Here is a 57,671-nt window from a genome sequence, read left to right as displayed (position 1 = left end):
TAAAAATCCAATACTTCGCCCTCAACAAAAAGAGGAGATGAGAGCCATTGTGGAGTTTGAGCGTCAAGAAAAATTGGTAGGAGAGTTTGTCCGCTTTCTTAGTAAATTAGTTGAATTTCCCGTTCTTTGGAATTTTTGGCATGACCTTCCCTTCCGGCTTGATGAGATAGGGATTGAGATTAACGCCCTCCTCGGCAGAGAAAAGCATTAACCAATAAAGTTTGAACATTAGGGGGTGACCGCCCCCTCATTACAAGGATTTAACATGACAGATTTTATATCAATTTTGAAAAATACTGTAGTGGCTTCGACAGAAACCGGAGTTACAGTAACTAATCAATTTAAGAATATCAGTGGAGATGAATTTCTCCATAAACTGAGGCAAGTTCCGGATGGCAATAAGGATGGAAGCCATTTTATAAGAACCTCTTTGAACGAAGTAGAAATGGGGCAGTGTATGTCACGGAATGATGCCAACACTGATAGCATGGCTAATCTGCTTGTGATTGATTGTGACAAACACATCGATGATAACGGCTGCGAAATTGATGGCGCACCCGATCCATTATTAATTCATCAAACCTTAAAAAGGATGAATATAGGTCATGTGATTTATGGTTCGTATTCACATTACGCTGGAAATAAGGGCAATCGATACCGGATTATTCTAGCAGTCGAGCAACCTTATTCTAAATCACAATTACCCGCTACAGCAGAAGCTGTGATTTTACTGGTTAATGAAAATATTGAAGGACATTTACTGGCATACGCTAAGGAAAATAATGTATTTGCTCAAGCATGGTACTACTCTCGTAAACCAGTAGGCTGTCAATCTACATTGCTGTATTTTGAATATCTGGAAGGTTTGCCCGTAGCAGTAATTGAACCTCAGGATTTGCCACCAAGCACTCAAACTCCTCTTTGTAATAAGCAGCAAGCATCAGGAGATGAGCGATCGCCCATACAAAAATTTAATGAAGAACATCAACTGGTCGATCTTTTGATTCAATATGGATATAAACGCAAGTTAATAACGAGCGATCATGAAAAATGGTTATCACCAGAATCTTCATCCGGTGTTGCTGGTATCACAGTTAGAGGTAATAAATTTTTTAGTCATCACAATGATCTCTTCAATGATGGTTACTGGCATGATTCCTTTGACCTCATGAAGGGTAGAGAAGGACTATCAGAAAAAGACGCCATCATTAAAGTATCACCGAAAGTTACAACACAAAATGATAGAGCTGGTATTAACAATCACATGATTAGTCAATGGCCACAACATACAACCCCTCAACCCTTACCGGAGCCGAGGCCTGCTGTTATGCCATTTCAATCATGTATGCTACCAGAAGCGATCAGGGACTATGTTTTTGATGTGGCCGATCGTCAACAGAGCTTACCTGATTTTGTAGCTGTGGCTGCAATAGTAGGGTTATCTGGTCTCTTAGGACGCAAAGCATTAATTTGTCCCAAGCAACTTGATGATTGGTCAGTAACTCCTAATCAGTGGGGAGCTATCATTGGGCGACCCTCAGCAATGAAAAGTCCCAGCATGAAAGAGGCTCTCAAACCCTTACGTCAGTTTGATACAAATGCTGCGCAGCAGTTTGAGGAAGACAAAAAAAATTACGAAGAAGAATGCCAGTTAAATGAATTGGAAAAACTTGCCGCAAAAGATAAGGCAAAAAAAGCTATAAAAGCTAACAATCGTCAACAGGCAAAAGAAGCTCTTAAAATAATGGATTGCGCTGCTTCACCTGTACGCCAACGATTGGTAGTGAATGATGCCACCATAGAAAAATTGGGTGAATTATTAAACGAAAATTCTAACGGTTTGATACTGGTGCGTGATGAGCTATCAGGCTGGCTGGCAAAACTGAATAAGGAGGAACATCAATCTGATCGCGCCTTTTACCTCGAATGTTTTGATGGTAATGGGCATTACACCTATGACCGCATCGGTCGCGGCACAATTGAAATTCAAAATTGCACTCTTTCAATTATCGGAGGAATTCAGCCAAGCAAAATTGCCACGCTGGTTCGAGATGCTATTAGAGGCACGTCTGATGAGCGTTTTCAATTGGCTATATGGCCGGATGATATTGGCAGCTGGGTGTGGATTGATCGTGCGCCTAATCAACAGGCAAGGACAAAATATTACGCTGTATTTGAAATACTTCACAAACTCCATTTTAATACCCAAAATGAAGAACCATATTGCTTCCGTTTTACAGATGAAGCACAACAGTTATTTATTACATGGATGAAGGAAATTCAAGATACTGCGCGTAACCCTGATATTCATCCAACCCTTGAAAGCCATATGTTAAAAATGCCACAAACCATTGCTGGTTTAGCATTGCTCTTTGAAATAATTGATGGTGGTCGTAAAACTGTTGGAATAGAAGCTACTGCGCGCGCGTTAGATTGGGCAGACTATTTACTGAGCCATGCTAAACGCCTATATAGCCTTGCTATAAATCATAGTCTCGATGGCGCAAGACTCATTTTGGAACGTAAATCCAAGCTGCCTAGCCCCCTAACAGCGCGCGATATACAACGCAAAGGATGGTCAGGGCTTGATAGTATTGACGCGGTTAATGATGCTCTAAATTGGCTTCTTGATTATGGCCATATTCAAGCAAAAACGTTAAGCGCAGCAGATACAAATGGGCGTCCCAAAATTGTTTATCAATGGATTAACTCTAAACAAGCCAAGGGGAATTAATATGGGACGCTGGCTAAAAAAATTAGATGATATGGACATGAGCGAACCGACAAAACTGACACAATCTTCTGTCGGTTTTGTCAGTACCACTTCGGAGCATTTCAATAAAAATAATGCAGTAACATTCGATCTTATTAACTTTGTCGAGAAATGTTGCGTAAACCTAAAAATTGAACCTAAGCAAGTTATTGATGGGCTGTTATCTTCCGATGACGAACAAGACATAATCAATGGTGATATACCTGCGGAATCATTACGCTTACACATAGAACTATGGATATCCTCAGGTAAGCCGCATTACTCAGGCAAAGCGCAAAGTAAATAATTTATAATCATAAAGGAGGAGTTATGCCGAACCTTGATACAGCGCAAGATAAACAGCTTTATACCCCACAGGATATGACTGAGGCAAAAGAGAAATTTAACAGGCATATCATTGATGAAAATGCTATTGCAACCAGCAATATCAGAGCTGAGAAATTTGACATGGATAAGGCCAAACAGAAAAGCAGTGATGCTTTGATCGCTCTGGATGTAAATGGTGGCCTGCAATCAATGCTTGCCGCACAAATGTTATCTATTCATGAATTACAACAGCGAACAATGACCTATGCTAATGCCATTGATAGCATGGAACTAAAGAAGTACTACACAAATACAGCAGTAAAATTAGCCAATTGTTTTGTACAACAAGCCAACATACTAGCAAAACTACAAGGTGTTGGCGGTCAAAAAATCATTGTTGAACGTGTCGATGTCCATCAAGGAGGTCAAGCGGTTGTTGGTAATATTCAAGGGGGTATGGGTAATAAGGAAAAATCATGAAAACAACCTCAAGAACCGAGCAAAAACACTATGCTTTCGAATCTGCGGCTAGATGTGGAGCAAGAACAAAAGGTAATCATGGTCAGCCTTGTCGCTGCCCTGCGATCAAAGGTAAAGCACGTTGTCGCGTTCATGGAGGAGCAAAAGGTTCTGGCGCTCCACGATATAATCTTAATGCTTTCATGGGGAAACAACAAGTGAAGCCAAGGCTTTCAAGAGAGAAATTAAACTCACTATTCAGTACAGTAAGAATATTGTCAAAGAACTTGTCTAACTATTTAGCTACAAAGCGAATTTCAATTTTAAAAAAGTCATAGATGGTGGGAGGGGGTACCGGGGTTTTCGCGGATGGTAGAGTCATCCGGTAACGCACAACTTTCTCAGTATCTCTGCCAGCTCATTTAGCCTGAATTATTGTTTTTCTAATCCCGGATTATTCGGATCTAATTGAATTAATTTATAATACTCTATATCTGATAATTCCTTTTCTAAAGTTTCCACCTCATCAATTAAAGTTATTGCTCTTTCATCATTGGTATTTATTATTCCTCGCCCGTACACTTCATCTATCTTAATGCTCATTGAGTTTAATCTAACAGATAAGGGTGGATGGCTATCGGTTGGATGAGGAGTATGAGTCTTTCCAACTTCATCTTTCATAAAATCTTGAGGAAGGGCTTCGCAGATGCTGGAAAAGAAGGCTGAGAGATTTATAATTTGTTTTCCATTGGCTAGATTTTCTTTCATTTTCTGTTGTGTGTAATCCCAAACATGCTGGTATAGATGCGCTTTAACCAGAGCACCCCCCATCTCTTCTTTAGAGGTTATTTTCATACCAACACTATCAGCATTAAGCTCTCTTTGCCGACTTATAGCTTTTTCTGACGTCATAAAAGCCGATATGAAAATATTCATAAAAACGAGCGACGGAAAAAATGCCAACTGTGCGATTCCATCTTTATTAGAACCATCTAATGAAAGAACAGTATCAGTGGCTCCTCGGTATATTGGATAAAATTTCTTGCTCCACTTTGTGTCCTGACCAATGAAATGCCCCATCTCATGCCCAATAATCGCAGAAAATTCCTGCTTAGAAAGAGACCTGCAAAATGGCAGCGATACAAATAGACTCCTACCGTGAATTTTACCATCTAAACATAATACATTAGCCTCTGTTACAAAGAAGGTTGGCTCCATACCAGCAATAATAGTATCAGGTGGTTCAGTACCTATCATTTTTGCTAGTGATTCTACAAAATTCCATATAGTAGGATAGGCATCTTTACTTAATATTTTCCCAACAACTCTGGTTTCTACGTCCTTTATTGGTAAGACAGATTGGATAAAAACCCTTATTGCCATTATTCCAGCTCCAATACCTAACCCGACTATCAACCCAATATGAACTTTCCCCCAGTAAAATGACTCTGTGAAATAGATACTAAAAACAAGTATCCCGGCATTAGCAGCAACCAGTATTGCCGCAGAAATTTGTGAGATAAATAACCCTGGTTTGAAAAAATAAAAAAGGAAATTCCTATTCTGCCGTGAAAGTAAGCCGAGACTAAAGATGAAAACGAAAACTAATATTGTAAAAATTATCGTTATTGATGAAAAATATGTTAAATTGTTTATTTGATCGAACTCACTACAAACAGCAGAAAAAGCTGGATCTAAATTATTTTTAGAGCAAATTACTTTAAGTTTTATTTGCTCAAGAACCTGCTGGTTTTGTTTTAGATCTACCCCTTGTTTCTCTTTAAAAATTCGAATCATTGCCTCTTCGTATTGTTTCTCATATCCATTTGAAACCACGCTGCCAACTAGTATACCAATCGAAGGTATTAAGCTTACTAACACCACAATATAAATAATAAAAATCCCTTTTTTAAAATTTTCCATAAACCCCTCAAACAAACTCTGTGGCTAGATATAAGATCTTATTTATTATCATATTGTAGACCATACTTAATTCATTAACTGTTATACAACGTGCTTAAGTTCAAGCAGTTTCTTTCAAATTGGCTACATCAACTATAATAATAAAAAAATTAATAGAGCTTATATGTGAGCAAAAAAATAAAACGATCCAATGAAGCCACAGAAATTAAAAATGGGATACGGGATCAACTTACCTATATAAAAAACAGTTGTAAGTTATTTGATTCAGGATATAAAGAAGAGGCAATTAGGATCGGGGGAGCCATCAATGTATTATTAGAAAATAGACCTCGTTCAAATTCGCAGGGCTTATTAAGAAGAATTACTTCTCCAATACAGCTGTTATCCTCTATATCAAGCAAACAAAACATAAATACAGAAAGGCTTCTTGTATTAAAAAATAAAAATATTTCTGAAGTAAAACATAAAATAGAATTGCTCAAAGAGGATATTAAATTAAAAAAACAATTCTTGCTTTCCTTTATATTGGATTCTAATGAATGGTATTTTTTCGCATTTGACAATGAACACAATGAAATTTCATGTCTCCTTTCAAATTTAATTAATCACCTAAATTTAAAACGGGGAGGTAAATTATTAATCGGCAATTGGGTAAATTTATATACCAATGATGACAAAACAATACAGCCTATTGGGAAGAGAATAGTTATTCAACATTTAAATGCTTTATTAAATCATGATGCTGAATATATTACAGGCCTTTATTTTCCAATGATTGATAGTATTTTCGATCCAAAAGCACCAATCCTGTCAAATTCAGAAACAAGGTTTGTTGATATCAGCTGTTGGTTAGATGAAATAATTTTTTCTATAATGGATGACACACGTGAATATCATCTATTAACTCGAAAAGAGTTAATAGATTCTGCTAGAGATCAAGATGGAGGCGGCCACTATGACTTACAACTGGATATAATGGGTTACTACAAAAGCAAGTATGGCGAAAAAATCATGGAGGAGAATGGCAAGGATATCACAACAGCAAATTTCCATTTGATAATGCTGAGACAGTTAGGTTATGAAATATTAAACTCACCTTCTATTAATGAAGCTCTCTAAAACTTAAGGCGCTCACTTACTAAAAAGTGTACCCCAGAAAATTAAATGGAAAAAACGAGCTTGAGATTCTAACTATAACTTGCTGATTTCAAAGGGAATTTATTGGTCGGGACGGAAGGATTTGAACCTTCGACCACTAGCACCCCATGCTAGTACGCTACCAGGCTGCGCTACGCCCCGAAGTTGGATGGGGATAATAACTTGTCTGTTTTGAAAAGACAAGGAGTGTATTGTCAAAGTTGGTTTATTGCCTGGTATCCCTGCTCCTGATCACTACAGGTAGCCTATTTAATTATAGCGAACACGTCAAACAACATTGATTGTTTTTATTCCTTTAGGTACAATATTTACACAAAATAAACTAGCTATCACAATTCAATCGCTTCACTAAGATAATTTTTACTTAATATTTTTAAAGTATCATAGGGTTTTTGAAGCTTTGGCATTTAGAGGTAAGTAAATGTTTCACTATTATAGTTTGCAAGTAAAAGACGGGCCGACTTTTTTTTTCAAATTCGGAATAGAAGGTGAGAAGAGATCTTTTTTTCGACTTGATCCACAGGATCGAAAGAATCCGAGATGGGTTCCGATTAAAATAAAATCTCAAAAACAATCTGATCTGTTTTATGAATATGAGCTTGAGCCAGAGGAAGGTTCTTCTGTTACAACTACTCTAAAAGAACAACATTATAAGAATATATATTGCTCTTCAGACTTGATAATAGAAATTACAGACAGAACACAAGGTTCCTGTACACCTTGCACATTATCTCATATAAGAGATGAAAAAATAAAATCCTACCTTGCGTCAATATCTCAGCAAAAAGAGAAGCCGCAAACGCGGAGCGGTGCAGATAAGTCTGAAAAAGAAGAGCCGGTTAAATCTAGTGCACCCACTAAGACTGGGCGATCTAATCCGACCTCTTCTCCATTTTTTAACAAAAAATATGATAGAGACTATGTTATAACTACTGAACAACGTAAATTGTTAGAGGCTCATAAGACAGATTTAAACAATCGCCGGACTGACTATAGCCTCCTAAGCTACGTCTGTTTGTTATTTTGTTGTTTTAGCCAAGGCTTTTCTAAGCAGGAAAAAATTGCACAAATTACCCGATTGCTCAAAACCGGTACAGCAGATTCTAGAGTGGTAGAGAATGGATATACGGGTAGCATAGTATTAGGTATGCAATAACCGATTAACCCTTGTATGGTGCTTTGCAATTGTTTTTTACATGGTGCCATCTGCTGGAGATCCCTCGCTACGCTTGGGATGACGTGGGAGAGTTAAGTCTTCTTTTAGCTTGCTAAAAATATAGGCTTTTTTGGGAAGGGCCATTAGCCTTGGCCCTTCCTCAGCGTTTCTTTTCTGCAATTAACCAAAGGCATTTATTCCAGTAATATGCCGTCCTAATACCAGCGTATGCACATTGTCAGTCCCTTCATAGGTAAACACAGATTCTAAATTCAGCATGTGGCGAATGACGTGATATTCTAGGCTGATTCCATTTCCACCCAGTAGATTACGGCAATTACGGGCGATTTTTAAGGCTTCTCTGCAGGCATTTCCCTTTGCTAAAGAAATCATCGTTGGGGTTTCACGCTTTTGATCTTTTAAGCGGCCGATTTGCAAATTCATCCATTGCGCTTTAACAATTTCGGTATACATAGCGGCTAAATCTTTTTGAATGAGCTGAAAAGAGGCAAGCGGTTTATTGAATTGTTTGCGCTCAAGTAAGTAATCACGGGTGATATCAAAACAAGCCATTGCAGCGCCCATTGCTCCCCAAGCGATGCCATAACGTGCCTGGCTTAAGCAACTAAGTGCAGCACCTAAACCTTTGTCGCTTTTAGGTAATAAATTTTTCTCAGGAACGAAAACATCTTCAAACACTAGCTCCCCAGTAATTGATGCGCGCAAGGACATTTTTTGCTTGATTTCAGGACTGCTAAAACCTTTGGAATCTCTTTCAACAATAAAACCGCGAATCCCTTCATCCGTTTTCGCCCAGACGATGGCAATATCCGCGATCGGCGCGTTGGTGATCCACATTTTTGCGCCATTTAAGCGCCATCCACCGTCTACCTTTTTGGCATAGGTACGCATACTTGCTGGATCTGAGCCTGAATCAGGTTCGGTAAGACCAAAGCAGCCAATGATTTCACCTGCCGCCATCGCAGGGAGAAAACGCATTTTTTGTTCTTCGCTGCCATAGCGAAAAATGGGGTACATGCATAAAGAACTTTGCACAGACACGAAGCTGCGCAATCCACTATCACCTCGCTCTAATTCTTGGCAAACCAAACCATAGGCGACATAAGAAGCCTCAGCGCCGCCATATTGCGCAGGTAAAGTAAGACCTAATAAACCTAATTCCGCTGATTTTTTTATAAGCTGTTTTGGAAATTGGGCATGCTCATAAGATTCTACCATGAGTGGAATCACATCATGGCTTACAAAACGCGCAACGCTATCGCGGATCATACGTTCATCATCATGCAGTTGTTCATCAAGAAATAATAAGTCGTCCACGATCTTTCTCCCTTTTAACTGAATTTAAAGCTATGACAGCTTCAATAATAGAATCACGACTAGGCAATAAGTATTGCCAGGCGGTACCTAATGGAATGAAACAATCTTCACCCGTAATCCGTTTTATTTTCAGGCGATTTGTTGCCTGCTCAACCAACATTGTCATTAATCCTTCGCTCAACGAACCAGATTGTCGACCTTCGTCTACGATTAATACGCGTTTTGCTTTGGCAACTTCATGGAGAATGGCTTCGTTCGGTAAAGGACTAAGCCAGCGTAAATCGACGACTTTGACTGCGATATCGTGTTTTTCTTCAAGAATTTTCGCAGCCTGTCGCGACAAATAGCAGCCATTGGCATAGCTCAGAATGACAGTCTCACCATCACCATAAACCCCAACCTCTCCTGGTTCAATCGTTTGCTCAACGGGCGGATAATCAAAAAGCCAGCCATTGTCACCTGTTTCATGCAAATCTTTCGTCATATATAAAGCGATGGGCTCGAGAAACACCACAATGCGTCCTTCTTCCTGCGCAATTCGCATACAAGAACGCAGCATTTTCGCTGCATCAGGACCATTCGAAGGACAAGCTACAATCACACCCGGTAAATCTCGTAGCACGGCAATCGAATTATCATTATGAAAATGGCCGCCAAATCCTTTTTGGTAAGCTAAAGAAGCAATGCGAATAACCATTGGGTTTTGATATTGGCCATTGGAAAAAAAGGATAGCGTCGATGCTTCACCACGCAGCTGATCTTCGGCATTGTGTAGATAAGCTAAAAATTGAATTTCAGGGACAGGCAAAAATCCATTATGAGCTAAGCCAATTGCTGTCCCCAAAATAGTGGTTTCATCAAGCAGGGAATCAAACACCCGTCGTTGGCCGAAACGAGCTTGCAAATCGGCAGTCACCCGATAAACCCCGCCTTTTTTACCCACATCTTCACCAAAAACCAGCATATTGGGGTATTGCATCATCAGATCAGTCAAGGCGAAATTGATGTGCTGGCAAAGATTGCGTTTTAAAGTCAATTGGTTAAAAGCACTGCCAAATACCTGTGCACGCTGTGTATTATCGGGCGGTAAATAAATGCGTTTCTTACGAATTTTGGGCAATAAAGAAGACATAATTTCTTTTGCACTTGTCATTTTAGGTAAGCGAATTGCTTCCATGGCCTTCGCTTCAATCAACGTTTTATTATCTTGATATAAATCCAAGATTGCCTGGGGCGTCATCCAGCCTTCGCGACATAACAAGCTCGCCGTGTGTAGTAAAGGATCATTCGCTTCACGCCGTTCAATCTCAGCATTCGAGTTATATTGTGATTCAATATCAGAACCCGCATGACCTAAGAGCCTTACACATTTCATGTGTAAAAAAACCGGTTGTTTCTTAGTTCTTGCAAGATACTCCGCCTGCTGCGCTTTCAAATAGATATCGGCAAGGTTTAAACCATCGCAAGCTAGGTAATGCCAGCCTGGGCGTTGTTTGATTGAGGTTTCAATCCAACTGTTAGGGGTGGGAACAGAGATGCCAATGCCATTATCTTCACAAATAAAAACTAAGGGTAATGGGTATTGCTGGGTAGCAATCCAAGAGCAGGCATTTAAGGTTGTTTGCGCGGAGGCATGATTAGTCGAGGCATCACCAAAGGAGCAGAGAATGACCGAATCGGCTGGTAATTTTGAGTGAATTTCTAATTCCTTCGCCCGGGTGATGGAAATAGCGGCTCCAAGCGCTTTAGGCAAATGAGAAGCAATGGTCGACGTTTGCGGAGGAATGCTCAAAGGGACACTACCAAACACTTTATGACGTCCACCAGAGATAGGATCCGCGGCTGCAGCTACTAGCGATAGCAAAATATCTCGAGCGCCATCACAACCTTGCACTTGTTTCCCCCGCTGTAGATAAAACGCAGCACTTCGATAATGTAGAAAAGCCATATCAGAGGCACGAAATACCTGGCCAAATACAGCATTGCCCTCATGTCCACTACTGCCAATCGTGTAGTAAGACAAGCCTTTTTCTTTTAATTGGCGCGCAATAAGGTCTAAGAGTCGGGATTTAATTTGAGAGTCAAACAGTTCAACGGTAACTTGTTTATCCATTCCAGCCTGTGCTGGACTAGTTGAACTTAGTGCTGGAGGGAAATTTGTCTGGCTCACGCGGTTAATGAATTGTTCATCGACAACACTAGCTCTGTCTAACATCATTTATACACCCTGTTCATGAAGTCTTCTTAGCAGACTTCTTAGTCCTTTTTACAGCGATAGGTTAAGTTACCACCACATCGGCCGATACAATGGGAATCAGTATAGTGAAATGGCTTTATAAATGACAAGCAAATTAAAGGAATAATGCGATGCCTGTTGATCTTTCAAACACCCCGAGTATTCGACTCAACCCAACACAAGAACTGAAATTAACCAAGCCCGATACCGAACTCTACGTTGGCCAGGTTTTAAAAGCTGTTGTCGTCAAACAACTCGCTGAAAATCAAGTACTTATCAATATTAATGGTGAGAATATTAATGCTCAAACTTCACAACATTTAGAACCAGGTGACTTACTACAAGTGAAGGTTATGAAAACCGATGAGGGAACGATTGTTTTACAGGTATTACGTGAATCGCCCCCATTAACACCCATGGAAGCCGCTCTGGCAAAAACTTTGCCTAGACAAGCGCCCGCTACTCATTTTTTTGCAACGTTGGCTGCCCTTGAAAATATCAATTTACCACCAGTTGTTAGGCAACAAATAAATGCATTAGTCATGAGCATTAGCTCTATCACTGAATTTCCGCAACAATTGAATCAAGCGATAGCTAATAGCGGGCTTTTTTGGGAAGCCAATTTATTGAGCTGGCGACGCAATAACAGCTCAGCTAATCTACAAAACGATTTTAAAGGTCAATGTTTACGCTTGCTACATACACTCATTAATGAGGGGGCTAAAGCGGTACCTAGCCCACCGTTGCCGGCCAATTCACGAGAATCCTTGCCTCTTCCTGGGGCAATTCCTCAACCTATGCATCAATTACTTGCCCACTCCTTTGCAGAAAAATCAATGGCAACTATTTTAAACGTTCTCCGTGAACAGACCGAGCAAGTTTTGGCTAGAATTAAAACCACTCAATTGACTAATTTGCTGCAGCATGCAGATCAACCTTTTAGCCTGATGCTCGATCTCCCCTTACGTACTAATTCTGGCGTAGATATTATTCCTATACAAATTAGAGAACATCGCCAAGAAGCGGCTGAAACTTCAAATTGGTCGATAAGTTTTGCTCTAAGCTTGGCTGATTTAGGCGATATTCAAGCGCAATTAAAAATGCAAGATATGGCGATTGATATCCAAATTCATGCTGAAAAGCAAAATACCATTGAACTTTTGAACAATCAGCAAAAAACGTTTGATGAACTATTAACGAATCTCGGTTTAACCTTACGTTTATGGAATGTGCATTTAGGCTTAGAAGAACCTAATATTGATACCTGCAATTTACGGCTACTGGATATACGGATATGAAGAAAGATAAAACGCAAGCAATTGCACTTCATTACAATGGAAAATCAGCACCTAGAGTGACTGCGAAAGGTGAAGGAATGATTGCGGAACAAATTATCAACGCCGCCAAAAAACACGGCATTCCTTTACAAAAAAACGAAGAATTAACTGCTTTACTTTCCGAAGTTAAATTAAGTGCCGAAATTCCCCCCAAACTTTATCTAGCAGTCGCTCAACTTTTAGCTTTTCTTTATTATCTGGATACCAACCGATCTTCCGATTGATTCAGTTTGCCGGCTTAGCGATTAAAAATAGTAAGGTTCGCATGATCATCATTGATAAGCTGTTCATTTGAACTTTCCATTTTAAAACTGCCACTACTGGTCAAATAATCAACAGAAATGCCGGAATAACCATCAGAAAATATGAGAGTACCACAGATATTCGCATAAGGACTTCTATCATTAGTACCGTAGATAACCAGAGTAACTTGTCCTGGTGGTAAGATACAGAAACCCTTGTCGACTAGGCTCCCCTGTTCGCAGACTTTTACCCCAGAGCGGTCAAAAAAAACGTATCCCTCACGCTTAATGCATGGTTGGTTTACGATAAACCAAGTTTTAGCGGTCTCATTCCGAATTGTTCTCTTTTGTTGGTAAGCATAGCTGTTGGAGGAAATTAAGAAAAAAATAACACTGAAAACAGAGAGAGGTAAAAAAAACATTTTCATGATGCCACCTTATCAACAAGAAGTCTGCGAATTGTCCATAAGCATTAAGAAGTTAACAATGATATTACAAAAGAAAAATAAACTGGAGAATATTGAACAAATAATCTACAATTTGACCTGAGAATAACATTTTGAGGTTAATTATGAAATGGATAGCACTAGCCCCAATGATTGTTTTTCTAGCAGCCTGTGGCTGTTGTACTAATACCGGAGTCCTGGAATACCGCTCCGTGACTTATACACCCACAGTAGTAGCAGCTCCAGCAATCGTCGCACGACCAAGAGCTGTTGTTGTAAGGCCTATCTACTATGACCCAGTCACCATCATTGATACTGATCCTATTGATGTGACCACTACGACTATCGATTACTACTAAGGTCATTCTAAAATTAGGCTGAAAGTTCTTTACTCATTTGAGAGCTTTCCAGCCTAATTCTTCTCAAACATTTATTCACCCTTAAAATAATAGTAAAATAGAAGATTATCGCTTTAAAAAACAATCTACCACGGTAAAACTGCCAAGCAGTACCTCAAATTAAACAGTGTGAATTAGGTAAAAAAATGAAACCATATGTAATTGTAACTTTTTATAAATTTGTTTCCCTTAATGATTATGAGTTGATGAGGGAACCACTTTTAAAAGTAATGAAAGACAATCAAGTTAAAGGGACTATTATTTTAGCAAGTGAAGGAATAAATGGCAGTTTTTGTGGTAAAGAAGAAGAAATTAAGCCCTTAATGTCTTATATAAAAACCCATGAGAATTTACAAGATTTAGTATTTAGACCCACTTATAACGATTTCAATCCTTTTGCAAAAGCCAAAGTCAAATTGCGCAAAGAAATTGTCACTTTAGGGGTAGAAAATATTAACCCGCAAGATCTTTGTGGTATTCATTTAGATGCAGAAGAATGGAATGAACTACTAGCTGATCCTGAGGTCGTTCTGATTGACACAAGAAATGACTATGAAGTTGAACTTGGAACCTTTAAAAATGCAATCAATCCTAATACAGAAAACTTTAGAGATTTCCCTGAGTATGTACAAACACATTTAATCGAGAAAAAAGATAAAAAAATAGCTATGTTTTGTACCGGTGGTATTCGCTGTGAAAAATCCACCGCTTATCTCAAAAAACTGGGATTCAACGAGGTCTATCAATTGAATGGTGGAATATTAAATTATTTGGAATCCGTTTCGAAAGAAAATTCACTCTGGGAAGGTAGTTGTTTTGTTTTCGATGACCGTGTTGCACTTGATCAAAAGCTAAAAGGTTTTGAAAAAGGAACGATTGATACTGAGTGGAAAAATAAGCATAAGAAAAAGCAACCTATTGATTAGGGGCTTTTTGTAATTAAGGTGAGAGTCCATAAACCTAATGGCACAAACCTTAAAGCTCCCTCTCCGCCTACATACCGCCGCTTATCTACGGTACCCAGGTAGCTTTTTTCATACGGAGATCTCTGGAGCCCACAAGAAAGTCGCGGGATGTAGGTATAAGTTAAATAGAGTTAAAAAAACCTTAAGGCTGCATCATTAAACCTTGGAGCGCGTAGTCAGAGCGGCGGGAATTCGCCTTAACTTAAGAGCGCTTTAGCTCAAGGTTTTATTCCATTGCAATTAAAACTGTAAATCAAATACACTCTTTATATGCTGTTGATTTTCCTTTCGGCGCGCTTCCTTTTCCGCTTTCTTTTCGGCTTTCTTTTCGGCTTTCTTTGCGGCTTTTTCCGCTTTTTCTTCGGGTGTAGCTGTCCCTTTTAGGCCACCAAAGAAAGTACCGCTCCCCCCTTTTCTGTTTTTGTGTCCTGCTCCTACTTTAGGGAATAGAATACCGCTCCCTCTTGTCTTTTGGGGCTCATCTGCTTCTTTTTCGCCATCTTCTACTTTTCTTGCACCAAATAGAGTGCTCCTGTAACTACCCCCCTTACTTCTGTGCCTAGCAGAGGGAGGGGCTTTCTCTTCTACTTCTAGTTCATGTGCTCGTTTATCATCAATATATTGTTTTATATTTTCCCTGATATGGTCGAGTATCAGCTTAAGCTCATCAGGCTTGTCAATGCCATTTTTCTTAAAAATAACATTCATAATTATTAAAACAAGGTTAGGTATTTCATTAATTTCATCAGGAATATTAAGACCATTTTTCTTGAAAATTTCCTCATGTTTTTTTATCATTTCAGGAGAGAATTCATTTATCCTATATTCATTTATCCTGGCTTGTCCGAGAGGATAAAGAAGGATAGCTAAATTTTCATTGACTTCCTCAATAAAACTATCTAGACCTTTTTCTTTTGAAAAATTCTCGAACATGAACATATATAGTTGCTTAATGGCTATTGCAACATTCTCAGTATTTTCTTCAATTTTTTCTAAGTTTTTATTCTCTGATTTTCGCCTTTGTGATTTTTCAAGCTCTTCAATTTCTTTTAACCTTTTATATTCTTTTTTGTGTGTGTCTTGAGGGGAAAATTCGGCTGGCTTTTTAGGCTGAAGCGTGTAGGATATTTTATATAGACCTGAATCGTCCTTATCCATAACTAGCACTGCTTCTTTTACTGAAGCATCTTCTTTCTCTAGTGGGACATAAGCGTAACAATCATCTCCTCTAGTTCTATATTTGCTAGTATAATCATTTAAAGTTTCAAGCAAAAGTTGTTTTAATTCAATCTCGATTAAATGACCTCTAATTTTTTTAATGTAAGCAAGCCATCTTTCCTCGAGATTTTTAATGTGCTCTTCTTTTTTTCCATCTAATCCATCGGGTTCTTTCTCGAGTTTATCCATGTCATCGAGACATCTTTCCACTACTTCTTTAGCTAAGGTAAGGTCGTTTTGATAAGCTCCTAAAAAAGGAATGCCATATTCCTTAAACAATTGTGGTTTATTTTTATCACGTAAATTTCCGTGTGCCTCATCTACTAGGCTTGTAATGTCCTCCGCCCTTTTTGATAATCCTTTGTGTAATCGGGTAATAGGCATTTGATTAAGCGCTGAAAAAATAGCTACAGAGCTTAGGCCATCATTTAGCTCCCAACTTTTAGTCAGAATTAAAGCCCATCGTTCCATAATTAAAATACGTTCACCGTAATTTTGGGGGGCCGTTTGCAAAATTTCTTCAGTAATGCGCTGGGTGATTCTGTTATAAAGTTGGGTGTATTTTTCAAGGTTATGAGGTATGACGTTAAGATTCTTTAATTTCGTTTCAGCAAATTCGTTAACTATATTGGGAAAATTTGTATATCTGGGGGGAGGAATTTCGATATCGTTAGTATCTTTAACCTGGCCGATTACATAAAGGTAATTTAAATATTCTTGATCTTTCAAACCTTTTACTGCAATAGCTCCAATACATTGGTAAGCCTGAGCGGCTAGCTCTGTAGCTACCATTCCGGCAAGTGCATCCTCTATAAGAAATAGATCATTGGCAACCTCTTTTAAAACCTTTTTGGGTAAGTATAATTTTAATTTCTCGAGAGGACGGAAGGGATCTAAGCCTAGTTTAAATAAGTTTTTAGAATTATTGATTACTTTTCTTGCTTGCTCTGTATCCATTTCTTTAATCATGGATTTATCAAGTTTTTTCTGCATTTCAAACTTCCTTCTATTCAAATTTACTTATGCAAAATGTAAATTATCTCAATCAAACAAAGTGATTCTCTATTGATCTCAATGGTCATTTTTGGCACTTTATTATTTTTGAATAAGTTTTGCAAGAAGTATCTTTTTTGAATTATTAATTCTTTTTAGGATATTGAAATTTTTTCCTCTTGATTCAACAAAATTGATAGAAAAATCTCTTGTTTTTTATGAAAATAAAAACATTTATAACAAGCTGTTTTTGTTAGATATTGATAGAAAACATTGTCTTTATTTAAAAATAATCGAGTAATATTTTTAGAAATAACTGGCATCTTTATCTTTAAAATTATATTTGCTAATAATGATGAATCGTATAAAATCTTGGAAAATAGGTCTCCTGCTTAAAAAACATCAGCTTACTAGCTGAAGTATTAATTTTTTGGATAAAAATATGTTTGGAATAGACTTAACTAATTTGCTTACCTTTAATTTGTTTACTCATAAAGAACAACAATCAGATAAAGCCATTAAAAAGACCTCAGGTTGGTCAGAAGAAACCAGGAATCAATTTCATCCTGGCGTTATTATTGCTGCAATAAGGCTTGATAGTGTTAAATACTCTCCCTATCCTCACAGTACAATAGGCTTAGCCGAACTCGCTAGTCATACTACAGGCCAAGGTAGGGAATATTTTCAGCGGGATGTAACAGTAAATGGTGGGGTTGCAGGATTTAATTTTATTGTTCTTCCTCTTTTAGTGACGATTCGACGTCATTTAATCGAATCATATCCTGAGATTGCTAAGTTTGCTGAATCATTGTCAGAACGTAATTTAAAAAAGATATTTAGATCACGAGAAGATACAGCGCATTTGATTGAAGAAATTGAAGAAAAATTTGGTAAGACGATCACTGTTCAACCCTTAGATATACCTAAAGATAGGCTGAATGAAATAACTATAAAATTACAACAAAAATACGTTCAAAGGGCAACCCTAACTCCGTTTCTGGGAGCCCCATCTGAAGAACCACTGCCCTGTAGATTATAGTCCTTCTGCCTAGGTACCGAGGCTTGTCCGATATCCATGCGATCTTTTCATATAGAGATCTCTAGATCCCTCGAACAAGTCGCGGGACGTCGACCAAAGAGCTGATGCTCTTAACTTTAGATCAGTTAGAATAAGAAAAATTAGCGATACTACGCAGGTCTATTGATATCCTTAAAAGTATATTTTTTCTTAGCTTAGTCTATATCATAGACAAAAAAATTTCAGGAAGGCCAAGTAATAAGCAAAAGTGGAACCTACTGAATCCCTTCCCGTTGACGTATTTGAATACCAACTACTCTAAACCTAAATGAACACTCTTCACCTCATCATAACTATTTAAGCTTCCTGTATTCCCTCCTTGCGTGCCTGGACCAGATTGTTTATGCCCTCCAAATGGAGTCAAAGGAGAGAAATGATTGCAGGCATTGATGGCTACATTTCCCGCGTCCAATTGCTCGCTTAGCCGCATTGCTTTTGTACCAAGAGCACGCTCAAAACCAGTAAGCAAATTGTCAATAAAAGCATCGCGTGTAGTCTTATCTTGGAAGATCTGCATGTGATCAAAAATGATGATATTAATACTAGCTGTCAACCAGATCATAATAAATGATGCATCCAACTCTGCATTTATTTCTTTTATCTGCTGCAAATATTGAATGGGCTCTAACCAATTAGTCGGTGCTACGGGATTGCCCGCTAGCAGTTTGCTTTGTTTAACCTCCATGTATTGCCACTGCAATATACGCACAAGCTCCGGACGCTGAGCGAAGGCATCAAGCTGTTGGTTGAATATCATTTCCAAAAATAAGCGCAGTGATTTAGGTTTGGGATCTACAGGTGTCAAAGAAATACTTTCAACCACATGGTTTTTTACTTTTTTCCAAAGCTCACTCTTACTTCCGAAATGATGAAAAATTAAGGTTTCATTTACCTTGGCAGCCTTAGCTATGGCTTGCGTGCTAGTGCCGGAAAATCCCTTTTCCGCAAAAAGTTTGCAAGCTGCTTTCAAAATCTTAATACGTGTTTTGTCAGCGACCTTACGTTGCACTTTTTCTTTGCTCATTACACTTTCTCTAATAACCAATAAGTTGATTTACAAAACCCTCTACATCTTGAGGCATCTTATCGCCATGCCAGGCTATATGCCAGTCAGGACGCAATAAATAATATGGTTTGGGATAGAGTTTTTTAATCAGTTCATCTTTGAGTATAAGAAGTTTGAGTGTCACCTTTTTCTGTGCAAATTGCTCTATGAGCGGCTGCACATCCTGCTCATTCGTTTGTTCCGTCATCAACAAACTGTGTTCAGAGGATAAATAATCGTAAAGGTTTCTATTTTTTCCCACTCTGCAATGGGGCGCAAAATACCCAGGCAACGCCTTGGGCTGATAAACAAAAGGATTATCTTGGTAATCGTGCTCGGTTGTTTGCATAATGATGGGCGAGTTGAGATAAAAATAGCCCAGGGCAATACCCGGTGAAACAGCATGCTGCCTAGCAATACGAGTATTTTCTTTCGCAAAATCGTCTGCATGGGTCTCTGGCGGATAAATTTTCCGCACACGAAGAGCATCTTCTGCATTCTTTATTGCTGCTTTAAGATTGCGAATAGCAATGGGTCTTCGTTCCAAATCATAGCTTGCCAACATAGTTTCTCCTGCTTGATGGCGCAATACCGCAGCCAATTTCCAACCAAGATTAACCGCATCAGCCAATCCTGTGTTTAATCCGTGACCGCCAGTTGGCGGTGAAGCATGGGCAGCATCACCTGCTAAAAAAACTCTTCCCTGACGAAAATTTTCCGCTATCTCAGCCCGCATCATCCAAAAATGGGCTTGCTTAATTTCTTTCTTAAATTCGAATCCAGCAGTTTGATCCAAAACAGCTGATAGGTCGATATCGTTTAAGCTTTGCTTGCCAGGCCGCAACACATGGCAATACCACAAGCCATTTTCATAATCCACGCAACCAATACCCGCTGTTTTTCCTGTGGTTAAATTAAAATACACAGATGCCGGCGGCAGGCTGATTTTTTCTTTGATGTCCTGAGAATGAAATAAGATACTGAGCGCAGTTTGTTCGGGTAAATAATTTTCTGATTTCAGACCCATTTTCGTTCGTGTGATACTGCGAGCACCATCACAGCCAACCAGATAGTTGGCCGTTAAATGATATTGATTATCCCCCTTATTTTTTACAGTCACTGTGACTTTATTTTCATCTTGAACTATATCAATGACTTCAGTCTGTTTAATAAATTCTACGTTTTTAAAATCCAATATCCGTTCCCGCAAAACTTCTTCTGTTAACCAAAGTGCCAGGGTTTGATAATTTTCAGCGGTCACATCTGCATCTATGTTTTTAGTAATATCAACAAGGCTGTACATCTTTCCAGCCAAGCCTGAACACCAAATGACTTTTAAGGCCTGTTTAGAAGAGAGTAAACGCTTATTTAATAATTGTTGCTTAATGCCCCAGCGTCGAGAAAATTCCATTGACCGTGGATTTAACAACTGCGACCTAGGCAATAATAGGGGCTCATCATATTTTTCTAGAACGGCAGTGCTTATTCCTAGCATGCCCAACTCAATCGCCAATGCCGCACCAACCGGGCCACCGCCCACAATAATGACTTCATAATTCATAGTTATGTCTTTTTTCTTATAATTAAGTAATTACTCAATTTGAATAGTGTAATTGTGTGTTTGCTTAATTACAAGAAAAAAGATAATGAGCCTAATGTGTTTCAAAACAAGATTGATGAATATCGAGATCTAGAATGCCATTGAATAGGCGAAAGCAAGAGCGATGGTATACCCCAATAATAACAGGACGCGTTGTATTGTTTTCATGGATACCGCAAAGAAGACAACCATTAAATAAATCAAGAATAATGCGTAAAGAATGGATTGATTTATTATTTCCTTCCCAGCATAACTTCTAAGGAACCCATCAGGAAATGCATTTAATCGGGTAACAACCGTTGCTATCAAGATGATTAAGTAAAATAAATATAAAACAATACCATAGGTCATTAAAAAAATAGGGCGCTTAAATTCTTCTGCCTTTTCTTCATTGAAGTTTTTAATAATAACTAAAGCAATTAACGACAGAACCATACCGATGGCATTATATTGAACAAACGTAGAGCTGAGTAAGGGAAAAAAGCGCAGGCTTGTTAACACAGACCATTGATATTCTGCGAATAATGCAATCAGTATGATTGGAAAAAAGAAAGCTATTTTCAACAATAAGACTGGTTTATTGTTTGTCTTGAATGAATAAAATAAAAAATTGGTATATTTAATTTTGAGAAAAATAGACCAGGCAAAGGAGGTAACAAAAATCAAAAAAAAGGCATTGATAAGAAATAATAGAGTAATTGGGCTCAACAAAATCGTTATAAAATTGTTATCCATCATGGTTCCCCCAATATTATCGTTAGCAATAGCAACTCTAATCCTTTATAGAAAAGTCGAGTAGCAACAACGGGGCGGCTACTCGACAAAACTTATTACGGAACTCTCTGATAGTTTCCCTATTTTTATTAAAACCCTTTAAGTCTCTCTAGTCTAGTGGCTTTAATTACATCCGCTTTTATAAGCAGCCACTAGGCTATTGGGATTAGATACTGGCAAATCTGTTTCAGAACTCCACATGATTGCCCCTTTTAATTGTTTGCTCTTGATGAATTGACAAACTGCCTTAACCACTTCTGGGGATTGGTAACCAACAAATTGCTTAGCAGAAGGGCTATAGATATAAGCACCTGTTACGAAAGGTTTGTTCTCTTCATCAACAGCATTAACGGTATAGCTCTTATAATTCATTTCTTTAATTGCCTTATCAATAAATTTATAAGCTAACATCCCCTCTTCCTTAGTATAAGCTGAATCAAAGTGACTCGCTCCAGTCCAGGGCTGCTCAAAGCCAGGATGCTCGCTATCTGCACCTGCCTCTACTCCCGAAAAACCTCGACCATAAGCCGCAAGACCTACTTGCAATTTTTCTTTTGGCATACCGTCAGCTAATACTTGGTCGGTGACTTCATCAGCACCATAGGTAATGGCAAACTCATCCTTATGACGGCTGTCTGGTTGTTTTAAATAAGCATGGATTGCCGTATAAGGATCGCTGTTTTGACTCCAAGGACCGTGTAAATCATAAGTCATTAAATTCACAGAGTCGGCATAGGGAGCAATTTGTTTAAACCAGCCGCCCTCAACCGATTGATTGATTGCTTCTAAATACTGCTTGTTAACTGTGATAGTCACTGAAATGTAGGCCTCTTGTCCTAAGGTTTGACGACTCGCTTTGACTAATTCAAATAAATTTTTATAGTCTGCTAGTGTTTTTGCATCAGGTGGCAATTGAGCGCCTGTTTGTGTATCAATTGGAGGTTCAAAATCATAATCAATTCCTTTTAGATTTTTAAAATGAGTCATCCACGCCTTGAATTGAGTTAAAAACTTGGCTTGATTGGCAAAAATGGCATCAAAGGTAGCAGTACTTACCCCTTTATTAGTCACGGTATTTGCGCCGCCAATGGCAATGATTCGTTTTGCCTTATATTTATTGGAGTTAATAAAGGCACCAAAACTATTAAGCTGGCCAACACCTTTTTGATCAGCATAATTAAATAGTTCTTTTTGCTGAGTATTGCCATTCAATTGCACTGAGGCACAGGCACCATCATTTGCCCGGCAAAAAGTCAAAAAATCATTCGTTTCAGGAGGTAAGGGTGAGACCCATGACGCTTCAAAAGGCAGCTCGCCCCATAGATCATCGAAATGCATTAAGCCATCCCATTTATTCGGGAAATTATACTGTGCCTGGTTTGGATCCTTTGAATTCCAAACTTGTAAAAAACTCCAAGCCAGCACATCAGCCTTATTAAATTGAGCAACCATATCAGGATTAGCTACATAACTGAGTTGGCCATAAGGCTTGCCAACCTTATAAGCCCCATCATATTCATAAGGATTTGCATCATACATTGACCAACTCGTGGTATAGAGGGTTAGTGTTGCATGAACAGTAATAGGTATAAACATTGAAGCAGTTAGGGCTGATAAGATACTATTTTTAAGGCTTTTCATGACTACTCTCTCAAGATAAACTGTTTAAATTTTACCTTCGAAGAAAATTAATTGAACACTGTCATTTTTGACAGGGGGGATGAATAACTAACATCGTCGATGCCCCGTAGCTTCTTTAGCGTTGTTGCATAAAACCGTCGGGCTGTGATATCCCCATGAAATGAGTATCCAAGAAATTTGTATTCATTTTATCCCGTTCAGCCTGAGGAGCAGGCATGGCGTGCGTCTCGAAGCCCTGTCCTGAGGGCTCTCGGGAACCTTTTGCGACACTTCGAGACAGCACTGCGCGCTTCCTCAGTGCGAACGGGATAAACAAAACGATTAAGGAACTCAACAGACTATTTAATGTCGTGGGGATACCTCAGAGCCCGAACGGTTTAGCCAGCCGTGAGACCCAGAGATAAGGAGCAATTCAACTTAATAACAATGGAATAAGCCTTCTAAGTTTATTGTGCTATAGGGTTAATAATTGCTGCTCTAGCGCCTTTGCCAATGATTGATACTTGTTTTTAGTGCCTAATTTTTTATTTATTTTTTGAATATGAAAATTAATCGTTCTTTCGCTTAACTCAAGTTGCTGTGCCATTTGCTTTACGGTGTACTGTTTTGCTATCAGCAATAAACATTGAATTTCTCGTTGGGTTAAATTGTAGGCTTTCTTTGCAGATATTTCATTGAGTAGATGAATCTGAATATAATGATAATAGAGATGAGCCGCGACAAATAACTCATGCTGTAAACCTAGATTCTGTAAATTACACTCTTCACTTTGCATTTGTACAATTAACAAATTTGCAAAATTATTCTGTGGCCCATGAATGGGGATCGATAAACCAGATTCTGCACCAAAAGCAATCGAATCTCGGCGCATTTTTCGCTCTGAATCCGAGGTTGCTTGCGCTAATTGTTGCTTTAAATTCCAATAAATGGGTAGATGACTATTATAAACAAAGCTGAGAGTACTATCGATATCGTTATACTGCTCTTCTAGATAGTGTTCATGCCAAACTCTAAAATTAGGCGAGCACATGTCATATTTCAATTTATTGGCAGAATTGGGGTGATAGGCATAATAGGTGAAAGAAAAAGTCGAGATGCCTTTCTTAATTAAATAACAACCTAAAGCCTCATCGCAATGATCAAGCTGGTTGGCTTGAGCCAGTTCATTTTCCAATTGTTCAAGCAAATTAACCATGTCTATTCATCATTCTATAGGTCATCATTACCAACAAGCTGTTTACAAGCAAAATATAAAGGAAAAAATTAGAGTAACCCAGTTGCTCTTCTATCCAACCACTAATAGCGCCAAAAAATACATAACTTAGAGCCATGGCAGAGACACAGAGGGTATACATCGACATGGGATAGTTACTTTGATTTGCTATCGATAGTAAATACCCCATGTAAGCACCATTTGTCATACCTACTACAAACTGGCTAGCCAGTATTACGCAATAAATGACAACTTGACTGGGCTCAAAGTAGATGAGAAAAATAAACATGAAATGGCCTAAAAGCAGGAAAATTGTTAGCTTTTTCATGCAGGCCGCGATGGGATAGCGACTGATTATCAATCCAGAAACGAAAACGCCAATCATTAATGCCAGACTACCAGAAATACCATAGATTTCACTAACGCGCGCTATACTAAGTTCCAAACCTGTTTTATCCAGAAGAAATAAAGGTATAATTTTTTGCATTTGCGCATCAGAAACGTTGTATAAAAAAATGAAAATTAAAGCAGGATAAAATTGCTGCGAAGCCTTTAGCGCTTTGAAAACGACACAATAATTCTTACTAGCTTGTGAAACTCTCTCAATTTCAGGTATTTTCTTACTATGATAGATAGTTAATACCATAGCCATCAAAAACAAAGCATAAAAAAATGCAGACCAAAGGTTCATATTATAGTAAATAGCCAATTGCCCTAGGACAGCCAGCAGCCCCCCTTTAATAACTAAGCGCCCCATTTGATAAAAAAAACTACGAAAAGCCACATAACGTTTTTGGCTATGCTTATCTAAATTGAGCAGATAAACACCATCGGAAACAATATCATGTAGGGATGAAATAACAGCTAAACAAGCAAAACCTAGAATGCTAACCATTAAAAAATAGTGCTTATTCACACTAAGAGCCAAAATGAAAAATACGATTGAAGCAAGGAGTTGAGTAACAATGGTTAATCGTTTCTTTGTTGAAATATGTTCAAGATAGGGAGCAAATAAGGGTTTCAGCGACCAGGGCAACATCAATAAACTGGTTAGCAGCGCGGCTTTTGAATTAGCCATACCTTGCTGCTGATACATGATAGTGGCTATCAGGCTAACGACAACAAATGGGATACTTTGGAAAAAATATAAACTTGCAATCCATTGATACGCTTTTTGACCTTGCAATGAAGGCACCACCAACCCCGAAAGAATATTATTGCCCCATATTGTACACTATGAGAACAATTATGGGAATTGAGTTTAGCGAAGCTGCTATGTAAACGATCTATTTAGGGGGTCAGCCCCTCTCTTTTTTGAAAACCTGTGTCTGTTAATTCAATACCAGAGTCTGTCAGCAATTTAGCTTCCCCTATTTTTTTCATCAGCTTACCTAAAGAATCGTTATTTAGAGCCTCTAATTCATCGTGGCTTAAGCCATCGATGGAAGTCCCTTTTTCTAGGAATAGGATAACTTTTTCACTGGCTTTGATACTGGCTGTTAAGTCAGGTTGTTGGCTAACGGAAAAGAAAGCATTTTTACTAGCAACCGCCGAATCTTTCGCAATTAATTGCCTTTGTATATCGTTGCAAAGTTGCTTAAGTGCTTCAATAAAAAACTGTTTTTCAGTAAAACTAAGCGGTTCTACTGGTTTTTTCTCTACTAATTTTTCTTTACCCTTCGATTTCTCGGTTGTTTCCCGCAAGCATTTTTCTGCCAGCAAGATCTTGTCTGCCAATCTTAATAGATCCCTAAAGGTCGGTGATGGTATTAAGTGTTCTTCTTTTGCTTTTTTAACATTTTTCATAAAAGCAGCAGCCAGTATCCCTGCGAGTTCAGATTCTAGCCCTCTAACGATTAAAATCTCTTTGATTTCCTCCTGGGGGTATTCTGGCAAAGATAGTGTAATAAGGCGCCTTGCTAAAGCGGTACTTGGGGCACGTCGACCGGACATCGTCACTGGATTTTGCGTACCCAGCACAAAAAAACCAGATTTATCAGGAAATTTGCCTTCTGGCGTTTTACTCATTAACAGTGCATTTAAGAAGCGCTCCATCATTGGAGAACTGTTAATTTCGTCAATAAGTACCCCATGCCCACCATGAAAAGCCTTTAATAAGAGCTTCTTTTTATCCTCTGTGGACATGGAAACAGGCATGCGATAGAAGCCCTTTTCAGGTAGAATCTTGTCGAGACGCTCTTTTTCGTCATAGTGAATTTCTTGATAACCATGCGCTAAGAGCCTGTTGTTAAAGAGCTCGCTCTTACCGACACCGGGCGCCCCTTCCAAGACAAGACCTGTGATACCTCCATAGCGTTGCGTGTCGTTAACTGCTTTTTCACCTTGTTTAAACTCACGAAGAGCAAGAAAGTCATCGATGAGTTGAATAACAGGTTGTCTTGACGCCGTGATGTGAAATTCGTCTTGTTGAGTTATCGCCTCGCTTAGCCGCTCTGTTCGTTGCCAGTCAAAAGTTGGCGCAAACTTCTGTTTTAACTCTGCTCGATGGAGTTCTGGCACAAGCTTTGTAGCGATTTGATAGGCATAATGGTGGGCGGCTATCAGCGCTTCCCCCACATCAGGATGTTGGTGATAATGTGACATGACCATCATGGCCATCATCTGTAGTTCACGCGGTGAGATTAGAACTTCGTTATCCGAGCATTGGCATAAGAAGGCATAGATTTGCAAAAGAGGTCGGCAAAGTTCCAAACTATGCTCTGCTAAGGCTGTTTCAGCAAATACCGGTTTTAATACGTATTCGTAAATAAATTCTTGCGAGAGCGGCTCAATGACTAGGGCAGCTCCATGCCGAATAAAAAAAGGAGCGAGTTTGCGTTCATCGCCATAACTCAAGGGATTCGAAGCAAAGATAACCTTATGTTGGTCAGTTAGAGGATAGTATTTGCCCTTGATGAGAATACCTGGCGGGTCATTAAATAAGCCTTCAAACTCCGACCATTGTTTAGGACTTAGGTTCGCCTCATCAATAAATAAGATTTTACGTTTGGCTGATTTATCTTCAGCCCATCGAACCATCTCGGATTCACCGATATAAAGACTATCCGTTTCATTATCAAAGTTTTTTTCAACAAAGGCTGATTTCCCTGTACCAGTGATACCGGTCAGGCAAACACAGGGTGAGTAGGTTAGGATTTGATTGGTGGCATCTTTTCGTTGTTGATTAAAGGCCTCAGCTAAATCTGCACTATGTGCGGCATCAAAGGGTTTCAGAGAAACTCCGTCGGGTAATTTCAACAGGCCAAGCCAAGCATCATCTGTTGAGCCTTCAGAATGGAGACGTCGAAAGTTTAAACGTGCTTTTAATTGACTTAAGGATTCTTGTTCAAGTTGCTCTCTCTCTAAGCTTGCGATTTCTTCTTTATTGTAATGCCGCAAAAGACAAACCTCTTTCTCTTCAACCTTCACCTCGTGGGTTTTGCTCGCTAAATAGGGAAAGCTTTCTTGCCCACTCAGCAAAACCAAATGGCCTTTCGCCTGAGTATTTTTCTGCCGTTCTAAGAGCAAAGGACTAAGGCTATCAACCAACTCCGGGGAAAATTGTCCCTTTAAAATGACTTTTTTATCCTGCTCTAAAGCTTGTAAGAGCGCTTTTTTGCTTTGTTGGAAACGTAGCTCGCCCGTTTCAGCATTGAGTTCTGCCTCGGTATAAACTAATAAATCCTCTTCACCGCATTCTGAGACATCAATAATTTGCCAATCAGAATCTACTCTTGTCAGTTGATTTAGCGTGGTATCGATATCGGAACTAATGAAGGAGCCCGTGTGGGCTGGGGTTTCTAAGGGTAAACAAGAAGTCAAATCGAGGGTCTGTTGCCCAAGCGCCTCGGCAGGAACAACGACATGAGGCGCACAATGGACCGTTAATTGAACTTGATGTTGCTGACATTTTGCCAACAACCTAGCCCATTCATCACTACCCAGACTAGCAGTGAGATTAACGGCTAAACGTTGATGGGCTCTCTCTTCAATTAGGCCGGGTAAGGTATCCAGGGTTGCACTGGCATTGTCACATTCATAACGAGTAAAAAAATCACTCAAGGACCCTGGATTTAGCACTAACGCTTCATCCACAAGTCCTGCTTCCCAACTCACTTGTTGACCTAATGCCTCCCAGTGATAACCTTCTTGAGGAATTAAACTTAAGGATTTAGGAATGGTAATCCGACGACCAGCATGCTCAATATGACCTCGTAAGCAGGCTTGTCGCCAAAAGAGTTTAAACTTTTCATCCTGCCAAGGCCCATTGTGTATTTCTATGGGTAAACCCGTAGCCAAGGCTTGCTCAAGTTCACCCTCTTCAAAATAAAGCCTATCTTTTTTAAGTACCCAACGACCGAGTAAACGATCTTCCCTATCAGGCGCATGATAAAGGTTAATGGCCGTCTTTTCCTGCGGTAAAGGACCTGTTTCATCCGCTTTCTGCAAGGGAAGAGGGGCAATAATTTGTTGATGCTCTGCTAGCTTTTCAGAAGGAAGGGGACACTCCTCTGTACTATCAAAACGAGAATAAAAATCTTCGCCTTGATAACAATCAACCTTAGAGGTATTAATAAGCCCGATGACCAGCATATCTTCGGGTAATTCGGTGCCATCAGCATGGCGACGTGAATCTAACAAGCCATTGAAACGGACGATATCATCGGCATCAAAATTATCATAATTGACAATCAACACGGGTGGATTAGCCTTTTCCTGTTGGGCTTTGAGAAAATCATAAAGAGGTCCACCTGGTCCTTTGGTCAAACGACCTATAGCGCTATCTTTTTCGCGAGCTAAATAAGCGGCGGAGCAAATCAAATCATCAGGAGAATTGACATAGAAAAAGGGTCGAGAAATGGATTGGCAATAACCCTGCAAACTTAAGTGCATCGCTTCAACGTCAGCAGTTGATTCTAACTCAACCAGGCGCTTTTTCCCTTCCGTCGACTGAGTAAGTTGTTGACAATAACCCAGGACAGACGCGCTGTAAGGGCTGCTCTTTGTCCAGGTCTCAAGTAGTTTTTCATAATCTCTAATCCTTTCATCTGGATGAAAAACTTGAGGCTGCGCATCCACCATCAGATGGGTTTCGAGCGGTTTTTCAGTGATGAAATCCGGTTGCAGGGATTCATCGATTGATAATTTAGTTGGGTAGCCGCCTAAATCACGTTTTAACCACTGTCCCTCAATCTGAATTTCAACAAAGCTATGTGCATCGTTATCGACTATGCGAACAGGCACAGTGGGATGTTCCTTAGCCATGGCATCCTTAAATGCCGCAGTGCGGTGCCTACAGGCACCTGTTTTCTGATCTTTGATATAGTGTAAATAATCCTCGCCTGTTAGTTGCCCCTCCGCTTTTTCTAACTTTAAAGCCTTGGCTCCAAAATGAGAGTAATCATCGATTAGTTTGGTTATCTCTACAGGGATTGACGGACTTTGACCAGGAGGTTTTACTTTAAGTAGAAAATCAAGTTGTACGCTTTCAGGTTTATTGGATCGATTACGGATATAATAGAGATTGTCTCGTTCAGAATAGTTAATTTCTACCGCAGAATCTTGCGGTTCAGTTTGATAATGAGTCAGTTCTTCATTCGCGCTCAAAGAAGCAAGTGCTTGCCAGTCTTCTGTAACAATTAAGGGCTGGCGGCCTAAAAAATAGGAATGAACGTCATCAATAGCTCCAAGCTTCTGTCCTAATTCTATTAGGTTGTTGGTTTGACTGATCGACCTTTCTACTAAAGAATGAGCACCCGTGTTCGTTAAGGAAAAAGCCTTATCGAGCGTGCAGGGAGATGGATTAACTTCGAGTTTATTATAAACCTCCAGCCGATAATCATTAATCGCTGGCATCTTATCACTTGGATTTAAGGGATAAAAATAGCGCTTCGCCTGTAATTCCTTATCTGGATTATATTCAGTATCGGCATCTAAGGTTTTTTTTGAATCTAAGGATTGGGTTCTAGCATAGTACCCGCTATCCCCCTTTTGAGATTTTGAAGCAGTTGAGCTCGTCTTCTTTACTTTTAACAACGATCTAAAGTCCTCTAGCTTGGCCGTATCGGCTACTACCGCACGTCTATAAACGGCAATCCCTTTGAATAAGGATTCTAATTCTTGATCAATCACTAACTCTGGACATTCGTTAAGAAATAGTTTTTTGAGGTTTGGTGCAGCTCTTATTAAGGCTTTCAAGTCTTCTGCCTTAATATTACTTTCAGAAAGATTAATTTTTTCGAGCTTTTTTAGGTTGAGATTCGCTGTCAATTCCCCCGAAAAAGCACAGCCCACCAAATCGAGTTCTTTAAGGGAATTTGCATTAGCCAGTAAACATTGCAGATTAGTAAGGGGTAAGTTGTTAGCCTCAAGATACAGTATTTCAAGCGCTTCAAGCTGAAAATTTGTGGTAAATGGATTAGATAAATTTCTACATTTGCCCAAATTTAATGTTTTAAGCTTTGTTGCTTGAGTGAGTAGATATTCCAAATTGTTGGTAGAAATTGTGCTGTATGTAAGAGTAAGTTTCTCAAGATCTTTAAGATTGAGACTGGTTGTAAAGGGGGCAGCTAATTGCTCACAATAGGCTAAGTTAAGCCTTTTAATAGCAGAGGTTTTAGCCAGTAAGTGTTGTAAAGTTTCGTCAGTGATTGGACTCTGGCTAACATCAAGCTCTTCAAGATATTGAAGATTACAAGCTATGCTATCTATTTTGATTAGCTCTTGGTTAGAGCTTAAATCGAGGAGTTTAAGGTTAGGAGCCCTTGCTAAGAGAAATTCAATATTAGCAATGGGTATCTTGGCACTATAGAATTTCAATTCCTCAAGTTTTCCAAGCTCAAAATTAATAGTAAAGTGCTCATTTAACTCGCCACAACGAGATAGATCGAGGGATCTAAGCTCGTTAGCCTTAGCCAAAATAGCTTGCAAAATTGCCGTGGTAATCGAAGAATTATCAGCAATTAATCGCTCAAGGTTGGGTAAATTAAGCTCACCAAGTTTGGCCGCATTGAAACCATCGCAAAATCTAAGATTAAGCGTTTTAAGCTGGCTTGCTTGACTCAGTAAACTCCCTAAATTAGAAGTATTCAAAGAAGAGTAACTCGCATCGAAAATTTCAAGCGATTCAAGTTGGGGTCTTGTTTTAAACCGACCAAGGAACCCTTCTTTTTCTTTGATTTTAAACTCTTTCAATACCAAAGTTTTAGCTAATAGGTTTTCTAGATTTCTCGAAATAAGATCGAATTTTAGTTCTACATACAAAGACTCAACCCCTTCAAGTTGGTCAGGGGTTAAATGCGCGTCATGCAAACTAACCCTAGCATCCTCGCCAAATAAATCCTCAACCTGCTGATTATTTAAAACCAGTTTCTTATATTGAGTTCTAATCGGTGCCTGAGGGAAGGCTTCTCGCACTTGTAACAGCATTTGGTTAGCCTCTGCAGAGAACTCATCCTGAATAATTTCACTAACTGGAGGTACAGCACGTTTTAGCACAGCCAAAACTCTATTTTGATATTGTCCGTTAAGAAGTTTACTTAAGGATAATCGGCGTGGAGGTGTGTTCTCTTCACGATTCAGTAAACACTCTACCCAATAATCATCGAGAACCAGGGTTTTATCTTTTGTGAGATGGCATTGTTCAACTGCAGTTTTTTGAATGAGATCAGTGAATTGAGGACGCATCAATGAACGGGAAGTTAGTGTATTAAGCGCTGAATCTTGCTTAGTTAATTTTATGACTTGTCCTGTTGGGGGTAAGTCTTGCCACATATAAACACTAAAACCCTGATTCATTAACTCGCGAATATTTTTTTGTACAGCCTTTAGTTTATCTGGCGGCCATTCCGCTGCGGTCCAATCAGCAAGAATGAGTGTTTTTTGTTGAAGGCTGCTCGCAAGATTGGTTATTTTCCAGGGTGCCTGATTGTGAATTAAACGATTGACATCAAGAGTCCCTTGAGGCTTTCGACTGTAAATGACCCCTTCTTGTTTATCAATAAAATAAAAGGTTTGTTTATAACCCATAGCAGGTAAAATAAATTTGACGATATTACAATAATTATACTATCTGTATTTTAAATTTGCTTTTTAGCTATGGGTTAGGGCTCTATGTTTTATGTTTTAGGTAATCAGCCTATAAATTCATTTTTCAGAGCTCATCCGGGATATAAATGATGCCCTCAAAATATAAATGACATCGACCCGTTAAAAGTACACGGCCATTTTTTATTTCACAGGAAAGTTCGCCTTGTCGTGCTAAGCCTTGTACAGCTTGAATTTTGGATTGATTTAAACGATCACACCAAAAAGGCGCAATAACGCAGTGGGCAGATCCGGTGACGGGATCTTCAGGAACATTGCATGCTGGGTAAAAGCATCGAGAATAGATTGTCGTGCCATCATCGCCAAGTGCGGTGAAAATAATACCGCGATAGGTAAGTTGACTTAAAGAACCTAAATTGGGAATTGCTGTTTTGATCTCGGTTTCATTTTGAAAAACACACAATAAATCAAAAGTACTTTCATAAATTTCTTGAGGCTTAACTGTTAAGGCATCTAATAACTCTTCAGTGGCTGTCATAGCCTGATAAGGCAGCGCTGGAAAATCCATCTGTAATTGTTGATGTTGCCGGGTAACAAATAATTCACCGCTTTTGCTTTGAAAACAGATTTCAGGCTTTGGGTAAGCTAATTTTTCGAATAGAACATAAGCGCTTGCCAGTGTGGCATGTCCGCAAAGATCAACTTCCGTATTGGGTGTAAACCAGCGAAGATTAAAATTATCCTGAACGGGGAGGACAAAGGCTGTTTCAGAAAGATTGTTTTCGCATGCAATCGCTTGCATTTCTTTTTCAGTTAATGGTTCATCCAGAATACAAACGGCAGCAGGATTTCCCTTAAAAATGTTACTTGCAAAGGCGTCGACTTGATATAACTTTAGTTTTTTCATTTTAATGACTTAATGGTGAAGAGGAATCTATAATAACACTCCTTGCTAATATGTAGCAAGCTACATATTAGCTGGAGGTTATTTTCATCACTCTAACAATTTTGAGTTGCATTGATTACAATATAGCAAGCTACACGATTAAGAACCCTCTTTTATGCAAACATCAACATTACTCAAAAAAGCGGCGAGACTAATAGAAAAAAAAGCAAATATTATCCTAAAACAGCATGCTATTACGCACGGATACACCTATTTTCTTATGGAGTTATTTAAACGCGATGGTCAAACCCAAACAGAGTTGCAAAATGCAGTTGGCGGAATCGAGCATCCGACGGTTGTCAGAACCTTAGACCGCATGCAACGAGACGGATTAATTGAACGAAAACCAAGCAGCACAGACAGACGAGCATTTCTGATTTATTTAACGGATAAAGGAAGGGCAGCTGAAAAAGATGTTTTGGATTCAGCGAAAATATTGAATCAAATTATGCTTTCTACTTTTTCACAAGAAGAGCAAATTCAATTTCAATCTTACTTGTGCCGTTTGATTGCGAATTTAGAATCTTAAGTTACCCCCTACTCACAACCATCGCATAAAAACATCTTGCTCATGGATATAAGATATACTATATTGTATATAAATGGAGATTACTATGAATAAAGTTTTAATTTCAATACCTGATGAAATAGCTTCTCGAATGAGGGCAGCAATCCCGCAACGGCAACGCAGCAAGGTGATTGCTCATCTTATTGAAAAAGAGGTTGAACGGCGTGAAAAAGCACTTTATCAATGCGCGCTTGCCGTTGAAAATGATCATGATTTAAAAGAGGAAATGAGTGATTGGAATGTAACGATTCAGGATGGGTTACACGATGAATCGTGGTGATGTATATTGGGTAAACCTTGATCCGACAACTGGATCTGAGATTAATAAACTCCGACCTTGTGTTTTAGTTGGAGCAACACCGATTAATCAAGCAAGACGTACTGTCGTGGTAGTTCCTCTTTCAACCTCTGCTACAGCCAGACCACCCCTAACCATCTCTGTTTCATGTCTTGGTAAACAAGTGACGGCTGTTTGTGATCAAATAAGAACGGTCGATAAAAGTCGATTAAAAAACGTTGCTGGCAACCTTACAGATAAAGATTTAAATGCTTTGGATGACGGACTGCGACAAGTTTTGTGCCTATAGGAGTTGATAGAGTGATCGAATTCGCAATCATCGATAGGCCAGACTCTAAAAAATTTCAGGAAAAAGTAAGCTGGTATTATGAACAGGAGTTTATAAAGCCCGACCTTGCTGCGACAAGATTTTCTTTATAAATACTGCCGCTGTGATTATTCATATTGAGGTAAGCTAATCGCATTCGAAACTGATTTTAGCATAGCTAGAATTTTGTTTGAGCGTTCCTCTGCAATTTCCTTGGACACTTCATCTTCTACAAGCAATGATTTGCTCACCCACCCACCAAATTCTTGATTGACCTCAACGAAGGAGCGTAGTAGTTCATTATAACGATTAAACGCTTGTCGATAATTTCCATTAGCGGCTTTTAATTCCCCCGCTAGAATATAGGCTCCAACGAAGGCCAAATTATTACCCTGGCCAGATAAGGGAGAAGGGCAATAAGCGGCATCGCCGATAAGCGCTATTCGACCTTTAGTCCAATTGTTCATTTTTACTTGCGTAATAGCATCAAAATAAAAATCATCGCTTTCTGGCATTCGCTCTAAAATATTTTGTGTTTCCCAGCCAAAATCGCGAAACGTATCACAGAGGAATTGTTTTTGCTCATGCTCATTACGGATGTCTTTTAAGATATGCTGAGAGCGGAACATAAATCCTGCCCTTGCTATTTCTGGATTGTTATCGCTATTGATTGATACCAATTTATGATTAGCTTCACATTCTAAGTCTACGTGACTTAAGTTAAGGTAGTTTGGAATGGTAAAGGTACTAATGTATGAACCAAGATGAATTAACTGATATTCATTTTTATCAAAAATCATGCGCCTCATAGCAGAGTGAATGCCATCCGCAGCGATTACTAAGTCATAATCTTCAACTTTACCATCCATGAAATTAACTAGAACCTTATCTGCATTTTGCTGGATGCTAATAATGGATTGATTGAAATAGCAAGGTACATCAGCAATTTTTTTCATCAAGATTTCAACCAAATCACCACGAAGGATTTCAACTTCATCATCTTGCCTGAACCCAAATTTCTCCCCATGTTCTTCATGTAGCACTTTGCCCTCTGCATCGACAAAACGACCGCATTCTATTTGCGTGCGCCGATCACAAATTTGCTCATAGATACCCATTTCCCTGGCGAGATGAGTTGCTATGCCACGGACATCCAATGCCTGACCACCCTTTCTAATAGACGCATGTTTTTCAATTAAGACAGGAGAAAAACCAAACCTCCTTAGCCAATAACAAACTGCAGGACCAGCTATACCAACGCCAATGACGAGAATTTTAATATTTTTAGACATTGATAATTACCTTAATAACTTTAGCCAGAATACTACAGGGAATGCGAAAGAATAGCATTGATTTTAGTCATCTAGTTTTAAGCAGTAAAGAGGCATTTGCATATCCGGGTATTAGGGTGGGTCGTTGACCTTTAAGGAATAAAACTTCAGGCCAAAATAGTCCACTAAAGAAAATTAAGGGTAGAGGTAACCGGAATAGAGGAATTTATTCAAAAAATCTCATTGTTAGTTTGAGCTGGATTTGCGGTAAAACCCAAATTATTGTTTTATAATTTTATTAAGTCTATTTGTAACTTGCGTTTTTGTAACTTCAATTAGCAATTGTTCCCAGTCATCAGGGGGATTTCCATTTTTTAACATTTTTGAAAAAACTGAAGAGGCATTATACTTACTGTTATAAGCTCTTGGTTACGTAATTCCTCGACCTCTTCTATTAAGGTTTCAACTTGTTCAATAAATAATGGATGTGCAAAAATACTCCAACCTTTTATAGTTATTCCCTCTAACTTAGACACTATTCATCCTCATCTGAGAGGGATTAATTTAAGTCAAATTCCACCCCCGAGATTAGCGATTGAATTCTATTATATAGTTCATTATTGTGACCGATATAACATTTTGAGGATTTTTTTGAATATCTTTTGCTAGAAAAGATAAGAATTTGTCTAGTATAGGCTCATCATTTTTATGTTCACTTCGTTTAATTAAAACATTTCCATTTTTTTGAATAACGTAATGAATTCTTTAAGGATTAGTCCTAATGCCTAGATCAAGATTATTGTCTTCGAGCAACTGTTTAAATTCAGTGACGCTGTTGGGAGTTGCCCAGAAATGCCAAGGATTCCGTTTTATGTGACATACCGCCTCGATGGCCCGTAGATAAGTTGTTTGCAAAACGCTATCCTCGATTGAAAATACTTTCTCTGCTTCGATTTCAGTTTTTATCGCTTTTAATGTCTTTACTTTTTCAGAATCAATCCCGGAAGTCCAACGTCCACCATTTTTCGTTTCAATGTTATTAATGAGAGTATCAACTAGGTTGATTAACAAGAGCCGTGGAGTAGAAATTTCTAGTAATTCACATAAGTGCTCTACTGTGATTGATGTCCAATTAATTGAAGAAAATTGTTCAAAGGGAAGTAGTTTTGCTATTTGTGTGAGTAATTCAGAGTTTGAGTTTTCCCATGCGTGAAATGCTTCTATTGTGGGAGATTTGATACGATTTTTTAACAGTTGCTCGATCTGAATAGCAGATAGTGCTTGAGCTTCGTTTTCTTTAGATTCTTGCTGAGGCGAATCCCCATTTAGATCATTACTAGCCTCGACTAATTCTTCAATTTCATGATTTAGATACTCAGCAATTTTAGGTTGACCATGCTCTAAAGCCAATTGCGCAAGCTCATTTCTCGTCTTGCGGTTGTTTAGATGTTTATTAACAATGTTAAGAACAAAAAGATCGTCTCTTTTTTTGAGATTTTCTTCACTAAGTTTAAGGAAATGCTGTTTACTTTTTTCTGAGCGAAAAGAATTGCTTATTATTTCTGGTTTGAGAGTTTCTTGACAGAGCGAAGTGAGTAATTGCAAGGTAGCATCCTTAAAAGAATCTGGATGCAAAAGCCTTTGCAACATGCCTAAATCACCTTTTTTAATATAATCACGAACTAAGAACAATAATCTAAGTTTACATATAAATTCGTCAAAATCTTCGCTTACACCAGTAGCACTTTGTTTACAATGAGTAAATATTTCGGGATCTACAACAGAATGATTAGCTATTAGAATCGATAAAAGATGATCAAAATCAACCGTTAAATCATAGTCCCAAGCTTGGAGAGTTTTTATTTCCAAAAATTCAAGTTTAGGAAAAAACCCTGAAACGTCCTCAATAGTATCAGGTAGTTCCTCATCTCCCCAGTCATCATCTGGTCTTGATTTTAAGACCTTCGATTGACGCTTAGCTTTTGAGATGTTGAAGCCAAGAACTGGTTGTCTTATTTTTGATTGTTTAATATAAGAAAAGTCTTCATTAAAAAGTGCAAGATCAAACGCTGCTTTCATCAGGATTAAGGATAAACCGGTCAGATCTCTTGCAAAGGAAGTGAGGTCAACGCTTTCCTCTTCTTGAGAGCCATATTTTTTATACATTTTATCAATAAGGCCAAAAAGTACCAGCGGGGGAATTGGTTCTCCAGAACACTCTTGGAGCCCTTTAAAAAAAATCGCCAAAAATTCCTTTGCTTGTTTTTGTTGTTTTTTTTCAATTTTAGGAACTAATTCTTCAAGAACTTTTTGATACCACATGGGAGTAAGGCCTAAATTAACATGCGCATTAATTTAGCAAAAAAAGCTTAAGAGAATATTAAATCAACCCCCCTCAAAAGCAACACCTATTGTGAGGTAACGACTCTATATACCTTGTAGATAACTTAGAAAATATAATTATCCCACTTACCGTAGGAAGCTTCTATTTTGCCTCGTGGAATCGCTAGGAAAAAAAGTAAAATGCCACAGCATATACTTGAGATTAATTGTATTAGAGCTGCATTATAATTAAACAGTAGAAAGGATACGAACGGTGCGATAAGGAGAATTAAACCAAAAAGACAATTGATGTATCTAATTGAACGCGCTACTTCCGCAAAAGAAATGATTGTTACCGTGATGATTAATGCACCCAATAGATGGTTCATATTTGCCATTCCCTCACTAGCATTTAAGATAATTCGCGAGAACATTAACCATAACCCTACTAACAAACACAAGAGCAAATTCCAAGGTAAGGTGACTCCTTTGCTCCACATCACCTTAAGAATTGTTCCAGGTCGTTGTTCAAAATCATCGAGAGAATTATCTTTGCCCTTTTTGTATTCTTCATCAGTATCTCCAACAAAGAGAATACGCAGCAATGGTCTTCCCTTCTGCCAGCGTCGCCATAAAAACATCAGCGTTGCGATGATTTCATCAAAGGAGTAGGCCATTTGTAGCACCATAGCAACTGCAGCAATTAAACAAAGTGTACAATAAGTATTTAATAAAATCGGTTGAATAATAATAAAAGTAATGGAAACAGCACCCAAAGGAATAATCATCAAACCAAATAACAAAACAAGCCAGGGCATGGTGCGCCACCGGTTGGTGCCACCTATGATTCCAGTGAGAATTTCAAAGAGATACACTACTGCTCCAAAGCCTGCATCAGATACAGGCCATTTTTTAGATATATAAGAAGTAATGATTTCTTCCGTACCATTTTTAGGATTTTGCGGATTTCCAGTGAAGAAAGGATCCCAAACAAAATCAATATGACCTAGTTGATATGCGGCCATGTAATGTGAAATATAAAAACCAATAAAAGCAAGAACAATAACCGGAATACGCTGCGCCCAGCTTGATGGCGAAAAATCCCAACCAGGAGGAATGATCGGGCCAGTTAAAGCTGCATTAGGTGCAATGCCTATACTCGGACGTATTAATACTGAAAATCCAATGATTAATGCCCCAATTAAAGTATCATTTAAATAGGATGCTGCACTAGGCGCCCAAAAAATTAATGGGGCAAAAATAAGCCACACCCCAAAAATCGCTGAAATCCATCTAAGTGGAGCCAATCTCCAAGATAAGCATAAAAGCGAATTACCTGCTAAAAGAAATCCAGTCAGTACATCACTAATGATTATAGGTTTTGATTGGTACCCCAAAATAAATGGGGCCGTAATCAGCCAAAATGCAAGCGCAAAGTTTAAAAAATGTCCCCAAAGATTTTTTTGATGGGCTTTACGAAACTCAAATTCGTAACGCTCTCGAATTAGTTCTGGATTTTTTTCATCAAGTGCTTCTATCCAGTCTGGTAATGTAACTCCATTATTTTTATACCAATTTTCAGGATCTTTTTTTAATTCGTTTATTATCTTAGGTAATGTTTCTTCTATATGGTGACTTGGACGCCAATGAAGTTTTTCCCTAGCTTTAGTAATGTCTAATTCATAATGATCGGAACCTAAGTCAATCATAAAGGGGCGAATAAACGGTTTTTCTCCTTGATCAAAATCATCAGGGACAATAGGCTCAGATTTTTCTTCTACCCAGGATGCTGCTTTGGCAACTGGGCGAGGAATGTTGAATAATTCCATTTTTTCATCATGCAAAAGCTCAGTAATCATTTTTTGCAATTTTTCATAACTCACTGTTTCTGCTTCTCCTGCAAGAATGATTTCTTCTTTAGCTAATTCTTGACGATATTGGACTGCTTTTGCAAAGAGACGAACTAAATCATCTTGGTGAATAAAAGACTGGCCTGCTTTAGGATTACCTGCATATATATTACTCTTGAGCTTTCGCTCATAGGTACGTGCAATTTGATGGGCAAGCGTAGGGATACATGTCTTGTCGTTATAAAGACCTGCGAGTCTTAAAATCAAATAAGGAATTTTTCCATTATGTTTTTTAATGATTTCTTCTGTCCTTTCTTTTGACTTAGGATAAATCCATTTAGGTGCCAAAGGAGTATCTTCATTAATGGTTTCGCCAGGTTTACCGGCTTTGTGTACCAGCATTGTGCCAGAAAAGATAAAGCGTTCTACTGAAAATTCTTGTAATACTTTTAATAAATTTTTGGTGCCTTGCTCATTCACCTTTTCATAAAGGGATGATTCTTCGCCGCTAAAATCAAAATAGGCAGCCAAATGAATGACTGCAGCAATTTTATTCCCATATCTTTTTTTAAATAGCTTAAACGATTGCAACACTGAGGTATCTGATGTGATATCAAATGTAATATCACAATCCACTCCTTCTTTATCAAATCCAATAACGTGATATTCTTTTTGCAATGCTTCTGTAATAGCAACTCCTAGATTACCTCCAGCTCCTGTTATTATAACAAGCGGTTTTTTTCCATCATTTGGCATTGTTTGTTCCTTCTGTAATGATTAAATTCCTTATCATTTCGAAACAAGATGTTGTATTAGCGCTATAAATCGACTATTGGAAATAAATTATAGGCTATTTTTAAAGATTCTGAGGTTTTATCTGATTAAGAAAAAATTATATTTTGCATATGCGGAAATTTGATCCTACCTTGAAAAACCAGACACCAAATTTATGCAATCTATCCAAACTCACTTAGGGCGACATGGTCAGGCAAAATGCTTAAATTCTTTCGGGTATTCTTTCTTAGGGTCAATTTCCTCCAGTAAGTACATTATCTCTTAACTGGGGCAGTCAAATCTATTGAACCACGTCATCCCACACAAGCTGAAATTTTAAGAATATAGTTATATAACTATAGAGTGAACGTTCAAAAAAATAATATTTTAGTAGGTGAAGATGGAGAAAAAATGAATACCATTGCTGTTATTATTAACAATAAGGCTAAAAATCACACTGAGTCGAAGACCTATTTGGACGCATTTAAAGAAACACAATTAATCTATAAATTGTACGAGATTTCCCCTAAACAATTAGCTTTGACTATACAAAAATGTATATCTAAGCATAAGATTATTTTAGTTGGAGGTGGGGATGGGACCATACGTACAGCCGCACAATATTGCATTAATACTCCGATTATATTAGGAGTCCTTCCTTTAGGAACTCTTAACCATCTAGCTAAGGAATTAGGATTACCACAGAATGCCAAAGATTTAATTGACAGTCTTCAAAAAAATCAGACAGTTAAGATTGATGTAGGAACAGTAAACGGCTTTGTTTTTCTTAATAATGCTTCGATTGGATTTTATCCGCAATTTGCTAATAAACGAGATTTATACACCAGAATTTATAGTAAATGGTTAAGCTATATACCAAGTTTTATTCACAGTTTAAAAAAGCACAGGACCATTTCTTTAACAATAAAGAGTAAAGATCTAAATCTATTCCTACGCACCTCATTTCTCATGGTGAGTAATAATTTATATTCATACGAATTTCCCATTACTTTAAAAAGAATGAGTTTTCATACGTCACAGTTAGGATTGTATTTTTTAAAACACGGCAAAATACGCCTATTAAAAATAATGAAACATTTATTTACTAGCGACTCGCAGTTTGAAATACATCAATCGAAATTGCCTATTGAGGTACATTTTAATAATAAGAAAGAAATTACTATTTCTTTGGATGGGGATAATAAGAAAGTTAAAGCACCGCTACTTTTTAAAATCCTACCTAACTCATTAACCCTTTTAACGATGTCATCATGAAAATAATTCATATCTCGGATTTACATTTCGGGATGCATAATCCCGCAATTATTAACCCTTTTTTGGAGAATTTAGCGGCATTAAAACCTGATGAAATTATTATATCAGGCGATTTAACGCAGCGAGCGAGGCACGAACAATATCAATTATTACAACTATTCTTAAAGCAACTACCCGCTCCTGTTCTAATAGTTCCTGGAAATCATGATATACCACTATATAATGTGTTTTCGCGATTCTATAATCCATTCAAACGATACAATCAATATATTTCCTCTCAGCTCAATGCTAATTTTTACAATGAAGAAGTTAATATTTTAGGGGTTAATAGTGTCACCCCTTATAAAATTAAAGATGGAGCATTAGCTCATCAAACCTTAAATCAGATTAAAAACCATTTTTCCTCAACCTCAGGCCAATTAAATATTCTTTTTTTCCACCATAATCTGAACTATTTTTCAGGGATGCATCATCCTTTAAATGATGCAACAGAATTTATAAGTTATTTGAAAGACAGTCCTATTCACATTGTTTGCACCGGACATTTACACTATGCAACTGTGAAATTTATTTCGAAAAATCAGGGCTCTTGTGCTCTTCTTCATGCAGGGTCACTATGTTGCCTGCGTACTAAGGATCAAATGAATAGTTTTTATCTAATTGATTCAAATAATTTAAAATGTACTATTGAATGGCGGGTTTTTAATATGACTTCTTTTTCATCTTATCAAACTTATTCTCTTGATTTCACGATTTAAGGCTTCTATACATTTGGACTGGATGAGATAGTTGTTTTAAAATTTGATGAGCATCGCAATTTCTTACGTCACATCAAGGCCTAACTCAGAGCTAAGAATTCTTTAAGCCAAATAGTTTAAAATAAGATCTAATTGATTTTATTTTACCATTTCAGCAAATGAAAGAAAGACGTGAAGTATTACCTCAGAGTAACAAGGAAAACACAGGGCAGGCCACTGCTCATCGACAGAATAACGAACAGAGTATTGAACAGCAAACTAAAAAACCAACATTTAATCCTAAAAATTTTGGTCTTTTTGTTTTTAAGCCTAGAAATTCCCGATTTAGAGAATCATTTTATACAATGCCATTTAAAAAACGCTTGGGCATCCTAAAAGAAAATATAATCGTAGCTAATGAGTATTCTCTTCAACGTCTAAGCACTAATCCAGACTTCAAATCCATGCTGGTAGGACCCGAGTATTTATTCAAAAAGCATCATAAAAAAGGCTGTAACCAGTATTATTCACAAAGAAAAAAAGAAAAATTTGTACGAACACTTGCAAAATTATCACAGCATACTGAGATGATTATTGCTCCAGGAACGATTTGTTGGCAAGAAGAAGCGAATCCCGGTGGAGAAACCTATTATCATAATGAGATTTATTTTTTTTATAAAGGCAAGGTTATAAATTATAACAAGACTTACCCCCATCCTCTTGATTGCCAATATATTGGGAATAAAACTACCACCAATAAAAGATATTTTAAAACAGGAGTAAGTGATTCGCCTATCTTAAGACTAAATGGAGTTTCTATCGGGGTAGAAATTTGCCTTGATAATGCTTACATGCTTTTAGATTCAAAAATTAATCCTAATCCCTACCTAACTAAAGCAAAAAGGGGTGCTGAAAAGATTGACCTGCATTTGCTTGTTGCCGATGGTATTAAACGACCTAATTTAATAGCTCAATCAGGTCTACTCTTTTTCAAAGTTGAGCGGACATCAAAATATAAAACCAAAATCGGCACCGTGTCATCTGAAAACCCAAGAGTCTCATACTTAAAAGAAACCCCTCCCGTCCCGTTGAATAAAACCTTAACTTTTTATAAGCCTTAATTTCTTCTTATAGGCAAGTAATTTTGACTGTAATTCGACACTCCAAATTTAATGATTTAGATTTATTTTCAGAAAATGCTATGAAATCCATAGAGATTAATAGAAAATTATTTCCGGCTTTTAAATTAAAGTCACTAATCTAGTAAATTAATAACAGGGATAAGTATGAAATTAAAATATCTAGTAGTCACATTAGGAATCTGTTTATCTCAGGGTGTTTTTTCGCAAACTCAAGGAAGCACTCAAAAACTACCTTTATTTACCCCTTTTAACTATGCAGAGTCTGCACCGGATGGTTATATTATCAAGGGTAAAATTTGCAATCATGCCTCTGGTATTGGTGATACAGGTTGTAGTGACGTCACTTTTGTCATTGATCCTCCTAATAATAGAATGTTAATGGATTTAGGTGAAGGCGGGGGGCAATATTATATCCTCAATGATGCGTCCTATATTGCTAACACTATCCCTGGCCAATGTCTTAAAGTAGCTAATTTCACTTGGGCAAATCAGGTAGCCGGTTACCTCAACGCCTTATCAATGCCCGGCTCTGGCACTAGAAAAGCAAGATATTTTGGGCGGGTAGATGATGTAGGTGGTTGCTTTGATAAAGTTGGGGTGGAAATGTTCACAAAACTTAAAAAGGGAAATCACGTTTTAACTCAGTTTAATTTTGCCCAGCAGTTTCCTTTCCCAGGAATTGGCTGTTCCATGGTTACGGGAAACATCAGTTTTGATCTGAAAACTCTTGATTTCACATCCCCAAGAGATCCCTATTTTGTCATGCCCTCAGGCTGCAACAGTACTGCAGCAGACTATTGCAGTACGTCATATCCACCAGGAAACCCATGCGGTCAAGGTCTATAAGCATTTTTTAAATGCGTTCAAATATCCTTTTCTAGTTCGTGTTATTCCCGCGGTTAAAACCGCGGGGTTTATTTTGTATTATTTTAACAGTATTCAACTATTCTGATTCAAATACTTGTTTATCGGCCAACGGTTTTGCATGCCTTTTATAGAACTAAATCTGAAAAAATGGGCAGTTATACTAAATATAATCAATTCAGAATAAATGCTTCCTTCAAGGATTGGAGACAAGCTAAGATGTTATCTCAGCTCATTGATTACAAACCTAATATGCAACGTATACTGGCCTTTATAATTCTTTCTAGCCTTAGCTTGATTGCTAATGCCCTGCCTCAAGGTTTTGTCTACTTAAGCGACCTTGCCCCAAGCATTATCCAAGACCTGCGTTATACCACTGGCAACAATTTTATTGGTCATCCTATCCCGGGTTACAAAGCCAGTCGCTGTATTCTTACTGTGGCAGCAGCCACTCAATTAGCCAAGATACAAAAAGCAGCAAATAAAATGGGATATAGCCTCAAAGTTTATGACTGCTATCGGCCGCAAAGAGCAGTCAATGCGTTTTATCAATGGAGCCAAAATCCATATGACAATCGTATGAAAGCCTTTTTCTATCCACGCGAAGATAAAAAAAACTTATTTGCAAAAGGCTATATTGCAGAACATTCAGGCCATACCAGAGGGAGCACGGTTGATCTAACTTTAGTGAAAATCGGCGCAACCTATCGGCACTCTAAATCAATTACTAGCCTTTGTTTTGGCAAAACACCTCATTATCGCAACGATGACTCAATCGATACGGGTACACGGTTTGATTGCATGGATGTCAGTGCCAATGTTTTTTATCCTGATTTAAGTCAACAGCAAAAAGCAAATCGTCTATTGCTGCGTCATTTAATGCTGGCCAATGGTTTTAAACCTTATCCTCAGGAATGGTGGCATTTCACACTGCGGAATGAACCTTATCCTAAAACTTATTTTGATTTTCCAGTAAGCTAAGTGATACGTCATTCTTCTTTCACCGGTCATCCTCTCACAGTCGGCGTCCTCTGATCACGCATGTCGATCCTTGATTCCTAGCCAAAGGTGGCCTACTTTTATTTTGGGAGACCAATATGAAGCTGCCTTTGCTATTCAAAGTTTATCGCCGCACTTTAGCCCTTACCAGCTATGTCCTGCCTAGCTATATAGGTGTTTTGCATGCGAAGCGTTTTATGACTCCAACTCGGCATCAACGACCCGAATGGGAAGAAAAGATTATCGCCGGAAGTGAAGCAAAAATGTTCAATGCCCAGATCAAATCTTGGCACTGGGGAACTTCTGGACCAACAATCTTGTTGGTCCATGGCTGGGATGGTCGTGGAAGCCAGCTTGGGTTTTTTGTAGCACCATTGGTTGCTGCTGGTTTTAAGGTCATTGCAATTGATGGACCGTCTCACGGCGACTCTCCTGGAAATAGAACTAATTTGCGGGAATTTGCAGAGAAAATGCTGGCAATTCAGCACGAATTGGGCGAATTATATGGTGTAATCGCCCATTCCTTTGGCTGTGCAGCCACTGCTTTGGCAACAGATTACGGGCTTATTACTCAAAAAATTGTTCTCATTTCTTCTCCTTGCGATTTACAAGATATCTTTGATCGCTTCAGCAGCTTTATGCAGCTTTCACCCAAATCAAAATATTATTTTCAAAATTTTGTGGAAACAGAAGCTCGACTCATTGTCAAAGAGACAAAGATGCATGAAATGATTGCCCGCATACCGCACCCTGTCATGGTCATTCATGATCAAGATGATCCGGAAATACCTTATAGCGATGCGCTAAAATTAACTAAAAATCTAGCTCATGTGGATTTAATTACCACCAAAGGCTTGGGACATCGGCGTATTTTAAAAGCTAAGCAGGTAGTCGATAACGTGATTCATTTCATGGGAGAGTACTAATGTGGTTAACTTTTGCCATTATTGCCGCTATTTTATGGGGATTTAATTACGCTTTGGCAGAAAAAATACTCTATAGCATTTCTCCGATAACTTTACTGGCTTTAGAAATGTTATGCGGTGCCATTTTGTTTACCATCATTTCTTATTTCACTACCATGAAAAAAGATTTTGAGCTCATCGTTAGTCAACCTAATGTCCGTTGGTTAATCTTGGCCGAAATTGTTGTGGTTTTACTAGCTAGTTTTTTTATCGTGGCATCCATCCGCCTTAAAAATGCCACCGTGGCCGGTATTCTCGAATTGGTTTATCCCTTATTTACCATTCTATTTACCTGGTTTTTATTTCATGAAACGCATGTCAATCTTCCGGTCATCATTGGCGGTATTTTAATTTTTATTGGTGTCGTTATCATCAGTCTTGCTTAAAATAAGTCTTGTGGGCATCCGTTATGGATAAAAACACCCGTTCGAGCTGAGGAAGCATTTACGCCGTCTTGAAGCTTGATCTTCGAAGGCTTCGAGACGATGCTAACGCATCTCCTCAGCCCAAACGGAGGTATCCCCACGACATTGAATAGACTGTTTAGCTCATTGAGCGTTTTGTTTATACCGTTCGCACTGAGGAAGCGCGCAGCGCTGTCTCGAAGTGTCGCAAAAAACCCTCCTTCGAGAGCTTCAGGACATGCCTTCGAGAACCTCAGGACAAGCCCTTTCGAGAGCTTCAGGACAGGCTTCGAGACACCCGCCATGCGTGATCCTCAGCCCGAACGGAATAAAATGAATACAAATTCCTTAAATCCTCATTTCGTGGGGATACCTCAGCCCGAACTGATTGGTAGATCTAAAATTCATTCCTAACTGAATCCATTCCTACTTGATATTATTTGGACTCAGGTGACAGCCTCACGAATAATCCATATTCGTTGGGCTGGGCCAAGCGAGTCTACAGACTGAGTCCACAGTAACAACGGCTTATCTCCGGCTGCAGCCGGCATTGATTGAGCAAATAGTGCAACGGCAAAGGCATATCGTTTTCTCAATGCTTGCAGCGCATTCAATACTCGAGCTGCATCAGTTTGATTATCTTTCAATACAAGCTCATTTCCGCGGTAAATGACAGTCACCGCCTGCCCTTTGATTGCCTGTTTAACGACTGTTTCTAACCGCCGCCAGCGAGCTTGTCGACCACGTTGGAGTTCGGCCTGGGTTGGGTTTTGTTGGAATTTGATACGTTTATTCGAAGAAAATACTCGTGATAAAATATTATTCCCCGGTTTTTGTTGTAAAAAATAAGCACATAAAGCATCGATTAACGAACGGTAACGACCAGAAATAGAAGGACTTGTCCCAGGCCGGTTATTAATAAATATGGCAAAAGCTAAAGTGTGGGCATTGGCAGTATACAAATAGCCTGAGAGACTCACAACGCCAGTCATTGTCCCTGTTTTAGCACGAACCAGATCTTGCTGATTCGGTTTTTTAAATCGTCGTTGCAGTGTCCCATCTCGTCCAGAAACAGGTAAGGCTGCAATGTATTCATAGGACAGTGGGAAGCGCTCGTATAAAAAGCGTAATAAGCTGACCGTCTGATTTGGGGTTAGCAAATCATAGCGCGATAAACCTGAGCCATCCGTTAATACCGCATTACCTAGTTCAATGCCGGTTTGTTGCTGAATGAATTTCTTGACAATGAACTGCGCATCGCCCCAATCGACCGGCGATCCATTTAATTTTTCTGCAGCGTGTAAAAACAAAGAGTCTGCGTACAAATTGTCGGAAGGTTTCAGGGTATCAGCCATTAGTTGCGAAATAGGTTTAGAAGTTTCGGTTGCAATTAATAACGAGCCTGAAGGTGCTTTACCTAGCATCACCTCACCCTCAAAAGCGATATTAGCTTCACTCAGTTGCCGTTTAACTAGACCTTGTGCATAGCTGAGAGGATTGCGAATTGCCATCTTCTGCATGACAGCCCATTGGCCGACTCCAACACAACCGCGAACCGTTAAATGGTTATCCTTATCCATTGAAAAATCGACACCACAATGCGCTGAACTGGCTTTGGTTTTTACCTGATTGTTGATACTAATACTGCCGCTGGCATCATCCGTTTCGATGACAGCCGGTTCCCCGGGTTTATCCGCGGGATTAACCGTGACCATTAGACGATTGGTATCAATGATTAAAGGAGCAGCAGGTGCGCCATAGCTATACACTAAATCCGTTGCCATCCAACCAGGAGGATAAGGATTAGCTACAGCATGGCTGCTATCAATATAGACATTACCTTGAATGTGATTAATGTGCCAAGCTTTCAAGCCTGCAATCAGCGTAGCAAGGCGTTCATGACTAAAGGAAGGATCCCCCGATAAATGAAGATACAAAGAGCCTTTCAAAGCACCCTGCTGCAACTGGGTCGCATTCGTACTTAGCTGATTTCTAAAACGATAATCAGGACCCAAGACCATTAACGCAGCAGCATCTGAAAAGAGCTTCATATTAGAAGCGGGAATAAAGGTGCGTGATCGATTACGGCTAAAAAGCGTTGCACCAGTAGTTACATCAACAACCTCTATACCGATATTCATTGTTGGATCGATTGCATCGATTAACCGATCGGCACCACTTTGAATGCTAGCATTTGCGGAGACCGATAAAAAAGCACACGCTAATCCCGACAACATCCTTTTCATCGATTTGGGTTCCTTAGTTTAAAAGTATTAATAAAAGCACCCAAGCGACTTGGGAAAAATGCTTAATCATAACGCAAGCCCATCCTCTCCAAAAGCCCTGCCAGGGTATCATTATCGAAAAATTTTAGTTGTAACCAACCGCCTTCGCCGTGGTCATTGATAATTTGGACAGGCGCTCCGATTTGTTCAGCTAGCTTTATTTGTAATCGCTCGATATCTCGATCTTTTCTGGCATTTGCTTTAAGAGGTTCATTTGTTTTTAGTTCCTTTACTTTTTTTTCGAGCTGCCTGACAGACCACTCATTTTGCTCTGTCTGTTCTGCTAATGAGATTTGCTGAGCTGGAGGCAATCCCACCAACACACGCGCATGCCCAAGTGAGAGTTGTTCGTTTCTTAATCGCTGCTGCAGAGGTTCGCAAAGTGTCAATAAACGTAAAATATTAGCGATATGGCTACGTGATTTACCGACTAAACTAGCTATTTCTTCTTGGTGAAAATGAAATTCATCAAGAAGACGGCGATAGCCTGTCGCTTCTTCGATTAGGTTTAAATTTTGGCGTTGAATATTTTCAATCAAAGTAACTGCTGCAGCCTGCTCATCGCTGTAGTTTCCAATGAGACAAGGTAACTCAGCTAAACCGACAAGCATTGCAGCCCGCCAACGCCGTTCGCCAGCAATGATTTCATAGCGCTCCTTAGCAAGCTCTCTAACGACCAAAGGTTCAATAAGCCCTTGCGTAGCAATCGATTGCGCCAATTCTTGCAATGCGTTCGCTTCAAAATTAACTCTGGGTTGGTAGCGGCCAGATTGTAGCCATTCGATGGGAATCGATTTAAATTCTGTTTTCATAAAAAGAAAGAAAGCAACGATGAACTATTGTTTCATAAGCCGCTCTGACTAAGCAAATAAAAGCGGTGTTGGAGTTAAGCTGTTGGTGCTGTAGAATTTTGCAGGTCAGGTTGATCCATTTCTCGTGTTTTAGCATCTTGGGCAAAAAGACCGAATACGGATTTACCGATTCCTTGCGGCATTTGCCGTTGTACTTCAGCGTCTAATAACCGGTTGCGTTCCATCAAAGCTTTCGCTTCAGATTTTATATAACTGTCTCCTGAAGCTAAAATTTTAACGATATATTGTGCCGCTTTCTGCAAACCAGATACTTTGCCATTTTCAGCATAGTCCCGGCTTAAAGCTAACATTGCGTTGGTAAACCCTTGTTTCGCAGAAGCCTGCATCCAGCTTAAGTAGGAATCAGAATTTTTTGGGAAGAGCTGAGCTAATTGATATTGAGCCATTTTATCGCCCTTAGCAGCCAACATTTTTACTTGCTTCATTAGTGCTAAGGTTTCAGCCTTCGTATAATAATTATCAGGATTTTCAGTGATTGCTTTAGCTAAATTAGCTAATTCGCTCATCAATAAAGTCGGGGCCATTGGAATATACTGCTTAAAAAAATACTTAATCTAGAATTACAAATTACATGAATAAAATTAAGACAAGATTAAACGCAGTTGGGTTTACAGTATTTTTACGCTTTATCGTACAGAGACCAACCGAGATGAAATAGCATATGTGAAATGATGGCAGCCAATAAACCATATTGCCAAAAAAGCCAACCAAAGAGAATTCCTTGCCAAAAGTTTAATAACAGGGTGATATAAATGAAACGTCGGCTAGGCTGACAACCTGCAGCTAAATAAGCCGGTAATTGTCCAAATGCGAAGAATAATCCACTTAGCAAGATAGCACCCCAAATGAGCATCGGAGTGCTGCGACCCAAAAATAAAATTGAAAAAAAGGCGAGGACATTCATCAATCCCCATCGCGCAAGCACTTCCTCAACCACACCCCCATATAGGATACAGCCGTCAGGGCGCAATACGGAACGAATTTTTCTCATTATTCTCAAGGTTTGCTCATCGAGAATAGAGCCAACGATTGCATAATATAAAACCAAAAAAACGACTAATCCGCCGAGAGTATAGAGAAAAACAGGGAGGATTATATTTTGTATTGCATTCAATGCCGGTTGCCCAAGCAATAAAGCTTCTAAAATGGGAGCATTAAGCCCGGTACGTAAAGATAAAACTGTGCCAGCAAAACTCATCAACAACACCATGATTAAGGTCTGAGCCACTGCAAGTCGACTAATACGAGCTCTTAGCTCTTCGCTATTATCGGACAATAACAGATGAATAAGACGCGGGATGGCGATAAAAGTCCCTGGTAAGGAGAGACAAAATAGTAAGATTATCAGTGGCCAGTTAATTTGCATTTATTGAAGAATCCTTTTTTCCGAAGCGTAGGGCCAAGGCACAATGGCACTGCCTTAATGATAAAAACTCCTTCCGCCTACCTCCCGCGACTTATTCGACGTTGTTGGCTGAACGCCATCCCCGGCTGAACTCCATCCCTACGTCCCACGACTTGTTCGTGGAATCCAGGGATCTGAATTTGAAAAAAGACCGAGAGCAGCATCTGGGAATGCCCAACCTACACTAAATCACAACTTCCGCAGCACACTATAAAAAAATCCGTCCCCATTGGTTTCACTAGGCAATATTTGCCAACCATGGCCTGTCGCTTGCCCCCAAGGTTTATTGTCCATGGCAAATTGGCAATCTGCTTGGTCTGCAACAAAGCGGGCGATCTGTTGCTCATTTTCTTGTTTCATTACGGAACAAGTTGCATAGACTAGTAAGCCCTTAGGTGCTAATAACTGCCATAGAGCTTGCAATAATTGGAGTTGTAATTCAACCACCTTAGAAATCTCGGCTTCAGTGCGTAATATTCTTATATCTGGATGACGCCTGATAACACCTGTTGCCGAACAAGGTGCATCGAGAAGAATACGATCAAACGCTTTGCCATCCCACCAGCTATATGGTTGCAGGGCATCGCCTTGCAAGATCTTCGCTTTTAAATTTAGCCGTGATAAATTTTCCGCAACTCGTTGTAAGCGTTTTTCATCCACATCCAAAGCCACAGATTCAGCCAATTGAGGCTCTGCTTCTAAAATATGACAAGTTTTGCCGCCCGGTGCGCAGCAAGCATCAAGCACGCGCAGACCCGGTCGTAATTCTAGGAGGGATACGGCTAGTTGGGCGGACTCATCTTGTACCGAAACCGCGCCCGCAGCAAAACCAGGTAAATCGCGCACATCACAAGGAACTTCCAGCGTTATCCCCACATCAGAATAAAGATGGGGCTTCGCTTGGATATTAAGTTCTTCTAATTGCTGTAGATACTGCTTTCTTGAAGTCTGACGCTGATTAACTCGCAAACTCATGGGTGGATGGCTATCATTCGCTTTCAATATGTTTTGCCAATGATGTGGCCAATCCACTTGTAATCGCTTAATAAGCCAGGCAGGGTGGCCATAAATAAAATCTTCATTCACTTCTAAGCCAGATAAAAATATAGCCTGTTCGCGGCAAAATGCTCTGAGCACCGCATTCACTAGCCCCTTTGCCCAACTCTTTTTTAATTGCTCAAGCAAAGCGACAGTTTCTTTTACGACAGCATAATCAGGCTTTTTCATGTAATGTAGCTGATACAAGCCAATGAGAATAACAAGCCAAACATCCTGTGCCTTTGGTCGTTTATTCATTAAGCAATCCGCTAGGGCTTGTAAACGATAATAATGACGACAAACACCGAAACAGATTTCCTTTGACAGCGGCGATAAATCCTCTTCGGAATGCATCAGCTGCGATAAAGGAATTTGATCTTGAACTAATTTTAATAAAATACTTAGTGCCTTTAAACGCTCATTTTTTTTCATTGTAAAACCAAATTAAGCCGAAGTTGTGAGCGACCAGCATTTAACCAGTCTGCAATCGTCATTACTCTTGAACCAGAAAATTGAATTGTTTCAACCATAATTGCCTGTTTAGCTGTTGCGACTAACATGCCCTTTTTATCAAGAGAGAGGATGGTTCCCGGTGTCGCATTGCTGTTGAGATCGACGATATGAGCACGGTGAATGCGCAACAACTCTTTGTCAGCTTGCGTGTAGGCAATAGGCCAGGGATTAAAAGCTCGAATTTGTCGATCAATTTCAACCGCTGTTTTTTGCCAATTAATGGAAGCATCTTCTTTTTTGATTTTGGGTGCGTAAGTCGCCAGATTATTATCTTGGGCCTGTGGTTTTGCTGTTCCAGCCGCTAGGGCATCGATTGTTTCAAGCAAGGGCACCACAGCTAGCTCAGCTAACTTATCGTGCAAAGAACCTGCGGTATCATGATCCGTGATGGGACAGCTTACTTCGGTCAATTTGTCGCCAGTATCCATACCAATATCCATTTGCATGATCGTAACACCTGTTTCCCGATCCCCATTGAATATAGCTTGTTGGATAGGCGCTGCCCCTCGCCAACGTGGCAGTAAAGAAGCATGAACATTTATACAACCCAAACGAGGCAAAGATAAAATCGGTTGGGGCAAAATAAGGCCATAAGCAATCACCACCAATAAATCCGGTTTCAATGCAGCCAGTTCGGCAACAGCTTCCTCGGTCTTAAAGTTGAGTGGTTGATAAACTGGGACTTGATGGTTTATTGCCCAACTCTTAACGGCAGAAGCTTGTAGCTTTCTACCGCGGCCAGCTGGTCTATCCGGTTGAGTGTATACGGCGAGCAATTCATAGGTTGAGGCTGCCAAAGCATCAAGACATGGCAGAGTGAACTCCGGTGTACCCGCGAAGACTATGCGCAACTGACTCATGGCCTCCGTAAATGTTGGCGCTTAAATTTGTCAAGTTTTCGACGAGCGATTGCACGCTTCAACGGAGACAACAAATCAACAAACAACTTACCGTTTAGATGATCGATTTCATGTTGGAAACACTCCCCCAACACACCATCGCCACTCATTTCATACTCTTTCCCAAAGCGATCTAAAGCACGAATAGTTACTTTATTTGCACGGATCACTTTGTCATAAGCGCCGGGTACGGATAAGCAGCCTTCCTCATATTCAGTCTCACCCTCCCGGGCAATAATTTCAGGATTGATCAACACGAGTTGATTTTTTTTATCACCCTCAATATCAATCACGGAAAGGCGTAAACTAATGCCGATTTGCGGTGCCGCTAGCCCAACTCCCCTTGCGTGATACATGGTTTCAAACATATCATCAATCAAAGTTTGTAGTTCGTCATTAAAATGTTCTACTGGTTTTGCAACTAGTCGTAACCTTTCATCAGGCAAATAAATAATTTTACGAAGTGCCATAAATTCCTATTTTATTGCGAATAATACATGCTATTATCGCCAATACCTCGCAAAGCTGCAAGATGTCGATATTTAGGTCAATGAAAATTGACTTTCATCTTGCATCTATGGATGCATTTATGGATAACAAATACTATTTTCTTGCTCTTAATCGAATCAAGCAAATCGGCCCAAGAACGATCTTAAAGCTTTTGGCACATTGGCCTCAACTTGAGGAAATGTTTCAATTAAACACTAAACAATTGCAACAAGCCGGTCTTTCTGAGCAGTTTGCCGAATCAATTACCCAATTCAATCTTGCTGACATCGAGGAAGACTTAGCCTGGCAAGAATCCGACAACCACCATTTACTGAGCTGGGATGACCCCGAATACCCCTCTCTACTAAAAGAAATATATGACCCACCACCTATTTTATATCTACGTGGCGAATTGTCTTGCTTACAGCAAGCAACTATTGCCATCGTGGGGAGTCGCAAACCTTCCATAACAGGTATGGAAACCGCCTGGCATCTAGCCTTTGAGCTAGCCTCAACAGAACTGACTATTGTAAGCGGTTTAGCCCTAGGGGTAGATGCACAAGCCCATAAAGGTTGTCTAGAAGCAAAGGGGCGAACTATTGCCGTTTTAGGGACAGGAATCGATTCTATTTATCCACGCCAGCATCTTCATTTAGCCCATAAAATTTGCGAAAAAGGCTTGCTAATTAGCGAATTCCCCTTGCAAGCCATACCCAATGCTGGACATTTCCCCCGTAGAAATCGTATAATAAGTGGTTTATCGTTGGCCACATTGGTTGTTGAAGCAGCAATTCAAAGTGGCTCTTTGATTACAGCGCGACTCGCATTGGAGCAAAATCGCGACGTTTTCGCGGTACCAGGCTCGATTCACAATCCGCAAGCCCGTGGATGTCATCATCTACTACAGCAAGGAGCCAAATTAGTCACGTCAAGTCAAGAGGTGCTCGAAGAACTAGGATTAAATCTGACAATAAAGCAAACTAATGCGACACAATCCCTTGCCAGAGATAACAAAAACCTAGTAAAGTGCATTGGCTTTGAAATAACAACAGTAGATCAAATTGTTAAGCGGAGTGGTTTAAGTGTTGAAGAGGTAGCTTGTGGCTTGGCTACATTAGAAATCGAGGGCACAATTAAAGCAGTCCCCGGCGGTTACATGAGGTGTTCATATGAAAGATAGCTTGTTTGAAATGTTAATGCATTTTTTTGAAAAAAGTTTATCTCAATTAAAAGAAAATGGTAAAGCGAATGCTCAAAATGACCAGGAAGACCCTGATCTTTTTGATGCCTCTACACTTGAAAGTCGAACTCTTATCCTTAAATCCGCACAGCAGACCGCTATGCGCGTATTCACTGATGATGAAAAACAAAAATTCACCAAAGCGAGTTACCAATTTTTAACACGCTTAATGCTTTGGGGTATTTTGGCACCTGAAACCTTAGAATTAATTATTAATCAGTTGCTTTTCTCAGAATCGCGTTTTGTTACTTTGCAAGAAACAAAATGGACTATTCGTAATACACTTGCTGAAAATCTAGATGCTGCTCAACTTGCTTTTCTTGATCTTGTGCTATACCAAAAAGAAGATAAGTTACCACTGCATTGATAGCAACAAAAGGAAAGTCAATGAGCAAACACCTGGTTATCGTAGAGTCTCCTGCGAAAGCTAAAACTATACAAAAGTATTTGGGCAAAGATTACGATGTCTTGGCCTCATATGGCCACGTGCGCGATCTGCCCCCACGAAAAGGCTCAGTGAAACCAGATCAAGAATTTGCAATGATTTATAGCCCGATTGAGAAGAATGCTCGTCATATCGAATCGATTGCAAAAGCTTTAAAAACCTCTGATTCACTCTTATTAGCAACCGACCCTGATCGCGAGGGCGAGGCGATTTCTTGGCATGTTTATGAGTTAATGAAAGAGCGAAATTTGCTAAAAGATAAAGAAGTACACCGTATTTTTTTCAATGAAATCACCAAATCAGCAATCCAAGATGCGATAAAAAATCCTCGCTCAATTTCCATGGATTTGGTCAATGCACAACAGGCAAGACGTGCGTTAGATTATTTAGTGGGTTTTAATCTTTCACCCTTACTATGGAAAAAAATTCGCCGAGGTCTCTCTGCTGGTCGAGTGCAGAGTCCAGCTCTGCGTTTGATTGTTGAACGTGAAGAAGAAATAGAACAATTTGTTTCCCAAGAATATTGGCGAATTATCGCGCAATGCCAGCATGATAACCTGCCTTTTGAAGCACGACTTACTCATTTTCAACAAGAAAAACTACAGCAATTTTCAGTGACTGAAGCTGAGCATGCCCACCGCGTGAGAGATAGCTTACTCAAACAAGCTCAGGGCTTCTTGGTTGTTAGTAATATTGAAAAGAAACAGCGCAAACGTAATCCGGCCGCTCCCTTTATTACTTCCACTTTACAGCAAGAAGCAGCGCGAAAGTTGGGCTTTACTGCGCGTAAAACTATGATGGTTGCCCAACAACTCTATGAAGGAATCGATATTGGTACAGGTACTACAGGTTTAATTACCTACATGCGTACTGACTCTGTCAATCTAGCTGCTGAAGCGATTGAAGAAATTCGCTCCTATATTGTTCAGCGTTATGGAGAAAATAATTGCCCTAAAAGCCCTCGTGTTTATAAAACCAAGTCAAAAAATGCACAAGAAGCTCATGAAGCGATTCGCCCGACCTCTATTAAGCGAACGCCAGAAATGGTGCAGCAAGCACTCACTGCGGATCAATTTAAGTTGTACAGTTTAATTTGGAAACGTACTGTCGCCAGCCAAATGGCTGAAGCATTAGTAGATACCGTAGCAGTAGATTTGACCTGTGGTGAAGGCAATGTATTTCGAGCAAATGGCTCGACCATCACTTTCCCTGGCTTCCTAAATGTTTATGAAGAAGGGCGTGATGACTCCAAAGACGAAGAAGGTGCAGGTTTATTACCCACTCTAAGCGTTGGGGAAAAAATTAAATTGCAGGATATTCTTGCAAATCAACATTTTACTGAACCACCCCCACGCTACTCTGAAGCCTCGCTCGTTAAAGCTCTAGAAGAATATGATATTGGACGCCCCTCCACCTAT

Annotated in this window: 50 protein-coding genes, 1 tRNA gene and 1 pseudogene (2 of these 52 running past the window's edge); 25 read left to right on the top strand and 27 right to left on the bottom strand. The window is 39.2% G+C overall.

From position 1 onward, the window contains the following. The 5 genes from Lnau_RS14585 to Lnau_RS14565 form a co-directional block, all read left to right on the top strand. A protein-coding gene (locus tag Lnau_RS14585; protein ID WP_133134852.1) for a hypothetical protein crosses the window boundary here: on the top strand, positions 1–211 show its 3' portion. The gene continues 227 nt to the left of window position 1, outside the view; the window shows 211 of its 438 coding nt (coding positions 228–438); its start codon lies beyond the left edge, outside the window; it ends in the stop codon at positions 209–211. Between the two features lie 219 nt (positions 212–430). Then, positions 431–2,734, top strand: coding sequence for a YfjI family protein (locus Lnau_RS14580; RefSeq protein ID WP_162263208.1), 2,304 nt, complete (start codon positions 431–433; stop codon positions 2,732–2,734). 1 nt (position 2,735) lies between these two features. Continuing rightward, positions 2,736–3,059, top strand: coding sequence for a hypothetical protein (locus Lnau_RS14575; RefSeq protein WP_058505852.1), 324 nt, complete (start codon positions 2,736–2,738; stop codon positions 3,057–3,059). A gap of 23 nt (positions 3,060–3,082) precedes the next feature. Beyond that, positions 3,083–3,559, top strand: coding sequence for a hypothetical protein (locus tag Lnau_RS14570; RefSeq protein WP_058505851.1), 477 nt, complete (start codon positions 3,083–3,085; stop codon positions 3,557–3,559). After that, complete coding sequence (locus tag Lnau_RS14565; RefSeq protein WP_238585987.1) at positions 3,556–3,876, top strand: hypothetical protein; 321 nt, start codon at positions 3,556–3,558, stop codon at positions 3,874–3,876. The genes Lnau_RS14570 and Lnau_RS14565 overlap by 4 nt, the downstream gene beginning before the upstream one ends. Positions 3,877–3,970: 94 nt before the next feature. Here the strand turns inward: Lnau_RS14565 and Lnau_RS14560 are convergent, their stop codons facing one another. Further along, positions 3,971–5,461: a M48 family metallopeptidase gene (locus Lnau_RS14560; protein ID WP_058505850.1), complete on the bottom strand. Its 1,491-nt coding sequence runs from the start codon at positions 5,459–5,461 to the stop codon at positions 3,971–3,973. A 165-nt stretch (positions 5,462–5,626) separates the two neighbouring features. On the opposite strand from Lnau_RS14560, the gene Lnau_RS14555 reads away from it, so the two are divergent. Continuing rightward, positions 5,627–6,580 (top strand): hypothetical protein, encoded by a 954-nt coding sequence (locus Lnau_RS14555; protein ID WP_058505849.1) that lies wholly within the window; start codon positions 5,627–5,629, stop codon positions 6,578–6,580. A gap of 103 nt (positions 6,581–6,683) precedes the next feature. On the opposite strand, the gene Lnau_RS14550 is transcribed toward Lnau_RS14555, so the two are convergent. Continuing rightward, positions 6,684–6,760: transfer RNA gene (locus Lnau_RS14550), tRNA-Pro, on the bottom strand. A 280-nt stretch (positions 6,761–7,040) separates the two neighbouring features. Between Lnau_RS14550 and Lnau_RS14545 the strand changes: the two genes are divergently transcribed. Next, a complete protein-coding gene (locus tag Lnau_RS14545; protein WP_058505848.1) occupies positions 7,041–7,775 on the top strand; it encodes a hypothetical protein in 735 nt (244 codons plus the stop codon). Between the two features lie 180 nt (positions 7,776–7,955). On the opposite strand, the gene Lnau_RS14540 is transcribed toward Lnau_RS14545, so the two are convergent. Both Lnau_RS14540 and Lnau_RS14535 read right to left on the bottom strand, forming a co-directional pair. Beyond that, positions 7,956–9,113: an acyl-CoA dehydrogenase family protein gene (locus Lnau_RS14540; protein ID WP_058505847.1), complete on the bottom strand. Its 1,158-nt coding sequence runs from the start codon at positions 9,111–9,113 to the stop codon at positions 7,956–7,958. Further along, entirely contained in the window at positions 9,091–11,328 is a 2,238-nt protein-coding gene (locus tag Lnau_RS14535; protein WP_058506022.1) for a thiamine pyrophosphate-dependent enzyme, read from the bottom strand. The genes Lnau_RS14540 and Lnau_RS14535 overlap by 23 nt, the downstream gene beginning before the upstream one ends. Before the next feature lie 152 nt (positions 11,329–11,480). Here Lnau_RS14535 and fliK point away from each other — a divergent pair, with 152 nt between their 5' ends. Together fliK and Lnau_RS14525 are read left to right on the top strand one after the other, a co-directional pair. After that, positions 11,481–12,647 carry a flagellar hook-length control protein FliK gene (gene fliK / locus Lnau_RS14530; RefSeq protein WP_058505846.1) on the top strand — a complete coding sequence of 389 codons (1,167 nt, stop codon included), beginning with the start codon at positions 11,481–11,483 and terminating at the stop codon, positions 12,645–12,647. After that, positions 12,644–12,910, top strand: coding sequence for an EscU/YscU/HrcU family type III secretion system export apparatus switch protein (locus Lnau_RS14525; RefSeq protein WP_058505845.1), 267 nt, complete (start codon positions 12,644–12,646; stop codon positions 12,908–12,910). The genes fliK and Lnau_RS14525 overlap by 4 nt, the downstream gene beginning before the upstream one ends. A 14-nt stretch (positions 12,911–12,924) precedes the next feature. Here Lnau_RS14525 and Lnau_RS14520 read toward each other — a convergent pair whose 3' ends face one another. Further along, positions 12,925–13,356: a hypothetical protein gene (locus Lnau_RS14520; protein WP_058505844.1), complete on the bottom strand. Its 432-nt coding sequence runs from the start codon at positions 13,354–13,356 to the stop codon at positions 12,925–12,927. A 143-nt stretch (positions 13,357–13,499) separates the two neighbouring features. Between Lnau_RS14520 and Lnau_RS16250 the strand changes: the two genes are divergently transcribed. Next, a complete protein-coding gene (locus Lnau_RS16250; RefSeq protein ID WP_083503850.1) occupies positions 13,500–13,733 on the top strand; it encodes a hypothetical protein in 234 nt (77 codons plus the stop codon). A 185-nt stretch (positions 13,734–13,918) separates the two neighbouring features. Next, positions 13,919–14,698, top strand: coding sequence for an oxygen-dependent tRNA uridine(34) hydroxylase TrhO (gene trhO / locus Lnau_RS14515; RefSeq protein WP_058505843.1), 780 nt, complete (start codon positions 13,919–13,921; stop codon positions 14,696–14,698). 279 nt (positions 14,699–14,977) lie between these two features. Here trhO and Lnau_RS14510 read toward each other — a convergent pair whose 3' ends face one another. Continuing rightward, complete coding sequence (locus tag Lnau_RS14510; RefSeq protein WP_058505842.1) at positions 14,978–16,948, bottom strand: RasGEF domain-containing protein; 1,971 nt, start codon at positions 16,946–16,948, stop codon at positions 14,978–14,980. A 442-nt stretch (positions 16,949–17,390) separates the two neighbouring features. Between Lnau_RS14510 and Lnau_RS14505 the strand changes: the two genes are divergently transcribed. Beyond that, the gene (locus tag Lnau_RS14505; RefSeq protein WP_058505841.1) at positions 17,391–17,987 is read left to right on the top strand and encodes a hypothetical protein; all 597 of its coding nucleotides are present in this window, start codon (positions 17,391–17,393) and stop codon (positions 17,985–17,987) included. A 292-nt stretch (positions 17,988–18,279) separates the two neighbouring features. Here the strand turns inward: Lnau_RS14505 and Lnau_RS14500 are convergent, their stop codons facing one another. The 8 genes from Lnau_RS14500 to Lnau_RS14465 all read right to left on the bottom strand — a co-directional run bounded on the left by Lnau_RS14500 (position 18,280) and on the right by Lnau_RS14465 (position 33,252). Continuing rightward, positions 18,280–19,050 (bottom strand): TetR/AcrR family transcriptional regulator, encoded by a 771-nt coding sequence (locus Lnau_RS14500; protein WP_058505840.1) that lies wholly within the window; start codon positions 19,048–19,050, stop codon positions 18,280–18,282. A gap of 10 nt (positions 19,051–19,060) precedes the next feature. Further along, positions 19,061–20,632, bottom strand: coding sequence for an FAD-dependent monooxygenase (locus Lnau_RS14495; protein ID WP_058505839.1), 1,572 nt, complete (start codon positions 20,630–20,632; stop codon positions 19,061–19,063). Between the two features lie 129 nt (positions 20,633–20,761). Then, positions 20,762–21,409 (bottom strand): hypothetical protein, encoded by a 648-nt coding sequence (locus Lnau_RS14490; protein ID WP_058505838.1) that lies wholly within the window; start codon positions 21,407–21,409, stop codon positions 20,762–20,764. Positions 21,410–21,568: 159 nt separating this feature from the next. Beyond that, positions 21,569–23,086, bottom strand: a complete 1,518-nt coding sequence (locus Lnau_RS14485; RefSeq protein WP_058505837.1) for a glycosyl hydrolase family 18 protein — start codon at positions 23,084–23,086, stop codon at positions 21,569–21,571. 454 nt (positions 23,087–23,540) lie between these two features. Continuing rightward, the gene (locus Lnau_RS14480) at positions 23,541–24,281 is read right to left on the bottom strand and encodes a helix-turn-helix transcriptional regulator (protein ID WP_058505836.1); all 741 of its coding nucleotides are present in this window, start codon (positions 24,279–24,281) and stop codon (positions 23,541–23,543) included. Further along, on the bottom strand, positions 24,274–25,494 hold the full coding sequence (locus Lnau_RS14475; protein ID WP_058506021.1) for an MFS transporter: 1,221 nt from the start codon (positions 25,492–25,494) through the stop codon (positions 24,274–24,276). The genes Lnau_RS14480 and Lnau_RS14475 overlap by 8 nt, the downstream gene beginning before the upstream one ends. Before the next feature lie 95 nt (positions 25,495–25,589). Then, entirely contained in the window at positions 25,590–32,327 is a 6,738-nt protein-coding gene (locus tag Lnau_RS14470; protein ID WP_058505835.1) for a hypothetical protein, read from the bottom strand. Between the two features lie 124 nt (positions 32,328–32,451). Next, on the bottom strand, positions 32,452–33,252 hold the full coding sequence (locus Lnau_RS14465; RefSeq protein ID WP_058505834.1) for a PhzF family phenazine biosynthesis protein: 801 nt from the start codon (positions 33,250–33,252) through the stop codon (positions 32,452–32,454). A 154-nt stretch (positions 33,253–33,406) separates the two neighbouring features. On the opposite strand from Lnau_RS14465, the gene Lnau_RS14460 reads away from it, so the two are divergent. The 3 genes from Lnau_RS14460 to Lnau_RS14450 all read left to right on the top strand — a co-directional run bounded on the left by Lnau_RS14460 (position 33,407) and on the right by Lnau_RS14450 (position 34,446). Beyond that, the gene (locus Lnau_RS14460) at positions 33,407–33,820 is read left to right on the top strand and encodes a MarR family winged helix-turn-helix transcriptional regulator (RefSeq protein WP_058505833.1); all 414 of its coding nucleotides are present in this window, start codon (positions 33,407–33,409) and stop codon (positions 33,818–33,820) included. Between the two features lie 85 nt (positions 33,821–33,905). Next, complete coding sequence (locus Lnau_RS14455) at positions 33,906–34,139, top strand: hypothetical protein (protein WP_058505832.1); 234 nt, start codon at positions 33,906–33,908, stop codon at positions 34,137–34,139. Next, positions 34,126–34,446: a type II toxin-antitoxin system PemK/MazF family toxin gene (locus tag Lnau_RS14450; protein ID WP_058505831.1), complete on the top strand. Its 321-nt coding sequence runs from the start codon at positions 34,126–34,128 to the stop codon at positions 34,444–34,446. Before Lnau_RS14455 ends, Lnau_RS14450 begins: the two co-directional genes overlap by 14 nt. Before the next feature lie 146 nt (positions 34,447–34,592). Here the strand turns inward: Lnau_RS14450 and Lnau_RS14445 are convergent, their stop codons facing one another. The 6 genes and pseudogenes from Lnau_RS14445 to Lnau_RS14435 form a co-directional block, all read right to left on the bottom strand. Next, entirely contained in the window at positions 34,593–35,756 is a 1,164-nt protein-coding gene (locus Lnau_RS14445; protein WP_058505830.1) for a tetracycline destructase, read from the bottom strand. 258 nt (positions 35,757–36,014) lie between these two features. Beyond that, positions 36,015–36,119 (bottom strand): annotated as a pseudogene (locus Lnau_RS16930) (hypothetical protein); the annotation flags it as partial. Further along, positions 36,110–36,271 carry a hypothetical protein gene (locus tag Lnau_RS16825; RefSeq protein WP_238585985.1) on the bottom strand — a complete coding sequence of 54 codons (162 nt, stop codon included), beginning with the start codon at positions 36,269–36,271 and terminating at the stop codon, positions 36,110–36,112. The gene Lnau_RS16825 and the pseudogene Lnau_RS16930, both read right to left, overlap by 10 nt. A 52-nt stretch (positions 36,272–36,323) precedes the next feature. Continuing rightward, the gene (locus Lnau_RS17010; RefSeq protein ID WP_083503860.1) at positions 36,324–36,497 is read right to left on the bottom strand and encodes a type II toxin-antitoxin system PrlF family antitoxin; all 174 of its coding nucleotides are present in this window, start codon (positions 36,495–36,497) and stop codon (positions 36,324–36,326) included. Between the two features lie 3 nt (positions 36,498–36,500). Further along, positions 36,501–38,057 (bottom strand): hypothetical protein, encoded by a 1,557-nt coding sequence (locus Lnau_RS14440; protein WP_058505829.1) that lies wholly within the window; start codon positions 38,055–38,057, stop codon positions 36,501–36,503. Between the two features lie 125 nt (positions 38,058–38,182). Further along, on the bottom strand, positions 38,183–40,663 hold the full coding sequence (locus tag Lnau_RS14435; RefSeq protein WP_058505828.1) for a vitamin K epoxide reductase family protein: 2,481 nt from the start codon (positions 40,661–40,663) through the stop codon (positions 38,183–38,185). Positions 40,664–41,092: 429 nt separating this feature from the next. Here Lnau_RS14435 and Lnau_RS14430 point away from each other — a divergent pair, with 429 nt between their 5' ends. The 7 genes from Lnau_RS14430 to Lnau_RS14400 all read left to right on the top strand — a co-directional run bounded on the left by Lnau_RS14430 (position 41,093) and on the right by Lnau_RS14400 (position 47,049). Next, positions 41,093–41,956: a diacylglycerol/lipid kinase family protein gene (locus Lnau_RS14430; protein ID WP_058505827.1), complete on the top strand. Its 864-nt coding sequence runs from the start codon at positions 41,093–41,095 to the stop codon at positions 41,954–41,956. Beyond that, positions 41,953–42,714 (top strand): metallophosphoesterase family protein, encoded by a 762-nt coding sequence (locus Lnau_RS14425; RefSeq protein ID WP_058505826.1) that lies wholly within the window; start codon positions 41,953–41,955, stop codon positions 42,712–42,714. Before Lnau_RS14430 ends, Lnau_RS14425 begins: the two co-directional genes overlap by 4 nt. A gap of 158 nt (positions 42,715–42,872) precedes the next feature. Continuing rightward, on the top strand, positions 42,873–43,814 hold the full coding sequence (locus Lnau_RS14420; protein ID WP_058505825.1) for a hypothetical protein: 942 nt from the start codon (positions 42,873–42,875) through the stop codon (positions 43,812–43,814). Between the two features lie 165 nt (positions 43,815–43,979). Then, positions 43,980–44,681 carry a hypothetical protein gene (locus Lnau_RS14415; protein ID WP_058505824.1) on the top strand — a complete coding sequence of 234 codons (702 nt, stop codon included), beginning with the start codon at positions 43,980–43,982 and terminating at the stop codon, positions 44,679–44,681. 237 nt (positions 44,682–44,918) lie between these two features. Further along, a complete protein-coding gene (locus Lnau_RS14410; protein WP_238585984.1) occupies positions 44,919–45,680 on the top strand; it encodes a M15 family metallopeptidase in 762 nt (253 codons plus the stop codon). Positions 45,681–45,796: 116 nt separating this feature from the next. Beyond that, positions 45,797–46,624: an alpha/beta fold hydrolase gene (locus Lnau_RS14405; RefSeq protein ID WP_058505823.1), complete on the top strand. Its 828-nt coding sequence runs from the start codon at positions 45,797–45,799 to the stop codon at positions 46,622–46,624. Next, entirely contained in the window at positions 46,624–47,049 is a 426-nt protein-coding gene (locus tag Lnau_RS14400; RefSeq protein ID WP_058505822.1) for a DMT family transporter, read from the top strand. Before Lnau_RS14405 ends, Lnau_RS14400 begins: the two co-directional genes overlap by 1 nt. A gap of 464 nt (positions 47,050–47,513) precedes the next feature. Here the strand turns inward: Lnau_RS14400 and dacB are convergent, their stop codons facing one another. From dacB to def, 7 genes are all read right to left on the bottom strand, one after another. Then, a complete protein-coding gene (dacB, locus tag Lnau_RS14390; RefSeq protein WP_058505820.1) occupies positions 47,514–49,313 on the bottom strand; it encodes a D-alanyl-D-alanine carboxypeptidase/D-alanyl-D-alanine endopeptidase in 1,800 nt (599 codons plus the stop codon). 62 nt (positions 49,314–49,375) lie between these two features. Continuing rightward, positions 49,376–50,164, bottom strand: a complete 789-nt coding sequence (locus tag Lnau_RS14385) for a ParB/RepB/Spo0J family partition protein (RefSeq protein ID WP_058505819.1) — start codon at positions 50,162–50,164, stop codon at positions 49,376–49,378. A 74-nt stretch (positions 50,165–50,238) separates the two neighbouring features. Continuing rightward, positions 50,239–50,748: a hypothetical protein gene (locus Lnau_RS14380; RefSeq protein ID WP_058505818.1), complete on the bottom strand. Its 510-nt coding sequence runs from the start codon at positions 50,746–50,748 to the stop codon at positions 50,239–50,241. A gap of 95 nt (positions 50,749–50,843) precedes the next feature. After that, positions 50,844–51,590 (bottom strand): CPBP family glutamic-type intramembrane protease, encoded by a 747-nt coding sequence (locus Lnau_RS14375; RefSeq protein WP_058505817.1) that lies wholly within the window; start codon positions 51,588–51,590, stop codon positions 50,844–50,846. Between the two features lie 228 nt (positions 51,591–51,818). Beyond that, positions 51,819–53,099, bottom strand: coding sequence for a 16S rRNA (cytosine(967)-C(5))-methyltransferase RsmB (gene rsmB / locus Lnau_RS14370; RefSeq protein ID WP_058505816.1), 1,281 nt, complete (start codon positions 53,097–53,099; stop codon positions 51,819–51,821). Beyond that, complete coding sequence (gene fmt / locus Lnau_RS14365) at positions 53,096–54,040, bottom strand: methionyl-tRNA formyltransferase (protein ID WP_058505815.1); 945 nt, start codon at positions 54,038–54,040, stop codon at positions 53,096–53,098. Before fmt ends, rsmB begins: the two co-directional genes overlap by 4 nt. Continuing rightward, positions 54,037–54,549 carry a peptide deformylase gene (def, locus tag Lnau_RS14360; RefSeq protein WP_058505814.1) on the bottom strand — a complete coding sequence of 171 codons (513 nt, stop codon included), beginning with the start codon at positions 54,547–54,549 and terminating at the stop codon, positions 54,037–54,039. Before def ends, fmt begins: the two co-directional genes overlap by 4 nt. A 119-nt stretch (positions 54,550–54,668) precedes the next feature. On the opposite strand from def, the gene dprA reads away from it, so the two are divergent. The 3 genes in view from dprA to topA are tightly spaced (at most 20 nt apart) and all read left to right on the top strand, a layout consistent with a single transcriptional unit that may run on beyond the window. Continuing rightward, a complete protein-coding gene (gene dprA / locus Lnau_RS14355; protein ID WP_058505813.1) occupies positions 54,669–55,748 on the top strand; it encodes a DNA-processing protein DprA in 1,080 nt (359 codons plus the stop codon). Then, positions 55,738–56,175: a DUF494 family protein gene (locus Lnau_RS14350; RefSeq protein WP_058505812.1), complete on the top strand. Its 438-nt coding sequence runs from the start codon at positions 55,738–55,740 to the stop codon at positions 56,173–56,175. Before dprA ends, Lnau_RS14350 begins: the two co-directional genes overlap by 11 nt. A 20-nt stretch (positions 56,176–56,195) precedes the next feature. Next, positions 56,196–57,671: the 5' portion of a type I DNA topoisomerase gene (gene topA, locus Lnau_RS14345; RefSeq protein WP_058505811.1), read on the top strand. Its footprint extends 801 nt past the window's final position; only the first 1,476 of its 2,277 coding nucleotides appear in the window; its start codon is at positions 56,196–56,198; the stop codon falls past the right edge of the window.

The sequence above is a fragment of the Legionella nautarum genome, assembly GCF_001467895.1.
Taxonomy (GTDB): domain Bacteria; phylum Pseudomonadota; class Gammaproteobacteria; order Legionellales; family Legionellaceae; genus Tatlockia; species Tatlockia nautarum.
Note: the sequence above shows the minus strand (reverse complement) of the source record. Positions and strands in the feature narration are given on the sequence as shown.

Excerpts from the sequence above, each read along its gene's own strand:
- Lnau_RS14570 (WP_058505851.1), top strand. The coding sequence starts at position 3,083 with ATGCCGAACCTTGATACAGCGCAAGATAAACAGCTTTATACCCCACAG.
- dprA (WP_058505813.1), top strand. The coding sequence starts at position 54,669 with ATGGATAACAAATACTATTTTCTTGCTCTTAATCGAATCAAGCAAATC.
- Lnau_RS14425 (WP_058505826.1), top strand. The coding sequence starts at position 41,953 with ATGAAAATAATTCATATCTCGGATTTACATTTCGGGATGCATAATCCC.
- trhO (WP_058505843.1), top strand. The coding sequence starts at position 13,919 with ATGAAACCATATGTAATTGTAACTTTTTATAAATTTGTTTCCCTTAAT.
- Lnau_RS14485 (WP_058505837.1), bottom strand. The coding sequence starts at position 23,086 with ATGAAAAGCCTTAAAAATAGTATCTTATCAGCCCTAACTGCTTCAATG.
- Lnau_RS14575 (WP_058505852.1), top strand. The coding sequence starts at position 2,736 with ATGGGACGCTGGCTAAAAAAATTAGATGATATGGACATGAGCGAACCG.
- def (WP_058505814.1), bottom strand. The coding sequence starts at position 54,549 with ATGGCACTTCGTAAAATTATTTATTTGCCTGATGAAAGGTTACGACTA.
- Lnau_RS14560 (WP_058505850.1), bottom strand. The coding sequence starts at position 5,461 with ATGGAAAATTTTAAAAAAGGGATTTTTATTATTTATATTGTGGTGTTA.
- Lnau_RS14375 (WP_058505817.1), bottom strand. The coding sequence starts at position 51,590 with ATGCAAATTAACTGGCCACTGATAATCTTACTATTTTGTCTCTCCTTA.
- Lnau_RS14535 (WP_058506022.1), bottom strand. The coding sequence starts at position 11,328 with ATGTTAGACAGAGCTAGTGTTGTCGATGAACAATTCATTAACCGCGTG.
- Lnau_RS14510 (WP_058505842.1), bottom strand. The coding sequence starts at position 16,948 with ATGCAGAAAAAACTTGATAAATCCATGATTAAAGAAATGGATACAGAG.
- Lnau_RS14450 (WP_058505831.1), top strand. The coding sequence starts at position 34,126 with ATGAATCGTGGTGATGTATATTGGGTAAACCTTGATCCGACAACTGGA.
- Lnau_RS14520 (WP_058505844.1), bottom strand. The coding sequence starts at position 13,356 with ATGAAAATGTTTTTTTTACCTCTCTCTGTTTTCAGTGTTATTTTTTTC.
- Lnau_RS14440 (WP_058505829.1), bottom strand. The coding sequence starts at position 38,057 with ATGTGGTATCAAAAAGTTCTTGAAGAATTAGTTCCTAAAATTGAAAAA.
- Lnau_RS14350 (WP_058505812.1), top strand. The coding sequence starts at position 55,738 with ATGAAAGATAGCTTGTTTGAAATGTTAATGCATTTTTTTGAAAAAAGT.
- fmt (WP_058505815.1), bottom strand. The coding sequence starts at position 54,040 with ATGAGTCAGTTGCGCATAGTCTTCGCGGGTACACCGGAGTTCACTCTG.
- Lnau_RS14410 (WP_238585984.1), top strand. The coding sequence starts at position 44,919 with ATGTTATCTCAGCTCATTGATTACAAACCTAATATGCAACGTATACTG.
- Lnau_RS14470 (WP_058505835.1), bottom strand. The coding sequence starts at position 32,327 with ATGGGTTATAAACAAACCTTTTATTTTATTGATAAACAAGAAGGGGTC.
- Lnau_RS14480 (WP_058505836.1), bottom strand. The coding sequence starts at position 24,281 with ATGGTTAATTTGCTTGAACAATTGGAAAATGAACTGGCTCAAGCCAAC.
- Lnau_RS14405 (WP_058505823.1), top strand. The coding sequence starts at position 45,797 with ATGAAGCTGCCTTTGCTATTCAAAGTTTATCGCCGCACTTTAGCCCTT.
- Lnau_RS14385 (WP_058505819.1), bottom strand. The coding sequence starts at position 50,164 with ATGAAAACAGAATTTAAATCGATTCCCATCGAATGGCTACAATCTGGC.
- fliK (WP_058505846.1), top strand. The coding sequence starts at position 11,481 with ATGCCTGTTGATCTTTCAAACACCCCGAGTATTCGACTCAACCCAACA.
- Lnau_RS14420 (WP_058505825.1), top strand. The coding sequence starts at position 42,873 with ATGAAAGAAAGACGTGAAGTATTACCTCAGAGTAACAAGGAAAACACA.
- dacB (WP_058505820.1), bottom strand. The coding sequence starts at position 49,313 with ATGAAAAGGATGTTGTCGGGATTAGCGTGTGCTTTTTTATCGGTCTCC.
- Lnau_RS14430 (WP_058505827.1), top strand. The coding sequence starts at position 41,093 with ATGAATACCATTGCTGTTATTATTAACAATAAGGCTAAAAATCACACT.
- Lnau_RS14505 (WP_058505841.1), top strand. The coding sequence starts at position 17,391 with ATGTTTGGAATAGACTTAACTAATTTGCTTACCTTTAATTTGTTTACT.
- Lnau_RS14455 (WP_058505832.1), top strand. The coding sequence starts at position 33,906 with ATGAATAAAGTTTTAATTTCAATACCTGATGAAATAGCTTCTCGAATG.
- Lnau_RS14525 (WP_058505845.1), top strand. The coding sequence starts at position 12,644 with ATGAAGAAAGATAAAACGCAAGCAATTGCACTTCATTACAATGGAAAA.
- Lnau_RS14565 (WP_238585987.1), top strand. The coding sequence starts at position 3,556 with ATGAAAACAACCTCAAGAACCGAGCAAAAACACTATGCTTTCGAATCT.
- rsmB (WP_058505816.1), bottom strand. The coding sequence starts at position 53,099 with ATGAAAAAAAATGAGCGTTTAAAGGCACTAAGTATTTTATTAAAATTA.
- Lnau_RS14380 (WP_058505818.1), bottom strand. The coding sequence starts at position 50,748 with ATGGCCCCGACTTTATTGATGAGCGAATTAGCTAATTTAGCTAAAGCA.
- Lnau_RS14545 (WP_058505848.1), top strand. The coding sequence starts at position 7,041 with ATGTTTCACTATTATAGTTTGCAAGTAAAAGACGGGCCGACTTTTTTT.
- Lnau_RS14465 (WP_058505834.1), bottom strand. The coding sequence starts at position 33,252 with ATGAAAAAACTAAAGTTATATCAAGTCGACGCCTTTGCAAGTAACATT.
- Lnau_RS14435 (WP_058505828.1), bottom strand. The coding sequence starts at position 40,663 with ATGCCAAATGATGGAAAAAAACCGCTTGTTATAATAACAGGAGCTGGA.
- Lnau_RS14460 (WP_058505833.1), top strand. The coding sequence starts at position 33,407 with ATGCAAACATCAACATTACTCAAAAAAGCGGCGAGACTAATAGAAAAA.
- Lnau_RS14500 (WP_058505840.1), bottom strand. The coding sequence starts at position 19,050 with ATGAGCAAAGAAAAAGTGCAACGTAAGGTCGCTGACAAAACACGTATT.
- Lnau_RS14490 (WP_058505838.1), bottom strand. The coding sequence starts at position 21,409 with ATGATGGATAACAATTTTATAACGATTTTGTTGAGCCCAATTACTCTA.
- Lnau_RS14495 (WP_058505839.1), bottom strand. The coding sequence starts at position 20,632 with ATGAATTATGAAGTCATTATTGTGGGCGGTGGCCCGGTTGGTGCGGCA.
- Lnau_RS14445 (WP_058505830.1), bottom strand. The coding sequence starts at position 35,756 with ATGTCTAAAAATATTAAAATTCTCGTCATTGGCGTTGGTATAGCTGGT.
- Lnau_RS16250 (WP_083503850.1), top strand. The coding sequence starts at position 13,500 with ATGAAATGGATAGCACTAGCCCCAATGATTGTTTTTCTAGCAGCCTGT.
- Lnau_RS14415 (WP_058505824.1), top strand. The coding sequence starts at position 43,980 with ATGAAATTAAAATATCTAGTAGTCACATTAGGAATCTGTTTATCTCAG.
- Lnau_RS14400 (WP_058505822.1), top strand. The coding sequence starts at position 46,624 with ATGTGGTTAACTTTTGCCATTATTGCCGCTATTTTATGGGGATTTAAT.